31 protein-coding genes are annotated in these 45,263 nt (G+C 35.2%); 17 read left to right on the plus strand and 14 right to left on the minus strand.

Features of this window, described 5'->3' with window-relative positions:
• Nucleotides 1–307: 307 nt before the first annotated feature.
• The 4 genes from trpE (at nt 308) to VKJ25_RS19570 (ending at nt 4,038) form a co-directional block, all read left to right on the plus strand.
• Nucleotides 308–1,855 carry an anthranilate synthase component I gene (trpE, locus tag VKJ25_RS19555; protein WP_324238315.1) on the plus strand — a complete coding sequence of 516 codons (1,548 nt, stop codon included), beginning with the start codon at nt 308–310 and terminating at the stop codon, nt 1,853–1,855.
• 319 nt (nt 1,856–2,174) lie between these two features.
• Nucleotides 2,175–2,357, plus strand: coding sequence for a hypothetical protein (locus VKJ25_RS19560; protein ID WP_324238316.1), 183 nt, complete (start codon nt 2,175–2,177; stop codon nt 2,355–2,357).
• Nucleotides 2,358–2,489: 132 nt separating this feature from the next.
• The gene (locus VKJ25_RS19565; RefSeq protein WP_324238317.1) at nt 2,490–2,627 is read left to right on the plus strand and encodes a hypothetical protein; all 138 of its coding nucleotides are present in this window, start codon (nt 2,490–2,492) and stop codon (nt 2,625–2,627) included.
• A 76-nt stretch (nt 2,628–2,703) separates the two neighbouring features.
• The gene (locus tag VKJ25_RS19570; protein WP_324238318.1) at nt 2,704–4,038 is read left to right on the plus strand and encodes an aromatic ring-hydroxylating dioxygenase subunit alpha; all 1,335 of its coding nucleotides are present in this window, start codon (nt 2,704–2,706) and stop codon (nt 4,036–4,038) included.
• 204 nt (nt 4,039–4,242) lie between these two features.
• Here the strand turns inward: VKJ25_RS19570 and VKJ25_RS19575 are convergent, their stop codons facing one another.
• From VKJ25_RS19575 to VKJ25_RS19585, 3 genes are all read right to left on the minus strand, one after another.
• Entirely contained in the window at nt 4,243–4,500 is a 258-nt protein-coding gene (locus tag VKJ25_RS19575) for a hypothetical protein (RefSeq protein WP_324238319.1), read from the minus strand.
• Between the two features lie 113 nt (nt 4,501–4,613).
• Nucleotides 4,614–5,483 carry an EamA family transporter gene (locus VKJ25_RS19580; RefSeq protein WP_324238320.1) on the minus strand — a complete coding sequence of 290 codons (870 nt, stop codon included), beginning with the start codon at nt 5,481–5,483 and terminating at the stop codon, nt 4,614–4,616.
• Between the two features lie 218 nt (nt 5,484–5,701).
• Complete coding sequence (locus VKJ25_RS19585; protein WP_324238321.1) at nt 5,702–6,439, minus strand: glycerophosphodiester phosphodiesterase; 738 nt, start codon at nt 6,437–6,439, stop codon at nt 5,702–5,704.
• 76 nt (nt 6,440–6,515) lie between these two features.
• On the opposite strand from VKJ25_RS19585, the gene VKJ25_RS19590 reads away from it, so the two are divergent.
• On the plus strand, nt 6,516–7,850 hold the full coding sequence (locus VKJ25_RS19590; RefSeq protein WP_324238322.1) for an S-layer homology domain-containing protein: 1,335 nt from the start codon (nt 6,516–6,518) through the stop codon (nt 7,848–7,850).
• 541 nt (nt 7,851–8,391) lie between these two features.
• Entirely contained in the window at nt 8,392–9,840 is a 1,449-nt protein-coding gene (locus VKJ25_RS19595; RefSeq protein ID WP_324238323.1) for a mechanosensitive ion channel domain-containing protein, read from the plus strand.
• A 550-nt stretch (nt 9,841–10,390) separates the two neighbouring features.
• On the opposite strand, the gene VKJ25_RS19600 is transcribed toward VKJ25_RS19595, so the two are convergent.
• Both VKJ25_RS19600 and VKJ25_RS19605 read right to left on the minus strand, forming a co-directional pair.
• Nucleotides 10,391–12,442 carry a cation:proton antiporter gene (locus VKJ25_RS19600; RefSeq protein ID WP_324238324.1) on the minus strand — a complete coding sequence of 684 codons (2,052 nt, stop codon included), beginning with the start codon at nt 12,440–12,442 and terminating at the stop codon, nt 10,391–10,393.
• A 490-nt stretch (nt 12,443–12,932) separates the two neighbouring features.
• Nucleotides 12,933–13,856, minus strand: a complete 924-nt coding sequence (locus tag VKJ25_RS19605) for a LysR family transcriptional regulator (RefSeq protein WP_324238325.1) — start codon at nt 13,854–13,856, stop codon at nt 12,933–12,935.
• A gap of 517 nt (nt 13,857–14,373) precedes the next feature.
• Between VKJ25_RS19605 and bicA the strand changes: the two genes are divergently transcribed.
• Entirely contained in the window at nt 14,374–16,095 is a 1,722-nt protein-coding gene (gene bicA, locus VKJ25_RS19610) for a bicarbonate transporter BicA (RefSeq protein WP_324238326.1), read from the plus strand.
• Nucleotides 16,096–16,561: 466 nt separating this feature from the next.
• Here bicA and VKJ25_RS19615 read toward each other — a convergent pair whose 3' ends face one another.
• The 7 genes from VKJ25_RS19615 to VKJ25_RS19645 form a co-directional block, all read right to left on the minus strand.
• Complete coding sequence (locus tag VKJ25_RS19615; protein WP_324238327.1) at nt 16,562–19,783, minus strand: glycerol-3-phosphate acyltransferase; 3,222 nt, start codon at nt 19,781–19,783, stop codon at nt 16,562–16,564.
• A 162-nt stretch (nt 19,784–19,945) separates the two neighbouring features.
• Nucleotides 19,946–20,158 carry a hypothetical protein gene (locus tag VKJ25_RS19620; RefSeq protein WP_324238328.1) on the minus strand — a complete coding sequence of 71 codons (213 nt, stop codon included), beginning with the start codon at nt 20,156–20,158 and terminating at the stop codon, nt 19,946–19,948.
• A 43-nt stretch (nt 20,159–20,201) separates the two neighbouring features.
• A complete protein-coding gene (locus VKJ25_RS19625; protein WP_324238329.1) occupies nt 20,202–20,324 on the minus strand; it encodes a hypothetical protein in 123 nt (40 codons plus the stop codon).
• Between the two features lie 173 nt (nt 20,325–20,497).
• Complete coding sequence (locus VKJ25_RS19630) at nt 20,498–21,004, minus strand: hypothetical protein (protein WP_324238330.1); 507 nt, start codon at nt 21,002–21,004, stop codon at nt 20,498–20,500.
• 381 nt (nt 21,005–21,385) lie between these two features.
• Nucleotides 21,386–21,571 carry a transposase family protein gene (locus VKJ25_RS19635; protein WP_324238331.1) on the minus strand — a complete coding sequence of 62 codons (186 nt, stop codon included), beginning with the start codon at nt 21,569–21,571 and terminating at the stop codon, nt 21,386–21,388.
• A gap of 23 nt (nt 21,572–21,594) precedes the next feature.
• The gene (locus VKJ25_RS19640; protein ID WP_324238332.1) at nt 21,595–22,161 is read right to left on the minus strand and encodes a transposase family protein; all 567 of its coding nucleotides are present in this window, start codon (nt 22,159–22,161) and stop codon (nt 21,595–21,597) included.
• A gap of 164 nt (nt 22,162–22,325) precedes the next feature.
• Nucleotides 22,326–23,732 (minus strand): cytochrome P450, encoded by a 1,407-nt coding sequence (locus VKJ25_RS19645; RefSeq protein ID WP_324238333.1) that lies wholly within the window; start codon nt 23,730–23,732, stop codon nt 22,326–22,328.
• 1,174 nt (nt 23,733–24,906) lie between these two features.
• Here VKJ25_RS19645 and psb35 point away from each other — a divergent pair.
• Nucleotides 24,907–25,080 (plus strand): photosystem II assembly protein Psb35, encoded by a 174-nt coding sequence (gene psb35 / locus VKJ25_RS19650; protein WP_324238334.1) that lies wholly within the window; start codon nt 24,907–24,909, stop codon nt 25,078–25,080.
• Nucleotides 25,081–25,611: 531 nt separating this feature from the next.
• On the opposite strand, the gene VKJ25_RS19655 is transcribed toward psb35, so the two are convergent.
• Together VKJ25_RS19655 and VKJ25_RS19660 are read right to left on the minus strand one after the other, a co-directional pair.
• Nucleotides 25,612–26,373 (minus strand): LmeA family phospholipid-binding protein, encoded by a 762-nt coding sequence (locus tag VKJ25_RS19655; RefSeq protein ID WP_324238335.1) that lies wholly within the window; start codon nt 26,371–26,373, stop codon nt 25,612–25,614.
• A 463-nt stretch (nt 26,374–26,836) separates the two neighbouring features.
• A complete protein-coding gene (locus tag VKJ25_RS19660) occupies nt 26,837–27,439 on the minus strand; it encodes a pentapeptide repeat-containing protein (RefSeq protein WP_324238336.1) in 603 nt (200 codons plus the stop codon).
• 334 nt (nt 27,440–27,773) lie between these two features.
• Between VKJ25_RS19660 and VKJ25_RS19665 the strand changes: the two genes are divergently transcribed.
• The 9 genes from VKJ25_RS19665 to VKJ25_RS19705 all read left to right on the plus strand — a co-directional run bounded on the left by VKJ25_RS19665 (nt 27,774) and on the right by VKJ25_RS19705 (nt 44,947).
• Nucleotides 27,774–29,186 carry a lysophospholipid acyltransferase family protein gene (locus tag VKJ25_RS19665; protein WP_324238344.1) on the plus strand — a complete coding sequence of 471 codons (1,413 nt, stop codon included), beginning with the start codon at nt 27,774–27,776 and terminating at the stop codon, nt 29,184–29,186.
• A 110-nt stretch (nt 29,187–29,296) separates the two neighbouring features.
• The gene (locus VKJ25_RS19670; RefSeq protein ID WP_324238337.1) at nt 29,297–30,118 is read left to right on the plus strand and encodes a sensor histidine kinase; all 822 of its coding nucleotides are present in this window, start codon (nt 29,297–29,299) and stop codon (nt 30,116–30,118) included.
• Nucleotides 30,119–30,610: 492 nt separating this feature from the next.
• Nucleotides 30,611–32,002, plus strand: a complete 1,392-nt coding sequence (locus VKJ25_RS19675; protein ID WP_324238338.1) for an IctB family putative bicarbonate transporter — start codon at nt 30,611–30,613, stop codon at nt 32,000–32,002.
• A gap of 233 nt (nt 32,003–32,235) precedes the next feature.
• Nucleotides 32,236–33,351 (plus strand): retropepsin-like aspartic protease, encoded by a 1,116-nt coding sequence (locus VKJ25_RS19680; RefSeq protein ID WP_324238339.1) that lies wholly within the window; start codon nt 32,236–32,238, stop codon nt 33,349–33,351.
• Between the two features lie 901 nt (nt 33,352–34,252).
• Entirely contained in the window at nt 34,253–35,449 is a 1,197-nt protein-coding gene (locus VKJ25_RS19685; protein WP_324238340.1) for a Coenzyme F420 hydrogenase/dehydrogenase, beta subunit C-terminal domain, read from the plus strand.
• Nucleotides 35,450–36,703: 1,254 nt separating this feature from the next.
• Nucleotides 36,704–39,073, plus strand: coding sequence for a formate C-acetyltransferase (gene pflB / locus VKJ25_RS19690; protein WP_483143750.1), 2,370 nt, complete (start codon nt 36,704–36,706; stop codon nt 39,071–39,073).
• A 308-nt stretch (nt 39,074–39,381) separates the two neighbouring features.
• Nucleotides 39,382–40,113, plus strand: coding sequence for a pyruvate formate-lyase-activating protein (gene pflA / locus VKJ25_RS19695; protein WP_324238341.1), 732 nt, complete (start codon nt 39,382–39,384; stop codon nt 40,111–40,113).
• 1,071 nt (nt 40,114–41,184) lie between these two features.
• Nucleotides 41,185–42,480 carry a serine/threonine protein kinase gene (locus tag VKJ25_RS19700; protein WP_324238342.1) on the plus strand — a complete coding sequence of 432 codons (1,296 nt, stop codon included), beginning with the start codon at nt 41,185–41,187 and terminating at the stop codon, nt 42,478–42,480.
• A gap of 370 nt (nt 42,481–42,850) precedes the next feature.
• The gene (locus tag VKJ25_RS19705; RefSeq protein WP_324238343.1) at nt 42,851–44,947 is read left to right on the plus strand and encodes a CHASE domain-containing protein; all 2,097 of its coding nucleotides are present in this window, start codon (nt 42,851–42,853) and stop codon (nt 44,945–44,947) included.
• Nucleotides 44,948–45,263: the final 316 nt, after the last annotated feature.

Raw genomic sequence — 45,263 nt, forward strand, 5'->3', positions numbered from 1 at the left:
GAAAAAGTAAGAAGGAAAAAGTAAGAAGGAAAAAGTAAGAAGGAAAAAGTAAGAAGGAAAAAGTAAGAAGGAAAAAGTAAGAAGGAAAAAGTAAGAAGGAAAAAGTAAGAAGGAAAAAGTAAGAAGAAAAAAGTAAGAAGAAAAAAGGACTTTAGAAATAATTTCTTGATAAATGATAGATTTTTTTACATAGCATTTCTCAAGCTCGTGAGGTAAAGTTATCTTTGTTTTCCCTGTATCCTAAATAGGTTGTAAAATTTAATGGTGTGGGTTTGGTATCCAAACCGATCTAAAAACTATAAAATTTATGATATTTCCAGATTTCTCCCAATTTTCCCAACTAGCAAAACAAGGTAATTTTATTCCTGTGTTTCAAGAATGGGTAGCAGACCTTGATACTCCTGTATCTGCTTGGTATCGGGTTTGCGCTGCTCAACCCTACAATTTTTTACTAGAATCAGTTGAAGGTGGGGAAAAAATCGGACGTTATAGTTTTCTTGGTTGCGATCCATTGTGGATATTGGTAGCAAGAGGGAACCAAACTACCCAAACTTACCGGGATGGCACAGTTAAAACTTTTGAGGGCGACCCTTTTGAGATTCTAGATAAATGTATTAAACCATATCATCCTGTAAAATTACCCCAACTACCTCCTAATATTGGTGGTTTATTTGGGTATTGGGGTTATGAACTAATTAAGTGGATCGAACCTCGTGTTAATGTTTATCCAGCTACCGAAAATGATTTGCCTGATGGTTTGTGGATGCAGGTAGATAATTTGTTGATTTTTGACCAGGTGAAGCGGAAAATTTGGGCGATCGCTTACGCAGATATTAGTTCTCCAAAGGTAGACTTAGAAGTAGTATATCAACAAACTTGCGATCGCGTTTCTCAGTTAGTAGAAAAACTACAGTCTCCCTTATCGCGAGAAAATACTTTGCTAGAATGGCAACCACCTAGAAAAAAGGATAAAGAAGTTAGTGATATATATACTAGCAACACACCTCGTGCAGAATTTTGTGCCAACGTTGAGAAAGCTAAAGAATATATCAAAGCAGGAGATATTTTTCAGGTAGTTATTTCCCAACAACTTTCTGCTGAATATACGGGAAAACCTTTTGCTCTGTATCGTTCCCTAAGATTAATAAACCCTTCTCCATATATGGCATATTTTAATTTTGGTGATTGGCAAATTATTGGTTCGAGTCCAGAAATCATGGTAAAAGTAGAAACAGCACCCGATGGGAAACACTTGGCAACTTTGAGACCTCTTGCTGGTACTCGTCGTCGTGGTAACACTTATGCAGAAGATAATGCTTTAGCTGAGGAGTTGTTACAGGATCCGAAAGAGAGAGCGGAACATATTATGTTAGTTGATTTAGGTCGGAATGATTTGGGGCGAGTTTGTCGAGTGGGAACGGTAAAAGTTGATAAGTTAATGGTGATTGAACGTTATTCTCATGTGATGCACATTGTAAGTAATGTGGTGGGAGAGTTGGCAGAAGAGCAAACTGCTTGGGATGTATTGAAAGCTTGTTTTCCTGCGGGTACTGTGAGCGGTGCGCCAAAAATTCGAGCGATGGAGATTATTAATGAATTGGAATTTTCTCGACGAGGGGTTTATTCTGGGGTTTATGGATATTATGATTTTGAGGGGCAGTTGAATAGTGCTATTAGTATTAGGACGATGGTTGTGAAACCGAAAAATGATGGCAAACATACTGTAATTGTACAAGCTGGAGCTGGTTTAGTTGCAGATTCTGTACCGGAAACAGAGTATGAGGAAACTATTAATAAAGCTAGAGGTTTATTGGAGGCAATTAGGTGTTTAAAAAGTGATGAAAAGAAAGATTAGGGAGTAGAAAATATAATTATAATAAAGCAAGCATTTAGCGGTTAGCTATTTATTTTACTTTGAGATAAAAGCTTTATGATTAAATAATTTGATCTGTAAAAAATTCAGATTTCAGTTTTTTTATTCACTTAAATATCCTCCTTAAGATTAAGCTTTTTATTGCTATTAGCTGACAGCTAATAGCTGGATGTTTAAATAAATAATAACAAACAAAATGAAAGCATAAAAAAACAGATGAATAGTATTATAAATTTATGGAAATTCCTCTGGAATATATTACAGAGAATTATATTGGAGAGGTTAGTTATTAACTTTAATAGTGAAAAATAAAGCAGGAAGATGGATATTTCTGTCTTTCATCTTGCCTACACTAATGCTTCATATTCTCGGTTATGTATCAGATTCAGAAGAAAGTAAAACTCAGGAAGCTATTGATGGATTAACAATAGTTTGTAAGGCTCAAGAAAATTATTACTTAGAGAGGGGAAAAATGTATAAGTAACCTAATCGTTCTAAAAGTGAGGCTAAATACTATTATTTCGGCTCAATTAAAGATAATCAAAATGACAATATTTCTGCTACTTATGCAGAACCAAAAGAATCTAATCTATCTACTTTTGTAGGAGTTCCATCTATGTCAAGTAAAAATAAATTTTATTGTTTAATTTGTGAAGCTAGTGCGGGGCATAGTGTAGATTTCTCAAAAGACTTTCCCATTGTTAATGGAGACTCAGTTGACTGCCCTGAAGGATATGCTCTATTGGCAAAATAAAAGAGTCTTTTTTTATTATTAACAATTACCCCAAATTTATCGCAAATAAGAAATTTGAACTAGGAGAAAAAATCAAATGCAAACTGAATTTAACTTTTTCCAACATTGGTATCCTCTTTCACCTGTGGAAGACCTTGACCCAGAAATTCCTGTTCCCGTAACTCTATTGGGAATGCGTTTAGTAATTTGGAAACCAAGATATTCTGAAAATTACCAGGTATTTTTAGATGTTTGTCCTCATCGTCTAGCACCTTTAAGCGAAGGTCGTGTTGATGAGAAAACTGGTAATTTAATGTGTAGTTATCATGGTTGGCAATTTGATTCTGATGGTATTTGTACTCATATTCCCCAAGCTGAAAATAAACAAATAATAGAAAAAAATCGGCAAAATTTCTGTGTAACTGCCTTGCCAGTACAGGAGAAAAATGATTTACTTTGGGTTTGGCCTGATGCCAAAACAGCAGAGTTAGCTGCGACTACACCTTTGCCATTATCACCACAAATAGATGCTGAGAAAGGTTTTGTCTGGTCTTCTTATGTCCGCGATCTAGAATATGATTGGGAAATTTTAGTAGAAAATGTCGCCGATCCTAGCCATGTTCCTTTTTCTCATCACGGAGTACAGGGTAATAGAAACAAAGCAATACCAATACCAATGGAGATTTTACAATCAACTATTGATTTAATCGAAGTTTCTATTTCGAGAAAAGATTTACCTACGAAAATTACTTTTGAACCTCCTTGTCATTTAGAATATGCAATTAGTATTGGTAGTGCTGAGAAAAAATTAGGACTTGTAACTTATTGTTTGCCAGTATCTCCTGGAAAATCTAGAATTGTTGCTCAGTTTACGAGGAACTTTGCTAAAACAATTCATCGGTTGACACCCCGTTGGTGGGATCATATTGGAGAGCGGAGTTTGATCCTTGATGGTGATATGGTTTTATTGAATCAGCAGGAGTATTTACTGAAACAAAAACAATCAAGTGAAAGTTGGAAAATAGCTTATAATTTACCTACAACTGCAGACCGTTTAGTAATTGAGTATAGAAATTGGTTTGATAAATATTGTGGTGGTAAATTACCTTGGAATGAGGTGGGAGTTAGTGATGTAAATAATTCTTTAATAAATAATAATCATGCTGTACTATTGGATCGTTATCAACAACATACTCAGCATTGTAGTAGTTGTCGCCAGACCTTAAAAAATCTACAAAGATTACAATTTTTACTTGTAATTTATTTCATAGTTATTGTTTCTGGAGTGTCTGTTTTTCCAGATAGTTTAAGGATGCAAATAGGTTTACCTTTAGTAATTACAGCACTTTTAGGAATGGGAATTTATGGTTGGTTGAAAATGTGGTTAATTCCTCAATTTTACTTTGTTGATTATATTCATGCTAAAAAATGAATTTATATTTTTGAGGCAGTAAGAAGATGGTTTTGGGATATTTCTACTTTTTCCACCCTCCTCAGATTCTCAGGACTTACGCAAATTCTTAGACAACACAACACCCTATTTGTAGGGGGCGAATGGGATTTGCGCTCCGCAAAGCTCCGCTAACGCTTCTACAAATAGGGTATATATTTTCATTTATAGCAACGGACAAGGCGATTAGGACGTGGACTGATGATTAATCAAAGACCACGGAAAGACTTGAACAACTGTTCCCTGTTCCCTCTTCCCTACTATACCTTGATAAAAAGTCAAGCTTTTCATTGTATCATGTTCGTTGGTATCGTTAGTGTAAAAATTGGGGAAATCTCTACCGCCATAATAAGGTTTTTCCTGCGTTTTAGGGGCGTTACGAAGTATGGGAAGCAAACGGCCGTTCGCCCCTACTTCTTCTTTATTTAGTAATTTTAGTAACACAAGTATCCTGCTTTTTACAGCCTAGAAGGCTGTGTTACAGTAGAGATTAACTGTACCTCACCATCCTCAAAAGTTCTATAATTCTTACTTTTGACTTTTGAATTTTGAATTAATTAACGTTGAGAAATAGTAATTAAAAATACTCCTGATACCATAATTGCAGCTCCTAATAATCTTTCTTTAATACCTTTTTCTTTAAGAATTATTTTTCCTAAAAATACGCTAAATAATGCACTGGTTCTTTTGACTGAAATTACATAGGCAACAAAAGTTAAATTTATGGCTACCATTTGACATCCCATTGCTACAGAATTAATCATACCATATATTATTAATTTCCAGCCACCAGTTTTAAGTTTGGATAGATTATGATGGGATTTATATAAAACAATTGGTAATAGCAAAATTGATACGGTGAAAAATACACAAACCACCCAAAAAATAGGAGAAGAATTTTGTACTCCTACTTTATCAAAGTTAGCACTAATACTCCAAACAAAAGCAACTAATAAGGCTAGTCGTGAACCTTCATCAGTAATTATTGCTTGAAAAGGAGCTAAATATCCTTGTTGTTTTTGTCTCAGATTTAATAGATAGGAACCTATGACAATTAATAATACTCCAATTATACCGAGTGGTTGAGGAAATTCTCCCACGATTAATGGAGAAGTTATTAACAAAAATAAAGGGCTAAAAGTAGTGATGGGAGCAATAATTGATAAGTCAGAAATTTTAATAGCTCTAAGATAAAAGGTGTAGGCGATCGCGTCTAATAAACCAGTTACTAAGAGAGCAAACCAAAAATTATTTCCTAACTGAGGAATGCCAATTAAAAATAATAGGGGACTCAAAAATAAAGAGGTGAAAAATGCTAGACTACATGTAGTAATATATTCATCAAAATTTTTAAGTTGTGTCTTGTTATAAACATCTTTAACAGATTGAAGAGAAGCTACTGAAATGGCTAAAAAAAACCAAAGCATTAATTGTTTTCCTGTTTAATTAGGGTTTCTTTTTTAAGGAGTAGGGGAGTGGGGGAGTGGGGGAGAAATATTATTGTTGGATTTCAGGTGCCATGGTTTCCTGCGGAATGCTTCCCGTTAGGGATGCTAGGCAAAGGCAAACGCAACCCTAACGGGAACAACCCAACCTAAATCTGAAACTTTTATCTGTTCCCTATTCCCTCCATACCTATTCCCAGTTAAGTGTTCCCAGTTAAGTGTTCCCTAAAATAAAATAACTTCAAAGCTAAATCTGGTCTATCTGTAATTAATGCAAATGCTCCTTGTTTCACAACTTCAGCCATTAATTTTTGATCATTAACTGTCCAAACATAAATATTCTTATTCATAAATTTCATTCGGGCTGCAAAACCTAATTTCATTAACCGATAATTAGGAGAAACAAAATCAGCTTTAGTTGTAAACAAACGAAATTCTGGAAAAATTTCTGATAATTGAGTAACAATTAAATTTTGAGGATTTCCCAATCCTAATAGCAACCCAGTTGTAATTTTATTATCAATCTTTTTAATAACAATAATTGCTGCATCAATAAAAGATTTAATTACATAATCTTGATAATCTAAATATTTTTTGACTAAATTAATTATCCCCATTTCATATCCAGCTTCTTTCAATTCAATATCAAGTTTAATTTTTCCTTGACACAACTTCAGCACATCTTCTACTAATGGAATTTCCAAACCTTTTGGTCGTGAAATATCTAAAAGTTGTTGATAAGTCAAATCACTAAGTTTTCTGCCATCAATTGACTCATCGTGAAAAGCAACAAATAAATTGTCCTGAGTTTTTCTAACATCAAACTCTACCATTGAAACCCCTAACTCAATAGCTTTGGCAAAAGATTCTAAAGTATTGTCAAATTTCACCAAGCCAGATGCGCCCCGGTGAGCAATAATTAATGGTTGAGTAGTCATTAGATTTTATTTTTTGTGATAATTAAGGTTTAATAAGTTAGTCTAATCTATAATTGTTACTCTAAATAGAATAGACATGACAAATACACCAATAGAACCACCATCAGGAATAGAACCACCATCAGGGCCAAAGCCAGTGAAATTTGATGAGTGGATTGCCATATTTGTAGCCTTAGCAGCTTTTGGCAGTATATTTTTCTGGGCAACAACTAGAGAAAATAGCGGGTTTAATCTACTTTCTAATCCCATGCTTTCTACATCTCTACCTGAAACTGTTGATGGTCCTAATATTACTACTGAGAAGTCAATTTTTAATTTAGGTACTGAACTTCCAACTCCTACTGATAAGTCAGTATTAAGTATTGCTCAAACACCTCTAACTATTCCAGAATTAGGACAAAGTTTAGGTACTTTGCCCCCTATTACTGATAGTGTTAAGAAGTTAGGAGAAGTTGAGGTAGAAACTGAAATAGTTGAATTGGATAAACCAACAAAAAGAACTAATCGAAAAGCTGTTCCAGAAGTTAGTGATGATTTAGCACAATTAGAAATTACTAGAAGATTATCGGAATCTTTACCTACTGCATCACCAGAAGTTCAAGATTCTCCAATCGTAACTGAGATTATACCTGTAGCACCTCTTATTCCTAGTCCAACTACAAGTTCACCCCAAGCTACGGATATTCCTGAATCTCCAAAGGTGGAAACTCCTAAGTCTAAAGCTACGGATATTCCTGAATCTCCAAAGGTAGAAACTCCTAAGTCTAAAGCTACGGATATTCCTGAATCTCCAAAGGTAGAAACTCCTACTGAGGTGATTAAATTTTCTGATGTTCCTGATAGTTTTTGGGCAGGTAATTTTATTTACTCTTTAGCAGAACAGGATATTATTAGTCAGATTAATAGTGGTAAATATGAACCAGATAAACCTGTAACCAGAGCAGAATTTGCTAGTCACGTTTTGCAAGTAGTTGAAGAAAAATCAACTAGAAAATCACTTAATTATGAAGATGTAAAGGAAAATTCAACAGCTAAAAATGACATTCAAATAGCGACTGAATCTGGTTTTTTAAGTGGGTATCCAGGGAATGTTTTTCGCCCAGATCAACAAGTATCAAAAGTACAAGTTTTAGTTTCTTTAGTTACTGGTTTAAATCTGGAAATTCCATCTAATTCTGATGAGGTTTTAAGTATTTATAAAGACAAGGAAGAAATTCCTAATTGGGCTAAAGAAAAAGTAGCTGCAGCTACTGCTGCTGGATTAGTAGTTAACTATCCAAATGTGACAAGTTTGAATCCCAACCAACCTGCTACTCGTGCTGAAGTTGCAGCAATTCTTTATCAAGCTTTAGTAAAATTAGGGGAAGAAGAACAGGTTGTGTCTGAATATATTGTAATTCCTAAAAAGTAGAATTAATTATCTTTTTTTGATTAGGACTTACCCATGAACGCTATTGTTAGTGGATTGTTTCACCTAAAATGGTGCATGGGGTAGGGGCGGATTTTAGCAAGAATTTTCATAGCTAATCTAAGGTTTACATAAACCCGCCCCATTAGAGGGTGCGTGGTAATGGGGGACGGGTTTAGCTAACTTACTGGTGAAGACTCATTAACTCACTTGTAATTTTTCGGGAACCGTAACCCGCTCCTACAGAACCTGATTCCTGAATGCAGGATTTTAGTTGTGTCTGCTGACTACTGGGGTGTTTCACAAAATAGTGCATGGGGTAGGGGCGGGTTTTAGCAAGAATTTTTCATGGCTAATCTAAGGTTTACATAAACCCGCCCCATTAGAGAGTGCGTGGTAATGGGGGGCGGGTGAGAAATTAATGAATAATGAAATCAGGTTTCCGCCCCTTGCCTAATATATCTCGATTTTAACCAGAGGTAATAATTAATTATTAATTATTGAACTGTTCCCTGTTCCCTAAAAGCAAAAATAAGATTGCTATATGCTGGAATCAATAGAAAAATTATTAGTAAATCTAGGTCAATTGTTTACAACTCCTCTACTCTATATAGGAGATACTAATATATCTTTAAGTTTACTTTTTCAATTAAGTATATATTTAATTATAGCCCTGCTTTTAGGTAGAATATTCAAAAATTTACTCACCAAAGTATTGTTAGTAAAACTAGGTATAGATAAAGCTAATCGAGAAGCAATATCAACAATTTTTAGCTATGGAATTAGCAGTTTAGGAATATTAGTTATTCTCCAAACCCAAGGTTTTAATGTTTCTTCATTAGCAGTTTTAGCTGGGGGTTTGGGTGTCGGTATTGGTTTAGGTTTTCAGAATATTACAAAAAACTTTATTAGTGGTTTGAATGTATTAATAGAAAGACCGATTAAAATAGGAGATTTTATTCAATTAGAGAATGATTTAGGTTTTGTGGAAGAAATTGGTTTACGTTCAACCAGAATTAGAACTTTACAGGATAGTCATGTGATTATTCCTAATGGTATGTTAATAGAAGGGAAAATACATAATTTAACTTACGATAATTTTCAAGGCAGAATTGAAGTTGATGTTTTTGTTTCTGATGATAGTGACCCAGTATTAGTTACGGAAGCTATTTTAATGGCAGCTTATATGGAACCAGCAGTATTACGAGAACCTCATCCAAAAGTTTTGTTTTTAGGTTTTGAAGATAATGCTTTTAGATTTCAATTATGGGCATGGGTAAATGAAATCTATAATGAACCGCTTTATATGAGTTCTTTACGATTTTCAATTCAGCATAATTTGGATAAACAAGGTGTTTTAGTTCCTTGGGATCATTTTAATATTTATTTTCACCATCCACCGCATTCTAAAAATTCAGAATCATCTCCAAATACTATTCTTCACGGGTTAAAAAACTATGAGTCTATATCTGATAAACCTTTATCAGCTAGAGATTTATTAAAGCAAGTTACTTATTTTGAAAATTTTACTAATTTGGAGTTAAGAAAACTAATTGAAGTAGGATATAGAAAACGTCTCAAACGATTAGATTTTTTATTCCATGAAGGAGAACCTGGTGATACTTTTTATATTATTCTTTCTGGTTCTGTAGAGGTTTTTGTGGAAAAAATTAATAAGCATTTGATTACTCTTAAAGCGGGAAAATTTTTCGGAGAATTATCTTTAATGTTAGGTATTCCTCGGACGGCTTCTGTGAGGGCAATTGAAGATACTATTTTATTTGCAATTCATAAAAAAGGCTTTGAAAAAATGTTGCATGAAAATCCAGAATTAGCAGAGGTAATAGTACAAGAGTTTGGTAAACATCAAGAGGAATTATTGGAACGTCAAAATGAGCTAAGGGAAATGGGGTTAGTTGATGCACAAGAATATGATAAAAATATTCTGGTTTGGGTAAGAAACCGTCTCAAGAATTTGTTTAATTTGAATTAATTAGGAATTAGGAAGAGGGAAAAAGGAGGAAGAAGTAATAGCGATCGCTTCCCTTTTCAACTAATCGGCATTCAACTCTACAGTGGGGTGAGACCTAGAAACCCGGTTTCTGTTTCCAGTGCATAACAGAGAAAGAAGGGGGAAGGAAGATGAAAAACCACCTTTGTCCATTTTTTATAATTCACATTTCCCAAAAAAAATTTTTATAGCAGATTCTTGAAGTTATCAGGACTAAAGCGATGATGAAGGAGTTTTAGGCATTTGAGATTGCTATCAGTCCGGAATGGGACCCATTCATGTCGCGGAGCGAAACGCTGTCGTTCGTATCGGAAAAATTGCGTTGCTTTGCGTAAGTCCTGGTTATATCATGTTCGGTTAAATAGTTATGATTAGGATATAGATGGAATAGATGGAAGAGATACCTCAAACGAGATTGCTTCCTTGCACTCCGTTCCAGTCGATTGTAAGCGACATCCGAACATGACATGATCAGGATTTACACAAAGGCGCTATATATAGAGTCTTGGTGCGTTACACTTCTTCCTGCTTCTCAGCTATTTGTTGAACCAAACAATAGCATGGAACAAGTTAAATTTTGGATTACTTCCATAGTAATATTACTAACTGCTAACCCACCAGCAGTACGACGGCGAATCGAACGCAAAATAACTAAATCAACATATTTTGATTCTTGGGTAATCACACGGGAAGCATCATCATGGCGAACTGTTTTAATTTCTGTTTTCACCTGAAAACCTGACTGATAAATTATAGTCGATAACTGAGATTCAAAATCATTCATCTGTTGTTCAGCAGTTCTCGGATCGCAAACATGGAGAAATGTTACTTCCCCTTGATTTGTATCTGCAAACATTAGGGAAAAAGTAATTTCTTGCAAAGTTTGTGGCGTTATATGCTTCAGAGGAACTAAGATCACACGAATATTAGTCGGTTCATCTAACAAACGCATTACAGCTACCGGACAGTGACAAGAGCCAAACACATTGTTAATAATATTGCCAAATAAACGCGAACGCAAACCACCTATTTCACTCCATCCCATAACAATGAGATCGGCATTTTTCTCTTTTGCGGTGCGACTTATTCCTTCCGCAATATCATCATCAATTCTAATATCAGGTTGAGCTTCAACCTGAAATTCTTTACTGATCTCCACAGCACGATTCAGTAAACGCCGATTCATGCGCATGGCACTATCTAGTTCTATCTCATCCATGTGAACATGAGCTTGGACAATAGATAATGGGATAATAAATCCTGATTGATGACGAGCTAAAAGTGCTGCCATTTCCACTAAATATATTACTGTGAGGCGATTATTTACTGGAACTAATACAGTAAAAGGATCGACTTTACCATCTTCAGCATATTTTTGTTTACTTATTATCTTGTCAGTTTTGATATCTATTTGAGGTAGTGGCAACCGACTAGCAAATATAGTAGTCATCAAAGGTCCCAAAATAGATGTCACTAACATTAAAACTATAATACTATTGAATACTGATTCAGAAATTAATCCCACATTGAAACCAACTAATGCTGCTGCTAGGGTTGCTGCTACTTGTGGTATTGATAGAGACCACATAGTAAAAGCTTGATTCCAACTATAACGGTAAATAATTTTAGCGATCGCTGCTGCTAAGAATTTACTTCCTACTAAAGCAACTACTATTCCCAGAGTTAGTGCAAAGTTGTTGGTGAGACTTTCTATAAATGCTTGTATATCTAAAAGTAAACCCATACCCACAAAGAAAAAAGGTATAAATAGGGTGCTACCAACAAATTCAATTTTTTCCTTGACTGGACCTGTACCTACGAGATCGTTAACTGCTAAACCTGCTAAAAATGCACCTATAATTTTATCAACATTGATTAACTCTGCACCAACTGATGCCAAAAATACTGCTAACAAAATAAACAAAAATTGATTGCTTTCTTGGTCTCCAGTGCGCCGGAAATATTGTCTTCCTACTGAGTCTAAACCGAATAATACTCCGACTGAATATAATCCTAAAGCGATTAACTGTACGCTTAAACTAGCTACAGAAAATTCTCCAGCATGAATTGATACACAAATTGCTAATACTAACAATGCAGCAATATCTGTAAAAATTGTTGCACCGATGGTGACAGTCACAGCTTCATTACTTACTACCCCTAAGCGGTTCACAATGGGAAAACCTAACAAAGTATGGGAAGCAAGTAAAGAACCAATGAGAACAGAAGAGTTCCAACCAAAGCCAAATATTTTCCCTAAGAGAAGACCACCAATGAGCGGTAGTGCAAAGGTAGCCATGCCAAAACCCAGGGAACGTTCTTTAGTTTTCCGGAACTCAGCGAGATCAATTTCTAGTCCGGCAACGAACATTAAATATATTTTGCCTATTTCTGTGAATAATTTCATTGCCTGATCGTCAGAAGTTAGAAGTTGAATCCCACTGGGTCCTAAAATAACTCCAGCAACCAATAAACCTACTAACCCAGGAAGACGCAAACGCTCAAAAATTGGCGGTACAGTTAAGATGACTGCTAAAAGAATAGTAAATGGAACGATAGGAGTATCTGGTAAAAATTGTAGCATATCTGTTCAATAATTGATAATTAATGGTAGTCCTGCATAGTAATGATATACAGGAAATAAGGAATACCTAATGTCGCAGCAAGATGCTCTCACTGTGCCTCCTAATCAAGGTAATGAAAATGCACGACCATTACAATGCACCACTACCGTAATTTTTGCCTTTTTTTTAACCTTGAAATTTCAGGACTTACGCAAAGGTACTACCTATAGATTTAAAAAACTATTGTGCAATAGTTTTTGAAGCTACATATAGCTTCCCTGCGTAAGTCCTAATTTTAACAGTCTTTGGACTAAAGCCATGTGAACCCAGAAACCCGGTTTCTCCAGGATGTTTATTGTCAAAAACAATAATTTACCGTAAAAACCGGGTTTCTTTGCATAAGTCCTAATAAAATCAATCCTGACAATATATTACCCCTACTCCCTTACTCCCTACTCCCTACTCCCTTACTCCCTTACTCCCTACTCCCTACTCCCTACTCTAGTAATATTATTGACTAACAAGATGGGAACTAACATCCTTTTTTTGAGTATATTCTTGAATGTATTCCAAAAATGCTTGCGCTATAACTGATAATTGTTTCCCATCTAAATAGGATATATACCACTGTCGCTGAATGGGAAAACCTTTAACTTCTAAAGTAGTAAGTTCCAACTCAGAACCTTGACTATATAAGGTATGTTCCGACAAAACAGAAATTCCTAACCCACCGGCGATCGCTTGTTTAATCGCCTCATTACAATTAAGTTCTAAACGCACGTTCACAGAAATTTTGTGTTTAGCAAAAAGTTGTTGTACTGCTTTGCGCGTACCAGAACCCTGTTCTCGCATAATAAAAGCTTCATTTATGAGACGTTTAATTGGTATATTTTTCTGCTTTGCCAAGGGATGATTTTTGTTAGCCACTAAAACCAAGGGATTATCCATTATCGGTTCTCTACATAAAGGAATATCTTCTGGTGGTTGACTCATTATATATAGATCGTCTTGGTTTTCCAACATTCGCCTAGCGATCTGTTGATGGTTTGTTACTTCTAGAGCAACATCAATTTTGGGATATTTTTGGCAGAAATAACCTAAGATTCTAGGAACAAAATATTTAGCAGTTGTCACCACGGCTAAACTTAACTTTCCTTGTTTTGTACCTTTACTATCGGCAACTAACATTTCAAAGCGATCTAGTTGTCCAAATACTTCCTGACAAGTAGCCAATAATTCTTGACCAATGTCAGTTAAGTAAAGTTGTTTACCTATTTGCTCAAATAAAGGCATCCCTACTGTCTGGGTGAGCTGCTTCATTTGACTTGAGACAGTGGGTTGGGTAATGAATAATTCTTCAGCAGCTTTAGTAAAGCTACCATAACTAGCTACTGTCCGAAACACTCTTAACTGATGTAAAGTTGCCTGAATCAAGGACTTTTCCTCCAATAATCAGAAATATAAAGAAAAACTTAAGACTTATATAAGTAATTGCAAACTATTAGGTATTGCATTCTTGATTAATTTTTATCATAATTCTTAACATAGACTAAAGTCAATAGTTAATAAAAACTACATTGACTAAATTAAATAGAACAGGGCGTGACATTTGTAGTCATCTTGAGATGACTCAGCTATCAGCCAAGGATTAAAATCCTTGGCCAGCCATCGGGTATATGGTTAACATCAGGTTGCATTAATTAACCGAAATACAAAAAGATAGGGCGCGACATTTGTAGTCATCTTGAGATGACTTCAGCTATCAGCCAAGGATTTCAATCCTTGGGGAGCCATCGGGTGTATGGTTAATATGAGGTGGGATTAATTAACCACAATACAAAAAGACAAAGCACGACATTTGTAGTCATCTTGAGATGACTTCAGCTATTAGCCAAGGATTGAAGTCCTTAGCTACCTAATAAAAAAAAGAAGATAACAATAATATAAAACAATGGCTACGCAAGTATTTAACAAAATCAATTTCAGAAACGTTAAGGGCGATATGTTCGGTGGTTTAACTGCTGCTGTTATCGCTCTCCCTATGGCACTCGCCTTCGGTGTTGCCTCTGGTGCCGGACCTGCTGCTGGTTTATACGGTGCCGTATTAGTTGGTTTATTCGCCGCACTGTTTGGAGGTACTCCAACTCTAATTTCCGAACCCACCGGACCAATGACCGTAGTAATGACTGCGGTGATTGCTCACCTAACCGCTTCCAACCCAGAAAATGGCATGGCAATGGCTTTCACAGTAGTAATGCTAGCTGGTTTATTCCAAATTGGTTTTGGTTTATTAAAGTTGGGTAAATACATTACCATGATGCCTTACAATGTGGTTTCTGGCTTCATGTCAGGCATCGGTCTCATTCTGATTATCCTGCAAATAGGTCCGTTTCTCGGACAAGCTAGTCCGAAGGGTGGTGTAGTTGGAACAATCCAGAATATTCCCGAACTTTTAACGAATATTAATCCCATAGAAACAGGTTTAGCAGTTCTGACAGTAGTTATCCTGTTCACCATGCCAGCTAAACTCAAGAAAATTGTTCCAGCACCATTAGTAGCATTAGTAGTTGGAACCGTGATTTCCGTTGTATTGTTCTCAGGTACTGAAATTCGTCGCATTGGTGAAATTCCTAGTGGTCTTCCTAGCTTACACTTACCTTACTTTACTCCGGAACAGTTACAGTTAATGGTAGTTGATGCTGTAGTATTAGCAATGCTTGGTTGTATTGATGCTCTATTAACTTCTGTCGTTGCTGACAGTTTAACTCGGACTCAACACGATTCTGATAAAGAATTGATTGGTCAAGGTTTAGGTAACTTAGCTTCGGGTTTGTTTGGTGGTATTGCTGGTGCTGGTGCAACTATGGGTACTGTTGTTAATATCAATACAGGCGCTCGTACTGCTTTATCAGGTATCACTCGTGCTGTAATTTTGATGGTGGTAGTTTTGGGAGCTGGTAGTTTAACAGCACAAATCCCGATGGCTGTTTTAGCAGGTATTGCTCTCCAAGTTGGGATTAAAATTATTGACTGGGGTTTCCTCAAGCGTGCCCATAATATCTCCTGGAAATCGGCAATTATTATGTACGTTGTGATTGGTCTAACTGTATTTGTTGACTTGATTGCTGCTGTAGGTATTGGGGTATTTATTGCTAATGTTCTGACTATTGATCGCTTGACTCAGCTCAAATCTGAAGATGTTAAAGCTATCACTGATGCTGATGATGCAATTATCTTGGATAATGATGAGAAAGAATTATTAGATCGTGCTGAAGGTCGAATTTTACTGTTCCATTTGAGTGGTCCGATGATATTTGGTGTTTCTAAAGCTATTTCTCGTCAGCACACACTTTTGAATAACTATGAAGTCTTGATTGTAGATTTGAGTGAAGTACCTCACATGGGTGTAACTTCTGCTCTAGCAATAGAAAATGCGATTCAAGAAACTCTTGATACAGGTCGTGCAGTATTCGTTGTTGGTGCTGCTGGAAGTGTAAAACGACGGTTAGAAAAATTGGGAGTTTTGAATATTGTACCTTCACAAAATCAATTGATGGATCGAAAGCAAGCATTGGTTAAAGCTGTGAGTTTAGTTACTTCTGATATTAGTGTTAATAGTGCTGTTCTTAATGGAACTCAAAGTCAATCTCCAATAGATACTCTGATTAAATAGAAGTATTCAAAAAAGATAACAGGTTTGACTAAAGATTAAAAATCAGAAACAGGCGATCGCTTTGGTTTTCTGAGTGTAGGGGTGAATAGCATTCGCCCCTACAATATTTTTATTCAACTATACTTCTCCAGAAAAGAGGTATGGGGGCAATAGGCAATAGGAAGAAGTAATAAAAATCCGGTTGAATACTCGTTATATAGTTGTGGGTGATAGGGTGATGAGGTGATTAAAGTGTAGATAAAATTATGAACATATACACTTGTAACCGGATTCTATATAATTCATAATTTCTGGATAAGATATAGATCGAGACTTAGGCAAAGCTACTATATATAATATATAGAGTTCAAAAACTATTGCGTATGGGGTTTTAAGCACTATATCTAGCGCTTATTGCACTTTAGCGATCGCCTATGATACATTATTTTATTACTTCAATCATTGCTGTTACTGTACCTCACCATCCTCATGCATTGCTGTCAAATAATAATTCCACAGTTCCCTTATACCCATCTACCCTAACTTTTTGCCCATCCTCTAAACGAGTCATTGCTCCAGAAACATTCATTACTGCCGGAATGCCATATTCCCGCGCAATAATAGCACCGTGGGATAACTGCCCCCCCACCTCTGCAATAATACCTTTTGCCTTCAACAACAAAGGTGCCCAACCAGCATCGGTATAAGGTACAACTATAATTAGATTTTCCGACTCAGGCAGATTTACCTCTAAACTCCCACAAACCTTGACATAACCTTCGACACAACCAACACTCCCTGGTATCCCTTCTAAAATAGAAACATTTTCCTCAGTAGAGATAGTTTTCTGGCTTTCTTGGGGTAATATATTCCCATAAACCACAGAAGGAACTTGGCGATCGCGATCTTTTGCCAACTGTTCTTTTCTTTCATGGATAAGTTGTTTGAGATGGTGAGATGGGGGGATAGGGAGTTGAGGCGATCGCTTGTTTTTTTCTTCAGTTCCTAGACTATTTCTTGGGTTTCGTTCCTCAACCCAACCTACTGTTAGAATCCATTGCCTAATTTCCGGAAATTCTAAATAAAAAATATCTCCTTTTTCTTCAAAAATTTCTGCCTCTAATCCATAACTTTCTATTGCCAAAAACGTCATTCGTAAATAAGCTAAAAGTTTCCCATAAACTTCAGCAATTTTACCTTTAGTTCTGGCACGTTTTGCACATTTTGCTAGTCGCCACCTCTGCCAGAAATTTAAAGACTTTACTGAAAAATTATCTTTTTCCCTCTCATCTTTTCCTGTCATTCCAAATAATAACTGACGGAAATTATCGGGTTTTTCTCCCCAAGTTGCCACTGCAATATCCGTACCAACTTCACTCAAATAACCATAACTTTCTAACCATTGCTGAAATTCCTTTTGTAATTCCTGATTTTTCTCAAATTCTGCCTCTATTTCTCCATCAGAATTAGTTGCCATTTTTAACTTAACTGCCAACTTTTGTAATTCTCGAATCGAAACAATTTCTGGAGCAGTATCAGTAGGCAACCATTCCTCAGAAATTTGGAACAGCGATCGCCTAATCGCCAAACCTATAGGACCCAAAATATTATAAAAAGTAATTGGTTTTAACCATTCTTGAATTTTTTCTGCTTGCTCTAATAATTCTGATAAAGACTGAGATAAATTTTGTTTAAAATTATTCTCTAAACTTTCTAACGCTGGAACAAAAATTTGATAATAATCCCGTTCAAACTCATCATCAACCGTCATTTCTTTTTTAATCAAACGCCATAAACCAGGCAAAGAAGGCAACACTTTTCCTAATGGTGGTTTTCCCATTTTTTGCCCTCGTAATAAAAACTCTAAACCCTGTTCTGGCAAACCCATCATTCTAAAAATTTCCCCTAACAAAGTAGCATTAAAATAAGCATAGGAACCTAACAAAGTTGCGGTTTCGGTAAAGTCTAATTTGGCTACCTTTTCCCCTAAAACGATAGTAAAAATTTCTCCCCAAACCCCACAAGTCAGAGGGCGATTTATCGACCAAGTTAAAGGATGAATAGCTCCGGGAATTACTTCTGCTGCAATAGTTCGAGTCCAGATAGGTCTCAAATTAGTAATCGGACGACTTTGCAAAATCCAAACCTTTTCCCCATCCCAACACCATTCAATATCTTGAGGTAAACCATGAAAAAATGCTTCAATTGTTTCTGCTTGATTTACCAATTCTTGAATAGTTCCTTCTGGTAAAATATTCTGATTTTCTAAACCAACATATTTTTCAGTCTCATCATAATTTTCTATTTTTTCCTCTCTTTCATTTACCAATTCTTTAGTGATTTCCAGAGGTAAAATATCTTGACATTCTGAATCAGAACTTTTGTCTTTTTCTTTTGAGTTTAATAACTCGTCGTCTATAGGATATTTAAAATTAGTTGAAGTTTGAGTAACCACCCACTTCTTATCCCCCCCCTTCAAAAGGGAGATTTCTTCTTTCCCCCCCCTTTCAAAGGGGGGCAAGGGGGGATTCCTTCTTCCTTCTTCAACAATTTCTAAATGCACAGGAGTTAACTGCCCACCCACAACTTTTTCCGCACCTCCAGGCAGAGCTTCAATAATTATTTTTGCACCACCATCCAAAGGATTACGAGTAAACATTACTCCCGCTACTTTACTCTTAATATAAGGCTGAATTAATACTCCCATTTCTGCATCAGGAATTTCTCTTTGTCGCCGATAAGCAACAGCATCTGGCAACCAATAAGATTGACGACAAATATTAATCGCCTCCAATAATTCCGTTTTATTTCTGACAGGAAAAATAGTTTTATATTGTCCCGCAGCCGAACTATTATCGCTATCTTCTCCAACTGCTGAAGAACGAACAATTAAGGGAAAACTCCCAGACATTTTCTCTAATTTATCTAGAATTTTATCTACTGATAAAAATAGAGAATCAGGAATAGATTTTTTCTGTTCATTCCCTACCATTAATGCAGGTAAAACTAAACCTTCAGGAATATTAAAGCCAGCTTTTTTTAATAGAGATAATCTAGCTGCTTTTTCTCCACAAATTTTAGTATCTAGTTTACTATCGAGAGAAAATATAGATTGTTTATTTAAAGCCATATCATCACTTTGAATAAAATTTATTACTGCTAAGAAAATGACTAATACTGCCATTGCCAACAATTCAGAAAAAGACGGTTCCTGGCGAAATAATAAAACCGATAGAAAGCCACTGAGACATCCTAAACGAGCTGACCATTGACGAACATTTTGATTTTTTTGAGGAAATAGTTGTTTGCCGATTACTAATATTAAACAACCTATAATTCCCGAAGCCAAAGCAACAATAGGAGAATAAACCAAAACTCCCCAAGTAGCATTAGTAACACCACCACCTTGAGCAATAAAATATCTACCCGCTACTAAAAATATTAATCCTAATAATTGCCAAAAAGGAATTTCTGGAAATAATAATTTTGCTGCTAAAACCGGAGCAATACCTCTACTAATTTCTGCAAAAACCGCGACTATTGCCACAGGTTTCGGTGCGTGAACAAATGCGGCAGATACACCAACATTACCTGTACCAACCTTTTTTAAGTCGATATTTGCTAGATTTTTAACTATTAAATTAGTTAGAGGAAAAGCACCGAGACAAAAGGATAAAATTAGAAATAATATTGCAATTAATATTTGCATATCAAGAAACATATTTACTATTATCGAATATTTTGATTTTTTCGAGTCAAGACTTATTTATCTATTACTAACAAGACTTACGTAGAAACCATATATATAGCGCTCAAAACTATAGCGCTATAGTTTTGAGCGCTATATCTATTACCTTTGCGTAAGTCCTGGCTAATATAAAAAAACAGTTATTCCCAAAGCCAAAGCAACAATAGGATAATAAATCAAAACTCCGCAACTAGCATTAGTAACATCACCACCTTGAGCAATGAAATATCTACCTACCACTAGAAATATTAATCCTATTAATTGCCAAGTAGGAATTTCTGGAAATAATAATTTTGCTGCTAAAACCGAAGCAATGCTTCTACTAATTTCTGCCAAGACAGCAAATATTGCGACAGGTTTCCGTTAATCCTAATAATTACTAAGAAGGAATTTCTGGAAATAATAATTTTGCTGCTAAAACTAGAGCAATACCTCTAGTAATTTCCGCCAAGACAACAAATATTGCCACAGGTTTCCATGTGTGAACAAATGTGGTTGCCACACGAACATTACCTGTACCAAATTTTATTAAGTCGATATTTGCCAGATTTATGACTATTCAGCACTTATGCCAAGGTACTGATTATATATAGAGTTTAAAAACTATTGCACAGAGGAAAAGCACCGAGACAAAAGGAGAAAGTTAGAAATAATACTGGAATCAATATTTGCATATCAAGAAACATATTTATACGGTCGCCTTGCTGTCACAGGATTAAACTGAGTATCCACAAATTCCACTGGTTCGTAAGTCTCAATCCACAAATGTGCGCCACAAGGCAAGGGTTCATAAGGTTTATAAACTATACGACACCTACCTTCGAGAATCATCTGATAACCCATATCATTACGATTTGTTTGCTTCAAGGCAACTACTGGCATTAATTGGTCAGAAGTCATTAGAGGATCGTTCTTAATTCTCTTGGCATTTGCTTTAATCAAACTTTGATTAACATGAATCTTGGTCGGAGTTTTACGCCTGCGATGGCACCAAACACCTTTCGGACCTCTTTTGCCTTCTATAATGATAGGCATCTCCTCTTTTCCATAAACAGGAATGCGCCAAAATCCTCTTTGATCCTTGTACCCACCCTTGATTCTACCTTCTCTAAGTAAATCTCTAACTCTTTGAGAACAAATACCCAATATAAAAGATGCTTCTTTGGTTCCAATATACGTCATTTTTAGTATAGCGCTATAGTTTTAGGATGTACTATTTATCATATGTAAATTAATTGTATTTATCATACAAGTATTTTTCGTAACATTAGCTACATTAATAAAAAAATAGTCAGCTAATGGTGTTTATGTCTAATTCATACAAATATTTTTACTCATAAGTAAACCTAGAATATTATATTAGACTTGTCGCTAAATAAAACCTGGAAACTGGCAAAACAAAATTGTTAAATCCTCGGTTGCATCCATTAACTTATGCTGCTATTAAATAGAAATTCCATAGTCCTACAGCAGTTAACGCGACAGCGATCGTCTAAATATTTGAGCCTATTTCTATAGATTGCTGTTGTTGCATTGTATCTTTTTACTCCTGATCTTGTGTGTTCACACAGATACGCGAACACTACTTTTTTCTCGGTTTGATTGTTTCTGTTTATCTGTTAATTCTTTTTTTCTCGGCTTTTTCGTGGGTATTTTGATGTTAACAAATTCTTTTTGTAATCCCTGAAAACCTGAATCCACATGAATTGTCACTTCCGAAAAGCACAAATTCTGCCAGTTTTTCTTCATCTAGTTGCCGTTTATCATGCACCTTACCCCCTCGCGATGAGTGAAAGCACTAAAACTCTCTTATTCTCGTCTGTCATAATTAAATGTTGACTCGTATGACGCTTTTTTTTACCTGAGTAATGCTCTTTCTGCTTCTGTTGCTCTTTTGGACGTTGAATTGGGCGTTCTGTACCATCAATCATTACTTCTCTAGCTGATGGAAATTTGCTCATAAATTCTCCGACACTTTCTAATTTACGTTCTGGTAAGGCCATTTTTTTCCCCAATGACTTCTCCAGTATTGCTTGTAGTCTTAACATCCAACGGTGTGCTCGACTGCGGTGCAAGTCAAACAATACCCCCGCTACATCAAAGGTAGGATAACATTTAAAATAGAACAAAATCAAAAATAGTTGATCTTTGGCTTCTGGCAATCTCGCCTTTCTACTTCCTCCTCTGGCTCGGAGTCTAGGCTTTTGGGTTCTGGCGATCGCTTCCAAGTCAAGCTGGACAGAAAAAACTTCCAACAATTCATCAAATGCTTTACGGTTTAGTCCCGTTAATGCTCTTAATAGTCTATCTTCTTTTAGCACTCGATTAATGTCCAGCATTTTTTCATCTCATCTTTATAGATACTAACCATTACTTTACCTTATTAAGCGACAAGTCTATTTAATTAGAACTTACGCATAGACCATAGATATAGCGTTAAAAACTATAGCGCTATAGTTTTTGAACTCTATATATACTACCTCCCGTGTAATTCCTATTAATTTTACACTCTTGAATTAATTTCAATCTGATAATTGTCTGCAATTCTTTTAATAGGAAATTGAACAAACTTTGGTTCACCTATTATTTTCCACTCAAACATCCGTAGCAAATGAGATGCAAAAATTTTACTAATTATCATTGCCATCTGCGCTCCTAAACAACCATGCACTCCACCCCCGAAAGGAATAAATTTGTAAATTTGACCTTCATTACGTTCTGGCAAAAAACGTTCTGGTTCAAATTTCTCTGGTTCCTGAAAATGTTCTGGCATAATGTGAGCTATCCTGGGTTCTGCCATTAAAGTCCAGCCTTTTTCATAGAGCATACCATCAACAACAACAGATTTTGTTAACCGACGACTAGCAGTGGAACTTGGTGGTAAAGTGCGGAGAGTTTCTTTAATCGTTGCCTCCAGAAAAGTCATCTGTTTTAAATGCTCTGGTGAAAATTCACTAATATTATTATTTTCACCTAATATCTGTTCTTGCTCTTGTCGTAACTTTTGCAATATTTGGGGATATTTTCCAAGTTGATATATTAGAGAACATACAAATCCGGAAATTTCGTAGTGGGATGCCCACAACTGCAAAAGACATTGATTTTTGATCAGAATATCTATAAATATTCCATCTGGATTTTCCTGCTGACCAACTAACATCATTGACAAAAAGTCTTGAGTAGGATTAATATTTTCCTCTTCTCCCAATCGTCGCTTAATAACTGCATCCATAAATTCAATCAACTTTTTTCGTGCTGTTATTCCGCGCCCATAAGCAGTTAAAGGAGATTGCCACTTCAGCAATCCATAAAAACCATCAAAATAGGTTTTGTATAAAGCTTTTAATTCTGCTTTTGAAGAAATTGGTAATCCCTCAAAAGTAGTAGAGTCGGAATCGTTTAAACTAATTCCTAATAGTAGGGGAGTAAGTATATCAAAACTAATTTTCTCTACTGCTGGATATAACTGAATTTTTTGACTACCCCATGTTTTGATGCCTTGATAAATAATGTTATTAATGTGGGGAATATATCCTGCTAATGTTGCACCAGTTAAACCAGGTGCTAATGCTGATTTACGTTGACTGTGTAGATCGGGACGTTGAAATAAACTGTACTCGCCAAACATTTCCATTGTAGTTGCTGGCAATGCAATTTCTGTATATTTATTGTCTCCATTAAATGCCATTTTATTTGCATTAGCACTTCCTATAAATACTGTCGTTCCACCAAAAACACCAGTTTTGAATATAGGACCATATTTTTTGAAGTTTTCACTACAGAAGCGATCAGGATTAGCTATGTAATTAAATGTGTCATGCCATTTTGGTTTTCGTGGTGGAATTTTAGTTTCCTCTGGTGCTGTTTCTCCATCAGCTAATAATAGTAATTCAGTTGTTTGTAAGTTCATTGTTTATGTCTAAAACTAATTTTAAAAAAGGTAGTATGTGTCAAGGTAAGTGTTAGAAATTAAAGAAAAATACTAATTTTTCAAGTAATTGTCAAAACAAGATTATAACAGCTTTCAGGTTAATTATATACACAATAAAAAAAATTGGCTTATAACTTCATTAATAATCTTTGTTATTGCAATAAAATATCAGCCCAAACTCTATACCAATCCTATTTTATTTGTCTATAAAAATCTTACCGCTTTTAGGGAATAGGGAACAGAGAACAGATAAGATTTTCAGTTTTTTATCTAACTTTTGATTTGTCACAACCTATTTAGGATTGCTATGCTATATTTGTTTCTGGTAAATTTGGTTCTCTTTGTCTTGTCGATTATTTGAACATCGCTCTTAATTTGATGATTAATAAACTAGCATAATTTGCCAGTTTCTTAATCAATCAATTTCAATTAAATGAGTCCGACTATTGAATATTAACCCTCGTTTTTGTTTATATTTTTATTTACCTAAACCAGATTAATAGTGAATAATAAAAATGTCAGCATTCAGCTATTAGCAACTGTCAGCTAACGTCCTGCGAAGGAACTGTCTTAACAACAATAATACGGGTGCATATCATAGAGCGCCAAAATACTTTTTTCCTATTCCTGACTCCCTATTCCTTGTTCCCTGTTCCCAGTTAAGTGTTCCTTAAAAGCGACAAGTTTTTGGCTTTATTCATGCATTGAGATGCACCCAATAATAATCTATGTTTAAGGATAGATTTTAAGTGAATGTAGACTTTAGAGATTACTTTTATAGTAAAATTTTTCGTTTCTCAATTAAATATTGCTTTGATCACTCACTAAAAATAATAGCTGGTAGCTCATGGCTGACGTCTAAATGCTTACATAAAAACTATAGAAATCTCCGCTTATATTATAACAATTAAAAAAAAATTAGAAACCAACTCCGAAACTATTACTTATTACCATTACCTCCAAACCTCACATATAAAATATTAGCAAGATTTTTGACACCAATAAAATAAAATTACTATATCCCTAATTATCAATTATCAATTATTCATTATCCATTAATAAATTATTTTCTATTCAAAAAAACACACATTAACCTGAAATATGCTGTAATATTTAATGGTACTCAAAAAAAATATAATAGGAAAATTTAATTATGGTACAAGGAGATTTATGGATTCCCATAGCAGTTGTAGTAGTAGGCTTTGTCGCTGCTGTAGCTATTGGTTCAATTGCTTGGTATAACTCTAAGCGTCCTCCTGGCTGGGAAGGTACCGAACGTCCTGACTATGTTCCTCAAATCGATCGAGATGAAAATGAAAATAGCTAGTCTTAAATAATGGATAATTGATAATGAAAGAGTTTTTTGCATATCTAATTTTCTATCTAACTTTCTAATGGATTGACACATCTAAATTTTATGCATTAGGGCGGGTTTGTATAAATCTTAGAGTAAGTATAAAAGTTTCTGCTAAAACCCGCCCCTACCCCATGCACTATTTTAGCTGTGTCAGTCTATTACTAATCCTCTAATTATCAATTATCCATTAAATTCAAGTATGGTTTTAACCAAAGGTAATTATCCATTTCTATTCTCAATTAATGAATGCTATTTGTAGTTCAATCAACTAAAATTTAGGGGCATTGCATCAACGTCCCTACTAAAAAAAATATTCAAGCATTTAGCTGTCAGCTATTAGCTATAAGTTATTAAATAATTATCAGACTTAAAGGATAAATTAGTCTCCCAGGATAATTAAAACTTAAGAATAGTAAAGGTAACAACTTAACTTTAATAAGTTATTACCTTTAAAAGCTAAATGCTTTCCAAAATATATTCTTACATCAATTTAATTTTATCCTATTTCTTTTTAATTCCACTGGGGAATTGATCGATCTTAGCGATACCGTAAAATGTGATGTTATCTTTTCCAACTCGAAGCCGATCTACTCGGAGTTGAGTATTTTCTAGTGCAAATTTATCTAAGTCTAGTAAATTATTAACATGATCTATTAGAGATTTACTTAAGTCTACTGATTCTTGATTACCATTATATTTGACATTAACAAATTTGATTTTACGTCGTTCCTCCACTTCTATCTCAGAAGTAAAATCAAGGTCTACAAGTCTATCGGAATCTCCTACTTTAACCTGAGTTTTTAGTTTTAAACCCCTATCTTCAGTAATAGTCATTTCGGTATTTTGGAAATGTAGGGGTTGTCCTTGATACTTGAGCCTTTGGAGTTTCTCTACCACAAATGGGGTATTGAAAGAAGTGGACAAATCTGACTCAGTTAATACAGTCCTCATTGTGGCCTGGATCGGCTGCTTGAGTTTTACTTTACCTGTAAAAATTGCACTGAAGTCTATTGATATAGCTTGCAAGTAAAGCTCCATGACTTCGATCCGAAGGCCATTATACATCTGCATTCCTTTGCCTATGAAGTCAAACCCATCCAAGCTACCCTGTAAGAGTTTGGCCACTGGCTCGGCGCGGACATTGGCTTCGACTTTATCGGAGCTTTTAAACAAAGCTGCTATTGCTGCTCCTGCTACTTTGCTCACTAGGCGATCGCCACTTTGATTTTGCATTGGTCTAGTGGTAAACAATGCCGTCACCATAATTTTTCAATATGTACCTTCTTTCACATTATAACTATTTTGTGAAGATTTGTAAAATTTACTTGTACTTATGTAAATAATTAAGTTTCATTAGATTTAAGTCAAAAGTCCAAATTCAAAAGTCAAGAGTAATTTAGGAAGTCCAAATTCAAAAGTAGGACAAGAAAATTAGATTTTATATTTTATATTTTTAAATTTACTTAGGGCTGGCTGGTTAAATGTAAAAGTCTTGACAGGTAGAAGTTTTAGTCTTTTTAGGTACTAATAAAGTACCAGCTTTTAGATGATTCAGGTACGGTTCCCGAAAAATCAGGCATTTTAGCATTTTGATCAAGACAAGGGAAAAAATCAAGGGACGATTCTTTTGAACTACCTCTTTTATAATTTCTATTCCTCCTGGATTGCAGGATTGCTGGATTCTGGCTCCTGTCCTTATCACTAATTTTCCATAAGCAAACCCTACTTAACCAAGAGGTGTGCCTTGGACACAAGCATCAGTCAATAAAGTTCCAGTTAAGTCAGCTTGTTCGAGTAAAGCACAGAGTAAATTTGCTCTTTGTAAATTTGTGCCTCGGAGTATTGCCCCACTTAAATTAGCTTCTTCTAAATCTGCCTGAGACAAATCTGCGCCGGAAAGATTAGCACTACTAAACTCTGCCTGAAACAAATTAGCTCGAATCAAATTTACTCCTCGTAAGTCAGCTCCACGAAAATCAAGGCCACTGAGGTCTAAGTCATTAAAAATAGCTCCGTTTAAGAAAGCTCCGGCAAAACTAGCTTCCTTGAGTTGAGCATCAATAAAAATAGTACCCCGTAGATCTGCATTACGAAAGTCTGCCCCTCTTAAGTCGGCACCAGTAAAGTCTACACCTCGAAGGTTAGCTCTCAGTGTAGCTTTTTGTAGATTCGCACCAGCAAAATTAACTCCAACTAAGTGAGCTTGATAAAAATCTGTTTCTGGAAGTTCAATTCCTGCTAAATCTGCACCAGGAAGGTGAGAATTTGCCAAGACTTTAATTGTACCTGCTCTAATTGCGTTCAGGTCAGGATATTTTAATTCATTCATCTTGAATCAATTGGATTATTATGTTTCTGGTTTTGGACTTTAGTTAATATCCTCAACCAGCTATTAGAGTATTTTAAACTTGACGTGCCACTTTAACGAAGTCAGAAGTGTGGGAAGTTTGGGAAGGCAAAGACATTAGGAAGAATAATTTTTCTTTAGTTTTTCTACCTTTGGTCTCCCTAAAATCCTAACTTTTTGGGTAGCTCTGGTAAGGTTCCCGAAAAATCAAAAAGGAGCGTATTTTGAGGAAGAGTTAGGGAATAGATACCTTCTGAACGCTATAATTTTCTTCTGACTTTTGAATTTTAAATTTTAAATTTTGACTTATATTTTTATGCCTTATTTAACCACTTATGTTCAGCCCCCTCTAAAATTAATCTCACCCAACTTCAAACCTCTAGTCAGAAAAGGCACTAAGTTAATCTTACCTTGGTGGTTAAAGTTCCAAACATCTATCTCAGTAGCTGATATACAAACTGATAACCTAGAAACCCTAGCCCAACTATATCAAAGCTTCCACCAAGGCAAAACCCGTTTTATGATGGCATTCCGTCATCCTAGCACTGACGATCCATTTTGTATGGGATATATGATTTGGTATTTATTGCCCAAACTAGCTAAAAAGCAAGGAATAACTCTTCCATCTCTTCTTCACTATCACTTTATTTTTGACCGAGGTATTCCTTTATGGGCAGGTAACTATGTAGGTAAATGGTATTCTTATTTGGGAGGAAGTTCTATTCTCCGTGGAAAATTAGATCGTCAGGGACTAAAATCAGCTCGTGAATTATTTGCTAATGCTAGTTTACCAATGATGGCTGCTCCAGAGGGAGGGACAAATGGTCATAATGAGAGAGTTAGTGCCTTGGAACCTGGTATTGCTCAAATGGGATTTTGGTGTGTTGAGGATATATTAAATGCAAGTCGTTCAGAAGAAGTATTTATTGTGCCAGTGGGTATTCAATACAAATATTTAGATGAACCTTGGGAAAATCTGGAGAAACTTATAAGTAAATTAGAAAAAGATAGTGGTTTGTCTCTAGAGAATGAGAATATTTCTGACCATAGAAAATTAGCGCCTTCTAGACTTTATCAAAGACTTTTGAGATTAGCAGGTCATTTATTAGGAAAAATGGAAGATTTTTATCGAATATTCTATCGTCGAGAGTTAGTTCCAACTCCAGAAAATTTTTCCTCAGAAATTCCAACAGATGAGGAAGTTAATGAGAATATTAATTCTCGTCTCAATACTCTTTTTAATGTTGCTTTAGAAGTAGCAGAAGAATATTTTCATATTCATCCCAAGGGTAATTTTATAGATCGTTGTCGTCGCCTCGAGCAAGCAGGATGGGATCGTATTTATAGGGAGGATATTGAAAATTTGGCTACTCTTGCTCCTGTAGATAAAGGTTTGGCAAATAGACTGGCGGAAGAAGCTAGTCTACAGATATGGCACATGAGATTAGTGGAAGGTTTAGTAACAGTTAGTGGTAAATATGTCAAGGAAAAGCCAACAGTAGATAGGTTTGCTGAGGTAACTTTATTAATATGGGAGCTGGTTAATCGGATTAAGGGTGGTAATATCTCAAAACGTCCTATACTAGGGAAACAAAGGGTGCAAATGACTGTGGGAGAACCAATTTCGGTTTCTCAACGGTGGGAAACTTACCAAACTAAACGTCGAACAGCAATATCAGCTCTAACCCAAGATTTGCAAAATTCCCTTGAGAGTATGATTGAATCTTGACATATAGTCATTTCAAATAAGAATGAAACACTTTTTAGGCTAATCCTTTCATAGCAAGAAATAGTTGTCTCAATCTAAACTAAAACGGCTATACTTCTAAATTTTTTTCTATGACTAAAAAATCTATTACTAAATCTGCTAATTTTGTTAAAAACAAATTAATGAATCTTGTTACTCAAGAAATGTTAAGTCCCTTAACTTCTGTGACAGGAATGGCAAGTGTTTTAAATCAAGAAATCTATGGACCTCTAACAGAAAAACAAAGAGAATATGTAGAAATTATCAATGAAAGAAGTCGATATTTGCGATCGCTAGTTCAACAAATTATTAGTCTAGCAAAATTAGAGGAGGTTGAGCAAACCTCAGAAGTAAATCCTGTTGATGTAAAAAACCTCTGTCAACAAATAGTGAAAAATTTAGAAGTAGAAAGAGATTATCATCAGGTTGAATGTTTTGTATTAGCTGGAGGTAGTGAACACAAAATTGGTTTGTTTGATAAAGAAATTTTAGAACAAACACTATACAATTTGATTTATAGTATAATTCAATCTTCTGATTCGGGAAGTGAAGTCAAACTTCATTTGTCTGAAAAATCAGAAGAACTTAATGTAGCAGTGTGGGTTTCTCATCCTCTTCTGGGAGATAGTTTTCCTCATAGTCAACTTTACTCTCAAAAGTTATCTGCAATTAAGAAAAAGAGTAATTCAAGCTTGGAGCTGAATAAATCACAAATAACATATATTGAGTTGAAAAAAATAATTTTTGAGAAAATTTCTACACTAGGAGAAAATTCTACTGCTAATCACACTCGCGCTTTATTAGCATTGTTGTTTAGTTGTCAGTTAGCAGAACAACAGGGTGGAACTTTGTGGATTCAAGATTCTGCTGAATCAGGTTATAGATATATTTTAGTTCTACCATTCTCTAAGTAGGGTTTTAGGGAGTGTGGTTCGTGTGGGAAGACAAGGGAGACAATCTAATGCACAGTGCGATAACTGTAGGTTGGGTTGAGGGACGAAACAAGGGCAATAATCTTTCTCTTCCACTCTTCTACTCCCCTACTCCCTAACCATTTTAAATGAAACATTACAGTAGGGTGCGTTACGAAGTGCGCTAACGCTAACAGACCAAGGCACTATAATATATATAGAACCTTTGCGTAAGTCCTGAAACAGTTCAGCAGACTGAAACACTTAAAAATCTAGGTTAGGTTTCACTCCGTTTAACTCAAAAAAACTTACTAATGTTGGGTTTCGTCCCTCAACCCAACCTACGGCTTAAAAATCTAGGTTAGGTTTCACTCCGTTTAACTCAAAAAAACTTACTAATGTTGGGTTTCGTCCCTCAACCCAACCTACCCCTAATGTTGGGTTTCGTCCCTCAATCCAACCTACGTCTATTATTTATTCTATTAAATTCAGAAAATGAACTCAGTTTGGCAAAAATTAACACTAACTAATCTATCATTCTATGATTCTGAATGGTTAAACGCTAGCTACCTCTTTGGTTTACTTAATGGTTCCCTCCATAACTGGCGACGAGGTAGTTGGTTAATGCAATGGGGCGAACCCCTTGGTTTTGTCTTGTTAGCAATTATTTTTAGTCTAGCTCCTTTTGTAAATACTGCTCTCATTGGTTTCTTATTATTTGCTAGTGCTGGTTTTTGGGTATTGCTCACTGTCTCGAATAACACTCAAGAATATTTAACTCCTATTCATTTACTAATATTTATTTACTGGAGTATTGCTACATTAGCAGTGGTTGTCTCTCCAGCAAAAACCGCTGCTTTTAGTGGGTGGGTAAAATTGACGCTTTATTTATTGTTGTTTGTTTCAGGTTCATTGGTATTGCGATCGCCGAAACTCCGCTCTTGGTTAATCAACATTTATTTATTAGTTTCTCTCATTGTCAGTTCTTATGGTATTCGACAATGGATAGACAAAGTTGAACCCCTAGCTACCTGGAATGATCCTACCTCCATCGAAGCAGGTGTAACTCGTGTCTATAGTTATTTAGGAAATCCTAATTTATTAGCTGGATATTTGTTGCCTGCTATTGGTTTGAGTTTTGTGGCAATTTTTGCTTGGCGTAGTAGGGCGCAAAAATCTTTAGCAGTAACAATATTTTTAGTTGACTTTGCTTGTTTGCGTTATACAGGTAGTCGAGGAAGTTGGATCGGGTTTTTGGCTTTGATGTTTGCTATGTTAATTTTAATGTGGTATTGGTGGAACATCTATATGCCTAAATTTTGGCAAACTTGGTCGCTGCCAATAGCTTTAGGAAGTTTGGGAGGGTTGTTGATTTTAGCAATAATTTTATTGGAACCATTGCGAAATCGTGTTTTTAGTATTTTTGCAGGTCGGCAAAATAGCAGTAATAATTTTCGGATGAATGTCTGGATGTCTGTGTTTGATATGATTCGCGATCGCCCAATATTAGGTATTGGACCTGGAAATAATGTGTTTAATAAAATTTATCCTCTCTATCAGCGTCCGCGTTATAGTGCTTTGAGTGCTTATTCTGTACCTTTAGAAATAATTGTGGAAACTGGTTTTATTGGTTTTTCTGTTTTCTTGTGGTTATTGTTAGTGACTGTTAATCAAGGTATGTTGCAGTTAAGACGTTTCCGAGATGTTGGTGACAATCAAGGATATTGGTTAATTGGGGCGATCGCTGCTATGGTAGGATTAATGGCTCATGGTTTCGTAGATACAGTTTGGTATCGTCCCCAAATTAATACTCTTTGGTGGTTGATGGTGGCTATTGTTGCTAGTTATTATAACAGGGAACCTATGAGAGATTCTCTAAAAAGTTGATAATTTAAGCTGATATCATCCGGATAAATATAGTGCTTAAAACTATAAGGATCTAGTTTTTGAACTCTATATATAGTACCTAATTTGTAGAGGGCTTGGTCTCCAAACCCCTACGTTATTTAATTTTACCGATACTACCGGATTTGATATTATCCTTCTGCCTTTTTTCTATTTTAGCGATCGCTACCTTAATATTTTTTAGCTTATAAAAACAAGTTTTATAATTAATAATAATGAACAAATTTTGGGGGATCACAACTATTATTGTTGGAGCTATTAGCTCCATAATTATTTTTCCTACTTTAGCTCAAATCAAGTCTTTTATTTTACCACAAGATCTTGTTATATTTGGGCGTAAAAATATATCAATTGCAGCTATTGTACAACTGGAAGGTCTAAATTTATCTCGCCCAAAAGTAACAGGAAAAGCAACTATTCCTCTAAAATTTTTAGATGGTGGAAAAGCTTTTACTTTAACAGCAACTTTAGGTGGAAAATCGGGTAATTTTTTATTAGATACAGGTGCTTCTACTTCCATCATTGCCACAGAAACAATCAAAGATTTAGAATTAACAGGAGAACCAGTGCCACAGGAACTTTTAACTTATGCAGTAGCAGGGGATGAATGTCCGGAAATGAAAGCTAATTTGCATCGTTTACCTGAGTTAAAAATTGATAATGTTAAAGTTGAAAATTTGACAGGTTTAGAATTTACTACCACCATTATGCCAGAGGGATTATCAGGAGTTTTGGGAATGGATATTTTAAGTAATTTTGATGTGGAAATAAATCCTCAAACTCAAGAATTACGATTACTAGATCCAACTCCAATACCTGATAAAAATATTAATGATTTTATTCCACTTAAGTCTAAGTTGGGAGTAATGTTAGCAGAGGTAGAAATTAATGGTAATGGTCCGTTTATTTTTATGTTAGATACGGGGGCAGAAAGTATTTTTATTTCTCAGAAATTAGCTAGTAAGTTAAATATTCCTGAGGCTGAAAGACAGCCAATTAAAGTGCTAGGTTTTTGTGGCATTGAAATAGCAGAATATGCTTCTTTAGCTAAAGTAAAAATGGGAAATTCTGAGCTGAAAAATTTAGAAACAGTAATCTTGTCTTCTCCAGTGTTGAAGTTATTAGAAGTTGATGGAATTTTAGGGCAAAACTTTTTTAACAATTATCAACAATATTGGCGGTTTAACCAAGAAAAACCAGAAAAATTTCCAGCAGAAGGTAGTTTATTATTAACACCACTTACGCACAAACCCAGTTTCTCAAAGAAATTTCCTGGTTTGAATCACAATATCACACCAATAAACCCGGTTTCTTGGTCGCTTTGGGTATGATTAATTATTAATTTTTTAGTCAGGATTTACGCAAAGGTACTATAATATAGAGTCAAAAAACTATAGCGCTATAGTTTTAAACGCTATATATGTCGTATCTGCGTAAGTCCTGTTGGTAATAATTCAAAAACTATAAATAAACTCCTAAACTTCCACCTGTTCCTTTGAAAAGTGGTATCCTAGATAAAAGTTGCTAAATTCACCTTTTTATTACTAAAAAAATAAAGGTCTAAAGCCTCTCTATTCATGGATTAAAAAAAATTATTTTTAGGCAATCCTCTCTTGATCAGGACTTACACGGGAGGAACCCAGTTTCTACAGTAAATCATTGTTTTTGACAATAAATATCCACCCTCGTACCGGGTTTCTGGGTTCCCGTGGCTTTAGTCCTGTTTATAATGAAGAAGTAATTATTAATTATTAGTTATTTAATGGAGATACTAATGAATGATATAGCAGTCGCAGTAAAGGTTAAGATATTTTTACATCCTAAAACATTTTGATATTCTACTGTTTTCTTTTCCCTATTCCCTTAACTTTAGGATTGCTATAATAATTCAAAAACTATAAATAAACTCCAAAATTTCTACCTGTTTCCTTGAAAAGTGGTATCCTAGATAAAAGTTGCTAAATTTGCCTTTTTATTACCAAAAAATTAAGGTATAAAGCCTCTCCATTCATGGATAAAAAAATTATTTTTAGCCACTCCTCTTCTTTATAAGAAGAAGTAATTATTAATTATTAATTATTGAATGGAGATACTAATGACTGATATAACAGTCGAAGCAAAGGGCGCGGATATTTTTACATCCTGTTTGCGGAGCATTTCCGTAGGAAAAACCTTTTGATATTCTACTGTTCCCTGTTCCCTCCATACCTATTCCCTTAACTGACAACTAAAATGACTCAAAATATTCTTAAACACAAGAAAGCTAAAGCCCTCAGACCAGGTGCCCGTCGCCCCGCTAAAGAACTGTGTAGCGAATGCGGTTTATGCGATACATATTATATTCATTATGTCAAGGATGCCTGCGCATTTCTTAATCAACAATTTGATAATCTCGAACAACAAACTCACGGACGGACTCGCAACCTGGATAATGAAAACGAGACCTATTTTGGCGTTCATCAAGATATGATGGCAGCTCGGAAAAAACAACCTATCGCCGGGGCACAATGGACTGGTATTGTCAGCGCGATCGCCTGTGAAATGCTCAAGCAAAATATTGTCGAGGGTGTGGTTTGTGTGCAAAATACTAAAGAAGACCGCTTTCAACCAATGCCAGTTATTGCTCGTACTCCAGAGGAAGTATTGGCAGCAAAAGTTAATAAACCTACTCTTTCTCCTAATCTTTCAGTATTAGAAGAAATTGAAAATTCTGGGTTGAAAAAATTATTAGTGATAGGGGTTGGTTGTCAGATTCAAGCATTAAGAGCTGTGGAAAAACAATTAGGTTTAGAAAAGCTCTATGTTTTGGGAACTCCCTGTGTAGATAATGTCACTAGAGAGGGTTTACAAAAATTCTTGGAAACTACAAGTAAGTCGCCAGAAACTGTTGTTCATTATGAATTTATGCAAGATTTTCGAGTACATTTTAAACATGAGGATGGAACAATTGAAAAAGTACCATTTTTTGGTTTAAATACTAAAAAATTGAAGGATGTTTTTGCTCCTTCTTGTATGAGTTGTTTTGACTATGTAAATGGTTTGGCAGATTTGGTAGTTGGATATATGGGAGCTACCTTTGGTTGGCAGTGGATTACTGTTAGAAATGAGACCGGAAAAGAAATGTTAGATTTAGTGATGAATCAATTAGATATTCAACCTGTTATGTCTCAGGGAGATAGACATCAAGCTGTTCAACAAAGTATTCCAGCTTATGACCAAGCTGTTACTTTACCAATGTGGGCAGCAAAATTAATGGGAGTTGTTATTGAAAAAATTGGTCCTAAAGGTTTGGAATATGGGCGGTTTTCTATTGATTCCCATTTCACTAGAAATTATCTTTATGTAAAGCGAAATTATCCAGAAAAATTAGCAGTTCATGTGCCGGAGTTTGCGAAAAAAATTGTGGGGCAATATAAGTTGCCGAAATAGTTTTTTAGTAAGCATTTAGGAACCAGCATTCAGCTATTTATTTGAGCTTGAGTTCAAAGGTTTATGACTCAGCAATTTTATCTGACTACAAAATTCAGATTTCACTTTCTTTATTCGTTTAAATCTCATCCTTAAGGTTGAGGTTTTTATTGCTGAAGTCCTGAGAACTAATAGCTGTTTGCGAAGTATTCCGCAGGAAATGCTTACGTTTGTTTATTTGCTGGACTTACCTATGAACGCTATTGGTAGTGGACTGTTTCATCTAAAATGGTGCATGGGCTAGGGGCTGGTTTCTCAGGAAATTTTCATGCTTACTCTAGGATTTACATAAACCCGTCCCTGAGACGCAGCTCATATTATGAGGCGGGTTTATCTGACAAACCCATGAAAACTTGTTAACTCACTTGTGATTTTTCGGGAGCCGTAACCCATCTCTACAGTGTCTTCATCTAATTCACATTTTTAGATGAAACATTCCAGTAGGGTGCGTTTCGGCGCTTGAGCTGACATGAAAAGCGAAGCGTAACGCACCAAAACTCTATACATAAAGTCATAATTTGTTCAAATTCTCCGCTTTGTTGCATGTAAAGTAGCGATCGCTTATTTTTACAGCAGTTTCGGAGGTGCGTGAGGTAAAAAATTTTATTTTCTGTTTAGTAACTCTGGTAACACAACCTTCCAGGTTGTTACAGCAAACGAAGGCTGTGTTACAAAGATATTTAAGTGTACCTCACCATCCTCATGCATTGCTGTAATTATTTCATATAGCATCTGGTGAACAGTTGTCCGCAGCAATGATAGGAAGCAATCTCCGCGCACCCCTGAGATTACTTGCTGCCAAGCTGTTACCGTCGCTGCGGACTTGGGTACAGTTTGGGAACTATAAAATTAGGTAGGGAAATGGGGGATGGGGAGATAAGGAAATAGTGAATATAGGGCTATTTTTCTATCTGTTTACCTATTCTATTTCTCGATTTCCCCTCCTGGGAGTGGTGAGGGGTGGGTTGTCTCCTTTGCGAAAAACCCGCACCGCTTGCAAAGATACGCTTAGAGCTTCTATAACACTTCCATTGCAAAGTATGTTGATATAACATGAAGAAAATGCAACAAACTTTAATATTTTGATACAAAATTCTAGTTGCTCTACTCTAAATGAATTATACCAAAAATTTATTACATTTGAGGTTAAGAAATTTATAAAATAGCTCAACTGGGACTGACAGTAAAAAAAATCAAAAAAATCAAATCTAAAGTGTGCAAATTGAATTTTATGCTAATATTAAAGTAAAGGAGGCGAGTGCCCAAAAAGTAAAAGTACACTCGACAAATTTATTTATGGTTAGTAACATTAACACGCAACAAGACCTTTCCAAACTAGAAAGCCAACTAACCTCAAAAGACAAAGCATGGCAAAGATTCCAACCAGGAACCTGGGTAAATGAAGTTAACCTAAGAGATTTTATCCAGAAAAATTATACTCCATACGAAGGAGATGAGTCTTTCCTGCAAAATGTCAGTGAATCAACGGAAAAACTCTGGAATGAGGTTAAACAGTTAATGCTCCAAGAACGGGAAAAAGGCGTTTTAGATGTAGAAACGAAAATCCCTTCCAGTATTACTGCTTACGATGCAGGTTACATCAATCAAGATTTAGAAAAAATTGTCGGTTTACAAACTGATCAACCTCTCAAACGAGCAATTATGCCTTTTGGGGGCATTCGAGTGGTTGAGAAATCTTTAAAAGCTTATGATTATGAAATAGATCCGCAAACCCATGAAATTTTCACTCAATATCGCAAAACTCATAATGACGGAGTTTTCGATGCTTATACTCGTGAAATGCGGAAAGCTCGTCACTCAGGAATTATTACAGGTTTACCTGATTCCTACGGACGAGGACGTATCATAGGAGATTATCGTCGGGTTGCTCTATATGGTCTTGATTTTCTACTTGAAGAAAAACAACAACAACTATTTTCCCTAGAATACGATGTTATAGATGAGGAAGTGATTCGTTTACGAGAAGAAATCTCAGACCAAATCAAAGCCTTGAAAAATTTAAAAGTAATGGCAGCAAGTTATGGTTTTGATTTAGGAAATCCAGCGACAAATAGTCAGGAAGCTGTACAATGGACATATTTTGGATACTTAGCTGCTGTTAAAGAACAGAATGGTGCAGCTATGTCTTTGGGGCGTGTTTCTACTTTCCTGGATATCTATATTGAAAGGGATTTAGAATTAGGAGTTATCACTGAAGCTGAAGCTCAAGAATTAATCGATCAATTTGTGATGAAACTGCGGATGGTTCGCTTTTTACGTGCTCCTGAATACAACCAGTTATTTGCAGCAGATCCGGTTTGGGTGACAGAAGTGATTGGGGGAATGGGAGTTGATGGTCGTCCTTTGGTGACGAAAAATAGTTTCCGTTTCTTACATACTCTCTATAATCTCGGACCTGCTCCTGAACCAAATTTAACTATTCTTTGGTCGGAAAAGTTACCTGTCGCTTTTAAAGAATATTGTGCCAAGGTTTCTATTGACACCAGTTCTATTCAGTATGAGAATGATGACTTAATGCGTCCAGAATTTGGGGATGATTATGGTATCGCTTGTTGTGTCTCGGCGATGAAAATTGGTAAACAAATGCAGTTTTTTGGAGCCAGGGTGAACATGGCGAAAGCTTTACTTTATGCCATTAATGGTGGTAAAGATGAAAAAAGTGGAGAACAAATTGCTCCCTGTTATGCTCCTATTACCAGTGATTATTTAGACTATGAAGAAGTAAACGCTAAGTTTGATGTTTTGATGGACTGGTTAGCTAAACTTTATGTAAATAGTCTCAATGTCATTCATTATATGCACGATAAATATTCCTACGAAACTATCCAAATGGCATTACACGATCGCGATGTTGATCGGACAATGGCTTGTGGAATGGCAGGTTTGTCTGTAGTAGGTGATGCTTTAGCTGCGATTAAGTATGGAAATGTCAAAGTTATTCGTAATGAAGAAGGGTTAGCAGTTGACTACGAAGTAACACGAGATTATCCAAAGTTTGGTAATAATGATGAACGGGTTGATGGAATTACTTCTGGTGTATTAAGCACTTTTATGGAGAAAATCCGCAAAAACAAAACCTATCGTCATGCAACCCCTACCCAGTCAATTTTAACTATTACTTCCAATGTGGTTTATGGTAAGAAAACTGGCAGTACACCTGATGGACGAAAAGCAGGAGAACCCTTTGCCCCCGGAGCGAATCCCATGCACGGACGGGATACTAAAGGAGCGATCGCTTCGATGGCTTCCATTGCCAAATTACCTTATGATAATGCTAAAGATGGAATTTCATATACTTTCTCTATTGTGCCTCAAGCATTAGGTAAAACTGACGATGGAAAAGTGAACAATTTGGTAGGAATGTTGGATGGTTATTTCCATGATACAGGACACCATATTAATGTTAACGTTCTCAATCAGGAAACTTTAATAGATGCAATGAATCGTCCTGAAGAATATCCTCAGTTGACTATTCGAGTATCGGGTTATGCAGTTAACTTCATTAAGCTGAGTCGTGAACAACAGTTAGATGTGATTAATCGGACATTCCATAATAAACTGTAAACTGACGACATTAGTAGGGACGTTGCATACATAAGAGGGCGGGTTTAGTCAAATTTCGGCTATTTTCCTAACTGAAAAACCCAGAGGGCGGGTTTAGTCAAATTTCGGCTATTTTCCTAACTGAAAAACCCAGAGGGCGGGTTTAGTCAAATTTCGGCTATTTTCCTAACTGAAAAACCCAAAGGGCGGGTTTAGTCAAATTTCGGCTATTTTCCTAACTGAAAAACCCAAAGGGCGGGTTTAGTCAAATTTCGGCTTTTCCTAACGCCCCTGAAAAACCCGCCCCTACAATCGAAAAAAGTAATCAAATGGGAACAATAGGTATTATTCATTCTATAGAAACTTGTGGAACTGTCGATGGTCCGGGAATTAGATTTGTTATTTTCACTAAAGGTTGCCCTTTAAGATGTTTATACTGTCATAATCCTGATTGTCGTCATATTGAAGGTGGAAAGTCAACATCTGTTGATGAATTAATTTTAGAAATTAAAAAATATCAGTCTTATTTTAAATATTCTGGTGGCGGTGTCACGGTTACTGGAGGTGAACCTTTGATGCAGCCAGAATTTGTTCAAGAAATTTTTCAAAGATGTCGGGAACTGGAGATTCATACTGCATTAGATACATCGGGATATGTGAATTTGAATGTTGCTAAACCTGTTTTAGAATATACGGATTTAGTCTTATTAGACATCAAATCTTTTGACCCCAAAATTTACAAGAAAGTAACTAATGTTTCTATTGAACCAACCCTTAATTTTGCTCGGTATCTTAACGAAATTAATAAGCCAACATGGATCAGATTTGTGTTAGTTCCTGACTTGACAGATCCCGTAAATAATGTAACTGGTTTAGCTGAATTTATTGAGGATTTTAATAATGTAGAAAAAGTGGAAGTTTTACCTTTTCATAAAATGGGAGAATATAAATGGGAACAATTAGGATATGATTATCAACTTAAGACCACAGAACCTCCTTCAAATGAATTATTAGAACAAACTATTAATATTTTTAAAAGTCATAATTTAGTAGTTGGATAAAGTTAGTTTGGCTGGGAAAAAAGCTCTAAATTTTAGCTGTAATAGGGGCGGATTTGTTTCAGTAATTAATAATGAACAATTAATAATTAATAATTACCTCCTCTTCAAAGAAGGGGATTGACTAATCATGAAAATTTTTGATTTATCGCCTTAAAAAGGGAGGCTTCAAGGCGTAAATTGTTGAATGAATAATTATTAACTATCACCTCTTAATTATTAATTCTTCCGTAAGTCTTAGAGTTAAGCATGAAAATTCTCACTAAAACCCGCCCCTACTGTTGCAATGTTTTAATTGTTTCATATCAAATCTACTTAATTTGGTAGAAAAAAATTTTAGATATTCAACCATTACCAAATCTTTCTATATTTCCCCAGACTCCCCACACTCTTTTTATACCATTGTGTTTGAAAAAAGAATATTACAAATGAGCGATTAGAAATCTTGATCAGATATAGTATAGATTTTGCCATAGCAGCCTCTTTTCAAATTGTTATTATATTAATACTATCGGAGATGTCTTCGGTAAATCCAGTTTATTACGAAACTCCAAAGCTAACAGATTTGATATAATTGATATGGTTAGATAAAACTGCTTTATTAGCAGGAAATTTAATGAAAGTTATTGAAGTAGTAAAACAGGGGTTGGCGACTGTAGAACATAAAAATTTTGTAGATAATTTAGGCAATTAAATAAGGTAGCAATCCTAAATAGGTTATAAGATTTTATTGTAGAGGTTTGGTCTCCAAATCTTTGGTTGGGTTTGGAGACCAAACCCCTACAGTTTTTTTCTCACAAATCATTCCTGACTGCTATATAATACAGTACATAATAACTTAATTATTTAATTCAACAACAATAAATCTTTTTTGTCAAACCTTATGTTAAGAAAGATGTGGTTCATTTCAGTTCTCAGTTATCAGTACCTCCTGGAATCAGGAGGCTTGAAATATGGAATTTTCTTTTTTTATCCTCTTCAAAGAGGATAATTTAGACCCAAAAATTTCGGTAATGGATAGCCTAAAAAGGGAGAAGTAATTATCAATTATCAATTATTAACTATCAATTATTTATGTTAGGTCCAGGAAAAATTTTAGAAGAACGTTACCAACTACAAAAACAACTCGGACGTACAATACCAGGCCGTAAAACTTGGCTAGCATTTGATTCTGAACTGGAAGAACAAGTAATTATTAAAATGTTAGCTTATAGTCCGGAAATATTAGGGCAAGAATTAAGTTTATTTGAGGAAGAAGCTAAAACTTTACAAGCTCTAAATCATTACCAAATTCCTCGTTATCGTGATTATTTTTCTTTAGAAAAAGAAGCAAATTCAAGTTTACCTTGGTTTGCTTTAGTGCAAGATTATATTCCTGGTTTTTCTCTCCAAGAATTATTAGATAAAGAGCAAAAGTTCACAGAAGAAGATGTGATGAAAATTGCCCAAGAAGTATTAAATGTTCTGATTTATCTCCATGAATTAGAGCCTCCAGTTTTACATCGAGATATTAAACCTAGTAATTTAATTATGGGGGCAGACCAAAAAATTTATTTAGTAGATTTTGGTGCAGTACAATCTCAAGGTAATAATCAGGGAGCAACTTTTACTATTATTGGAACTAGCGGTTATGCTCCTCTAGAACAATTTTGGGGGAAAGCAGTTCCGGCTTCAGATTTATATGCTTTGGGAGCAACTTTGATTCATTTACTAACTGGAATTTATCCGGCAAATTTACCACAAAAAAATTATCAGATTCAATTTACTGATAAGGTTAATATTAATCCTAACTTCGCTATTTGGATTAATAAAATGACAGAAATAGATTTAGAAAAACGCTTTCAAAGTGCCCGTGAAGCTTTGATATCTGTAGGATCAAAACCTCAACCTAGAAAAGTCTTAAAATCTCACAAAAATTCTCTAAAATTTAGCATTATTGTTAGTATCAATAAATCTCCAGAAAAGATGGAAATTTATACTCATGCACCTAGTTTAAGAGAAATTAAAGAGTCTGGAGTTATCGGTGGTATTGTTTGTATATTTGTGGGTTTACTTCTAACTAATTTTGTTTATGGAATCTTGTTACTAATTCTATTTTTGGCAGGAATATTTATTTTATTTGGAGAAAAGAATTATATTTATTTTGACCATAATTGTTTTCAGGTAGAACGACGTTTATTAGATTTTACTTACGGAAAATATCAGGGAAATACTAGAGATATTATTGAGGTTTTTGCATCTAAACTTGCATCTGGATATGAAGTTATAATTCAATCTGAAAATGATAAATATCAATTAGATAAAGCAATGAATATTCAAGATAGTACATCCTTAGTTGAGGAAATTAACCAATGGATAATTAATAATTAATAATTAATAATTAATAATTAATAATTAATAATTAATAATTAGGGATGGCTGAATAAATATAAAAACATTGATATTCTAAAGTTTTAGCATTTACAGAAAAATTGGGGTATGTGCCTCCTCTTTTAAAGGGATGAAAAAATACTCGATTCAGTATTTCCAGCCTCTGACTTTCGTCTGAGTTTCACTCTCTACTGATAACTGATAAATGATGTATTAGGAAGTAGGGGAGTAGGGGAGAAACATTTTTGTAACCTACAGCTATTGCACCATTTAAGGTGAAACAATGCACTACCAGTAGCTTTCTATCAGCCAACCCTAATTAATAATAAGGGATAATAGATAATGAAAACTATTTTTTTTATATGTAGTGGTGAAAAAACTTTTACACTTATTTAATCAGTACCGGGCAACGGCAGTAGTCGGATTAACAGGGATAACTATTTCGATTATTGCTATGCTCATTGTTTATTACTGGGAACTGGCCAAAGATCAAGAGCGGTTTCAACAACAATCTACTGTCTTAATCAATGAATTACAAAGACAATTAGATAATTACACCCAACTGACTAGAGCTGTAGGTAGTTTCCTAAATGGCTCTCAAGAAGTAACTCCCCAGGAATTTCAAGAATTTACAACCTCCTTACTACCTTACTATGACGGTTTGTTAGGATTAGGTTGGAGTAAAAAAGTAGAGAATCAGGAACGCTCCCTTTATGAGCAAAACTTACAAACTCAAGGGATAATAAATTTTAAGATTTATGAATATAACTCCAGAGGAGATAAAGTAATGGCAGGCGATCGCCCAGTCTACTTTCCTACAACTTATATTCAACCTTTAGAGCAATGGCAAGATTATATTGGTTGGGATGCTGCTTCAGACAGAAAACGTTGGCTGACTATAGAGAGAGCAGAACATACAAGAGTCACTGTGAGTACACCTTTAGTGCAGTTAGAAAATGGCAAATCAGGTTTTGCGATTTATTCTCCGGTATTTGGTTTTGATAACTTAGCTCCTCAATACCCTAACCGCGAACAAACTGATAACAATAAAAAATTTCAAGGAGTAGTATTTGGTTTTTATGAACTTCGGACTTTGATGGAAAAAGCTACTAGCAATCTCAACCTTAAAGGAATTGATATTTATCTCTATCGTTTACCAAATGATTATTTAGATTCTGCTCTCAGGAAAACTGCTGTTACTAGCGCCGACTATTTCCTGATAGCATACAAAGCTGAATCCCAAAGTTTGACAGAATCTCCTGAAATTGCCAATTTAGAAGCTATTGAAAGTCTGACAAAACAGCCACCATACCTATGTCGTCATAGTTCAGAGTGGCAATTTTGTGTCCGCTTAATTCATGGAGGACAAGAAAAGTTTTTGTTGGTAGTATCACCTGCTTCTAATCGTTTTATACCCGGTTACCTTCCTGAGGGGGTTCTGGTATTAGGCTTATTAATAACAGTTTCTTTGGTAATGTATTTCTATATTTCCCAGCAGGCAAGTTTAAAAATTGAGAGCAAAAACCGGGAATTAGAAAAATTATTGCAGGAACTACAGCACACTCAACTACAGTTAATCCAAACAGAAAAAATGTCAAGTTTAGGTCGGTTGGTAGCAGGTGTTGCCCATGAAATTAATAACCCAGTTAATTTTATTTCGGGAAATGTAGAATATGCAGAAGAGCATTTCCAAGATTTGCTTGATTTGGTTAAGTTCTATCAAACCGAATATCCTGATTCCAGTTCAGAAATTGAAGCAGTTAAGGAAGATATTGATTTAGATTTTATTGCCCAAGATTTACCGAAGTTATTAGAATCTATGAAAATAGGCAGCGAACGTCTGCATACAATAGTTTTGTCTCTGCGTAATTTTTCCCGGTTGGATGAATCAAAAGTTAAGGAAGTCGATATTCACACAGGTCTTGAAAGTACATTAATGATTTTAGAACATCGACTCAAGACTCAACCTGATCGCCCAGAAATTTTAGTGACTAAAGACTATGGTGATTTGCCTTTAATTGAATGTTATGCAGGTCAATTAAATCAGGTATTTATGAATATTTTGGCTAATGCTATTGATGCTTTAGAAGATAGTATTCGGTTAAAACAGTTAAAAGAGCGATCGCCTATGATTTCAATTACAACATCTCAAGTTGATACCCAGTGGATTTCAATTTCAATTGCCGATAATGGTCCTGGGATTAAGTCAGATATCGAAACTCGCTTGTTTGACCCCTTTTTTACAACTAAACCAGTTGGTAAAGGAACGGGACTCGGACTTTCTATTAGTTATCAAATTGTTTGTGAGAAACATGGGGGTTATTTATTCTGTCAGTCTGATGAGGGAAATGGTACGGAGTTTATTATTAAGTTACCAATTGGAAGGAGGAAGGAGGAAGGAGGAAGAAGATTTGAATTGGAAGGAGGAGGGAAGAGGAAGGAGGAAGGAGGAAGGAGGAAGATTTGAAAACAGTCAGGACTTAGACAAAGATACTATATATAGAGTCAAAAAACTATTGTGCAATAGTTTGAAACACTATATCTATGGTCTATGGGTAAGTCATAATAGTAAAAACTTAAATCAATTTATGACTGACTACATTTTTCAGGTCAAAAGATTTGAAAACAGTCAGGACTTAGACAAAGATTATATAGAGTCAAAAAACTATTGTGCAATAGTTTGAAACTCCATATCTATAGTCTATGGGTAAGTCATAATAGTAAAAACTTAAATAAATTTATGACTGACTACATTTTTCAGGTCAAAAGATTTGAAAACAGTC

It is taken from the genome of Okeania sp., from assembly GCF_035285525.1.
Classification (GTDB): domain Bacteria; phylum Cyanobacteriota; class Cyanobacteriia; order Cyanobacteriales; family Microcoleaceae; genus Trichodesmium.

Bases quoted from the DNA above. Each gene is read 5' to 3' on its own strand.
- VKJ25_RS19595 (WP_324238323.1), top strand. From the start codon at position 8,392: ATGCTGGAATCAATAGAAAAATTATTAGTAAATCTAGGTCAATTGTTT.
- VKJ25_RS19585 (WP_324238321.1), bottom strand. From the start codon at position 6,439: ATGACTACTCAACCATTAATTATTGCTCACCGGGGCGCATCTGGCTTG.
- VKJ25_RS19635 (WP_324238331.1), bottom strand. From the start codon at position 21,571: ATGAAGAAAAACTGGCAGAATTTGTGCTTTTCGGAAGTGACAATTCAT.
- psb35 (WP_324238334.1), top strand. From the start codon at position 24,907: ATGGTACAAGGAGATTTATGGATTCCCATAGCAGTTGTAGTAGTAGGC.
- VKJ25_RS19665 (WP_324238344.1), top strand. From the start codon at position 27,774: ATGCCTTATTTAACCACTTATGTTCAGCCCCCTCTAAAATTAATCTCA.
- VKJ25_RS19670 (WP_324238337.1), top strand. From the start codon at position 29,297: ATGACTAAAAAATCTATTACTAAATCTGCTAATTTTGTTAAAAACAAA.
- VKJ25_RS19640 (WP_324238332.1), bottom strand. From the start codon at position 22,161: ATGCTGGACATTAATCGAGTGCTAAAAGAAGATAGACTATTAAGAGCA.
- VKJ25_RS19570 (WP_324238318.1), top strand. From the start codon at position 2,704: ATGCAAACTGAATTTAACTTTTTCCAACATTGGTATCCTCTTTCACCT.
- VKJ25_RS19565 (WP_324238317.1), top strand. From the start codon at position 2,490: ATGTCAAGTAAAAATAAATTTTATTGTTTAATTTGTGAAGCTAGTGCG.
- VKJ25_RS19660 (WP_324238336.1), bottom strand. From the start codon at position 27,439: ATGAATGAATTAAAATATCCTGACCTGAACGCAATTAGAGCAGGTACA.
- bicA (WP_324238326.1), top strand. From the start codon at position 14,374: ATGGCTACGCAAGTATTTAACAAAATCAATTTCAGAAACGTTAAGGGC.
- VKJ25_RS19600 (WP_324238324.1), bottom strand. From the start codon at position 12,442: ATGCTACAATTTTTACCAGATACTCCTATCGTTCCATTTACTATTCTT.
- pflA (WP_324238341.1), top strand. From the start codon at position 39,382: ATGGGAACAATAGGTATTATTCATTCTATAGAAACTTGTGGAACTGTC.
- VKJ25_RS19580 (WP_324238320.1), bottom strand. From the start codon at position 5,483: ATGCTTTGGTTTTTTTTAGCCATTTCAGTAGCTTCTCTTCAATCTGTT.
- VKJ25_RS19630 (WP_324238330.1), bottom strand. From the start codon at position 21,004: ATGACGTATATTGGAACCAAAGAAGCATCTTTTATATTGGGTATTTGT.
- VKJ25_RS19655 (WP_324238335.1), bottom strand. From the start codon at position 26,373: ATGGTGACGGCATTGTTTACCACTAGACCAATGCAAAATCAAAGTGGC.
- VKJ25_RS19645 (WP_324238333.1), bottom strand. From the start codon at position 23,732: ATGAACTTACAAACAACTGAATTACTATTATTAGCTGATGGAGAAACA.
- VKJ25_RS19685 (WP_324238340.1), top strand. From the start codon at position 34,253: ATGACTCAAAATATTCTTAAACACAAGAAAGCTAAAGCCCTCAGACCA.
- VKJ25_RS19590 (WP_324238322.1), top strand. From the start codon at position 6,516: ATGACAAATACACCAATAGAACCACCATCAGGAATAGAACCACCATCA.
- VKJ25_RS19675 (WP_324238338.1), top strand. From the start codon at position 30,611: ATGAACTCAGTTTGGCAAAAATTAACACTAACTAATCTATCATTCTAT.
- VKJ25_RS19615 (WP_324238327.1), bottom strand. From the start codon at position 19,783: ATGCAAATATTAATTGCAATATTATTTCTAATTTTATCCTTTTGTCTC.
- VKJ25_RS19680 (WP_324238339.1), top strand. From the start codon at position 32,236: ATGAACAAATTTTGGGGGATCACAACTATTATTGTTGGAGCTATTAGC.
- VKJ25_RS19700 (WP_324238342.1), top strand. From the start codon at position 41,185: ATGTTAGGTCCAGGAAAAATTTTAGAAGAACGTTACCAACTACAAAAA.
- trpE (WP_324238315.1), top strand. From the start codon at position 308: ATGATATTTCCAGATTTCTCCCAATTTTCCCAACTAGCAAAACAAGGT.